At 70.8% G+C, this 57,426-nt stretch carries 54 protein-coding genes (1 of these 54 only partly in view); 29 read left to right on the forward strand and 25 right to left on the reverse strand.

Annotated features, from left to right (window positions below; all coding sequences use genetic code 11):
* Positions 1-221: 221 nt before the first annotated feature.
* From GT755_RS16205 to GT755_RS16220, 4 genes are all read left to right on the forward strand, one after another.
* Positions 222-881 (forward strand): JAB domain-containing protein, encoded by a 660-nt coding sequence (locus GT755_RS16205; RefSeq protein WP_235966702.1) that lies wholly within the window; start codon positions 222-224, stop codon positions 879-881.
* 94 nt (positions 882-975) lie between these two features.
* A complete protein-coding gene (locus GT755_RS16210; protein WP_161480520.1) occupies positions 976-1,485 on the forward strand; it encodes a GntR family transcriptional regulator in 510 nt (169 codons plus the stop codon).
* Between the two features lie 217 nt (positions 1,486-1,702).
* Positions 1,703-2,965: an AbfB domain-containing protein gene (locus GT755_RS16215; RefSeq protein WP_161480521.1), complete on the forward strand. Its 1,263-nt coding sequence runs from the start codon at positions 1,703-1,705 to the stop codon at positions 2,963-2,965.
* A gap of 11 nt (positions 2,966-2,976) precedes the next feature.
* Positions 2,977-4,389 carry a family 43 glycosylhydrolase gene (locus GT755_RS16220; protein WP_161480522.1) on the forward strand — a complete coding sequence of 471 codons (1,413 nt, stop codon included), beginning with the start codon at positions 2,977-2,979 and terminating at the stop codon, positions 4,387-4,389.
* Here the strand turns inward: GT755_RS16220 and GT755_RS16225 are convergent.
* Complete coding sequence (locus tag GT755_RS16225; RefSeq protein ID WP_328794362.1) at positions 4,376-5,296, reverse strand: DMT family transporter; 921 nt, start codon at positions 5,294-5,296, stop codon at positions 4,376-4,378. The genes GT755_RS16220 and GT755_RS16225 overlap by 14 nt on opposite strands.
* A 37-nt stretch (positions 5,297-5,333) precedes the next feature.
* Here GT755_RS16225 and GT755_RS16230 point away from each other — a divergent pair, with 37 nt between their 5' ends.
* From GT755_RS16230 to GT755_RS16245, 4 genes are all read left to right on the forward strand, one after another.
* Complete coding sequence (locus GT755_RS16230; RefSeq protein ID WP_161480524.1) at positions 5,334-6,773, forward strand: aminotransferase-like domain-containing protein; 1,440 nt, start codon at positions 5,334-5,336, stop codon at positions 6,771-6,773.
* Between the two features lie 91 nt (positions 6,774-6,864).
* Positions 6,865-7,401 (forward strand): CGNR zinc finger domain-containing protein, encoded by a 537-nt coding sequence (locus GT755_RS16235; protein WP_285578701.1) that lies wholly within the window; start codon positions 6,865-6,867, stop codon positions 7,399-7,401.
* Between the two features lie 38 nt (positions 7,402-7,439).
* Positions 7,440-8,057 carry a GNAT family N-acetyltransferase gene (locus tag GT755_RS16240; protein ID WP_030450877.1) on the forward strand — a complete coding sequence of 206 codons (618 nt, stop codon included), beginning with the start codon at positions 7,440-7,442 and terminating at the stop codon, positions 8,055-8,057.
* Positions 8,054-8,929: a 1,4-dihydroxy-2-naphthoate polyprenyltransferase gene (locus GT755_RS16245; RefSeq protein WP_161480525.1), complete on the forward strand. Its 876-nt coding sequence runs from the start codon at positions 8,054-8,056 to the stop codon at positions 8,927-8,929. Before GT755_RS16240 ends, GT755_RS16245 begins: the two co-directional genes overlap by 4 nt.
* A gap of 171 nt (positions 8,930-9,100) precedes the next feature.
* Here GT755_RS16245 and dapB read toward each other — a convergent pair whose 3' ends face one another.
* From dapB to rimP, 13 genes are all read right to left on the reverse strand, one after another.
* Complete coding sequence (dapB, locus tag GT755_RS16250) at positions 9,101-9,841, reverse strand: 4-hydroxy-tetrahydrodipicolinate reductase (RefSeq protein WP_161480526.1); 741 nt, start codon at positions 9,839-9,841, stop codon at positions 9,101-9,103.
* 16 nt (positions 9,842-9,857) lie between these two features.
* Complete coding sequence (locus GT755_RS16255) at positions 9,858-11,165, reverse strand: M16 family metallopeptidase (RefSeq protein WP_161480652.1); 1,308 nt, start codon at positions 11,163-11,165, stop codon at positions 9,858-9,860.
* A complete protein-coding gene (locus GT755_RS16260; RefSeq protein WP_161480527.1) occupies positions 11,165-13,495 on the reverse strand; it encodes a polyribonucleotide nucleotidyltransferase in 2,331 nt (776 codons plus the stop codon). Before GT755_RS16260 ends, GT755_RS16255 begins: the two co-directional genes overlap by 1 nt.
* A 234-nt stretch (positions 13,496-13,729) precedes the next feature.
* Positions 13,730-13,999, reverse strand: a complete 270-nt coding sequence (gene rpsO, locus GT755_RS16265) for a 30S ribosomal protein S15 (protein ID WP_030450882.1) — start codon at positions 13,997-13,999, stop codon at positions 13,730-13,732.
* A gap of 125 nt (positions 14,000-14,124) precedes the next feature.
* On the reverse strand, positions 14,125-15,057 hold the full coding sequence (locus GT755_RS16270) for a bifunctional riboflavin kinase/FAD synthetase (protein ID WP_161480528.1): 933 nt from the start codon (positions 15,055-15,057) through the stop codon (positions 14,125-14,127).
* A gap of 299 nt (positions 15,058-15,356) precedes the next feature.
* Positions 15,357-16,241, reverse strand: coding sequence for a tRNA pseudouridine(55) synthase TruB (gene truB, locus GT755_RS16275; RefSeq protein ID WP_161480529.1), 885 nt, complete (start codon positions 16,239-16,241; stop codon positions 15,357-15,359).
* Entirely contained in the window at positions 16,238-17,224 is a 987-nt protein-coding gene (locus GT755_RS16280) for a DHH family phosphoesterase (RefSeq protein WP_161480530.1), read from the reverse strand. Before GT755_RS16280 ends, truB begins: the two co-directional genes overlap by 4 nt.
* Positions 17,221-17,697 (reverse strand): 30S ribosome-binding factor RbfA, encoded by a 477-nt coding sequence (rbfA, locus tag GT755_RS16285; protein WP_161480531.1) that lies wholly within the window; start codon positions 17,695-17,697, stop codon positions 17,221-17,223. Before rbfA ends, GT755_RS16280 begins: the two co-directional genes overlap by 4 nt.
* Before the next feature lie 52 nt (positions 17,698-17,749).
* Complete coding sequence (locus tag GT755_RS16290) at positions 17,750-18,046, reverse strand: DUF503 domain-containing protein (protein WP_030450887.1); 297 nt, start codon at positions 18,044-18,046, stop codon at positions 17,750-17,752.
* Positions 18,047-18,152: 106 nt separating this feature from the next.
* Positions 18,153-21,332 carry a translation initiation factor IF-2 gene (gene infB, locus GT755_RS16295; RefSeq protein WP_161480532.1) on the reverse strand — a complete coding sequence of 1,060 codons (3,180 nt, stop codon included), beginning with the start codon at positions 21,330-21,332 and terminating at the stop codon, positions 18,153-18,155.
* A gap of 142 nt (positions 21,333-21,474) precedes the next feature.
* Positions 21,475-21,801, reverse strand: coding sequence for a YlxR family protein (locus GT755_RS16300; RefSeq protein WP_328794363.1), 327 nt, complete (start codon positions 21,799-21,801; stop codon positions 21,475-21,477).
* Positions 21,761-22,750: a transcription termination factor NusA gene (gene nusA / locus GT755_RS16305; protein ID WP_202610055.1), complete on the reverse strand. Its 990-nt coding sequence runs from the start codon at positions 22,748-22,750 to the stop codon at positions 21,761-21,763. Before nusA ends, GT755_RS16300 begins: the two co-directional genes overlap by 41 nt.
* A 23-nt stretch (positions 22,751-22,773) precedes the next feature.
* The gene (gene rimP / locus GT755_RS16310; protein WP_030450891.1) at positions 22,774-23,274 is read right to left on the reverse strand and encodes a ribosome maturation factor RimP; all 501 of its coding nucleotides are present in this window, start codon (positions 23,272-23,274) and stop codon (positions 22,774-22,776) included.
* Between the two features lie 522 nt (positions 23,275-23,796).
* Between rimP and GT755_RS39605 the strand changes: the two genes are divergently transcribed.
* From GT755_RS39605 to GT755_RS16325, 3 genes are all read left to right on the forward strand, one after another.
* The gene (locus tag GT755_RS39605) at positions 23,797-24,264 is read left to right on the forward strand and encodes a hypothetical protein (protein WP_161480535.1); all 468 of its coding nucleotides are present in this window, start codon (positions 23,797-23,799) and stop codon (positions 24,262-24,264) included.
* The gene (locus tag GT755_RS39610; protein WP_161480536.1) at positions 24,261-24,800 is read left to right on the forward strand and encodes a ferritin-like domain-containing protein; all 540 of its coding nucleotides are present in this window, start codon (positions 24,261-24,263) and stop codon (positions 24,798-24,800) included. The genes GT755_RS39605 and GT755_RS39610 overlap by 4 nt, the downstream gene beginning before the upstream one ends.
* Before the next feature lie 66 nt (positions 24,801-24,866).
* Complete coding sequence (locus GT755_RS16325; protein ID WP_030450894.1) at positions 24,867-25,052, forward strand: DUF4236 domain-containing protein; 186 nt, start codon at positions 24,867-24,869, stop codon at positions 25,050-25,052.
* Positions 25,053-25,326: 274 nt separating this feature from the next.
* On the opposite strand, the gene GT755_RS16330 is transcribed toward GT755_RS16325, so the two are convergent.
* Genes GT755_RS16330 through GT755_RS16340 form a run of 3 tightly spaced genes read right to left on the reverse strand, consistent with a single transcriptional unit; the run spans position 25,327 to position 28,252 of the window.
* Positions 25,327-27,066, reverse strand: coding sequence for a proline--tRNA ligase (locus GT755_RS16330; protein WP_328794364.1), 1,740 nt, complete (start codon positions 27,064-27,066; stop codon positions 25,327-25,329).
* Positions 27,067-27,113: 47 nt separating this feature from the next.
* Complete coding sequence (locus GT755_RS16335; protein ID WP_161480537.1) at positions 27,114-27,770, reverse strand: hypothetical protein; 657 nt, start codon at positions 27,768-27,770, stop codon at positions 27,114-27,116.
* A gap of 59 nt (positions 27,771-27,829) precedes the next feature.
* Positions 27,830-28,252, reverse strand: a complete 423-nt coding sequence (locus GT755_RS16340; protein WP_231515305.1) for a hypothetical protein — start codon at positions 28,250-28,252, stop codon at positions 27,830-27,832.
* 197 nt (positions 28,253-28,449) lie between these two features.
* On the opposite strand from GT755_RS16340, the gene GT755_RS16345 reads away from it, so the two are divergent.
* From GT755_RS16345 to GT755_RS16360, 4 genes are all read left to right on the forward strand, one after another.
* Positions 28,450-29,742: an FAD-dependent oxidoreductase gene (locus GT755_RS16345; RefSeq protein WP_161480538.1), complete on the forward strand. Its 1,293-nt coding sequence runs from the start codon at positions 28,450-28,452 to the stop codon at positions 29,740-29,742.
* Between the two features lie 9 nt (positions 29,743-29,751).
* Complete coding sequence (locus GT755_RS16350; protein WP_161480539.1) at positions 29,752-30,885, forward strand: DUF6986 family protein; 1,134 nt, start codon at positions 29,752-29,754, stop codon at positions 30,883-30,885.
* An 83-nt stretch (positions 30,886-30,968) separates the two neighbouring features.
* Entirely contained in the window at positions 30,969-31,409 is a 441-nt protein-coding gene (locus GT755_RS16355) for an Hsp20/alpha crystallin family protein (RefSeq protein WP_161480540.1), read from the forward strand.
* A gap of 16 nt (positions 31,410-31,425) precedes the next feature.
* Positions 31,426-31,773 (forward strand): MerR family transcriptional regulator, encoded by a 348-nt coding sequence (locus GT755_RS16360; RefSeq protein ID WP_235966704.1) that lies wholly within the window; start codon positions 31,426-31,428, stop codon positions 31,771-31,773.
* Here GT755_RS16360 and GT755_RS16365 read toward each other — a convergent pair.
* The 3 genes from GT755_RS16365 to GT755_RS16375 form a co-directional block, all read right to left on the reverse strand.
* Complete coding sequence (locus GT755_RS16365; RefSeq protein ID WP_161480541.1) at positions 31,759-32,436, reverse strand: copper homeostasis protein CutC; 678 nt, start codon at positions 32,434-32,436, stop codon at positions 31,759-31,761. The two genes, GT755_RS16360 and GT755_RS16365, sit on opposite strands and share 15 nt — an antisense overlap.
* Before the next feature lie 32 nt (positions 32,437-32,468).
* Positions 32,469-33,065, reverse strand: coding sequence for a GNAT family N-acetyltransferase (locus GT755_RS16370; RefSeq protein WP_202610057.1), 597 nt, complete (start codon positions 33,063-33,065; stop codon positions 32,469-32,471).
* A gap of 270 nt (positions 33,066-33,335) precedes the next feature.
* A complete protein-coding gene (locus GT755_RS16375; protein ID WP_161480542.1) occupies positions 33,336-34,091 on the reverse strand; it encodes a GntR family transcriptional regulator in 756 nt (251 codons plus the stop codon).
* Positions 34,092-34,351: 260 nt separating this feature from the next.
* Here GT755_RS16375 and GT755_RS16380 point away from each other — a divergent pair, with 260 nt between their 5' ends.
* The 9 genes from GT755_RS16380 to GT755_RS16420 all read left to right on the forward strand — a co-directional run bounded on the left by GT755_RS16380 (position 34,352) and on the right by GT755_RS16420 (position 47,053).
* A complete protein-coding gene (locus tag GT755_RS16380) occupies positions 34,352-34,540 on the forward strand; it encodes a hypothetical protein (RefSeq protein WP_156045185.1) in 189 nt (62 codons plus the stop codon).
* Between the two features lie 363 nt (positions 34,541-34,903).
* Complete coding sequence (locus GT755_RS16385) at positions 34,904-35,326, forward strand: GtrA family protein (protein ID WP_161480543.1); 423 nt, start codon at positions 34,904-34,906, stop codon at positions 35,324-35,326.
* Positions 35,323-37,623 carry a glycosyltransferase family 2 protein gene (locus GT755_RS16390; RefSeq protein WP_202610058.1) on the forward strand — a complete coding sequence of 767 codons (2,301 nt, stop codon included), beginning with the start codon at positions 35,323-35,325 and terminating at the stop codon, positions 37,621-37,623. The genes GT755_RS16385 and GT755_RS16390 overlap by 4 nt, the downstream gene beginning before the upstream one ends.
* Positions 37,620-39,095: a glycosyltransferase family 2 protein gene (locus tag GT755_RS16395; protein WP_161480544.1), complete on the forward strand. Its 1,476-nt coding sequence runs from the start codon at positions 37,620-37,622 to the stop codon at positions 39,093-39,095. The genes GT755_RS16390 and GT755_RS16395 overlap by 4 nt, the downstream gene beginning before the upstream one ends.
* Positions 39,096-39,103: 8 nt before the next feature.
* Entirely contained in the window at positions 39,104-43,198 is a 4,095-nt protein-coding gene (locus tag GT755_RS16400) for a PQQ-dependent sugar dehydrogenase (protein ID WP_161480545.1), read from the forward strand.
* Between the two features lie 104 nt (positions 43,199-43,302).
* A complete protein-coding gene (locus GT755_RS16405) occupies positions 43,303-44,349 on the forward strand; it encodes an NAD-dependent epimerase/dehydratase family protein (protein ID WP_161480546.1) in 1,047 nt (348 codons plus the stop codon).
* A gap of 60 nt (positions 44,350-44,409) precedes the next feature.
* Positions 44,410-45,066 (forward strand): glycosyltransferase family 2 protein, encoded by a 657-nt coding sequence (locus GT755_RS16410; protein WP_328794366.1) that lies wholly within the window; start codon positions 44,410-44,412, stop codon positions 45,064-45,066.
* Positions 45,063-45,683 carry a TIGR04282 family arsenosugar biosynthesis glycosyltransferase gene (locus GT755_RS16415; protein ID WP_161480547.1) on the forward strand — a complete coding sequence of 207 codons (621 nt, stop codon included), beginning with the start codon at positions 45,063-45,065 and terminating at the stop codon, positions 45,681-45,683. Before GT755_RS16410 ends, GT755_RS16415 begins: the two co-directional genes overlap by 4 nt.
* A gap of 65 nt (positions 45,684-45,748) precedes the next feature.
* Entirely contained in the window at positions 45,749-47,053 is a 1,305-nt protein-coding gene (locus tag GT755_RS16420; RefSeq protein ID WP_202610059.1) for a glycosyltransferase 87 family protein, read from the forward strand.
* Here GT755_RS16420 and GT755_RS16425 read toward each other — a convergent pair.
* Complete coding sequence (locus tag GT755_RS16425) at positions 47,047-47,877, reverse strand: NAD(P)H-binding protein (protein ID WP_161480549.1); 831 nt, start codon at positions 47,875-47,877, stop codon at positions 47,047-47,049. The genes GT755_RS16420 and GT755_RS16425 overlap by 7 nt on opposite strands.
* Positions 47,878-47,989: 112 nt before the next feature.
* Here GT755_RS16425 and GT755_RS16430 point away from each other — a divergent pair, with 112 nt between their 5' ends.
* A complete protein-coding gene (locus GT755_RS16430; RefSeq protein ID WP_328794367.1) occupies positions 47,990-48,358 on the forward strand; it encodes a winged helix-turn-helix transcriptional regulator in 369 nt (122 codons plus the stop codon).
* On the opposite strand, the gene GT755_RS16435 is transcribed toward GT755_RS16430, so the two are convergent.
* On the reverse strand, positions 48,319-48,849 hold the full coding sequence (locus tag GT755_RS16435) for a hypothetical protein (RefSeq protein ID WP_161480551.1): 531 nt from the start codon (positions 48,847-48,849) through the stop codon (positions 48,319-48,321). The genes GT755_RS16430 and GT755_RS16435 overlap by 40 nt on opposite strands.
* Before the next feature lie 159 nt (positions 48,850-49,008).
* Between GT755_RS16435 and GT755_RS16440 the strand changes: the two genes are divergently transcribed.
* Genes GT755_RS16440 through GT755_RS16450 form a run of 3 tightly spaced genes read left to right on the forward strand, consistent with a single transcriptional unit; the run spans position 49,009 to position 52,923 of the window.
* Complete coding sequence (locus GT755_RS16440; RefSeq protein ID WP_161480552.1) at positions 49,009-50,889, forward strand: vWA domain-containing protein; 1,881 nt, start codon at positions 49,009-49,011, stop codon at positions 50,887-50,889.
* Positions 50,886-52,241, forward strand: coding sequence for an extracellular solute-binding protein (locus tag GT755_RS16445; protein WP_161480553.1), 1,356 nt, complete (start codon positions 50,886-50,888; stop codon positions 52,239-52,241). Before GT755_RS16440 ends, GT755_RS16445 begins: the two co-directional genes overlap by 4 nt.
* Positions 52,242-52,260: 19 nt before the next feature.
* The gene (locus tag GT755_RS16450; RefSeq protein ID WP_161480554.1) at positions 52,261-52,923 is read left to right on the forward strand and encodes a 2-phosphosulfolactate phosphatase; all 663 of its coding nucleotides are present in this window, start codon (positions 52,261-52,263) and stop codon (positions 52,921-52,923) included.
* On the opposite strand, the gene GT755_RS16455 is transcribed toward GT755_RS16450, so the two are convergent.
* Genes GT755_RS16455 through thrS form a run of 3 tightly spaced genes read right to left on the reverse strand, consistent with a single transcriptional unit; the run spans position 52,917 to position 56,801 of the window.
* A complete protein-coding gene (locus GT755_RS16455) occupies positions 52,917-54,287 on the reverse strand; it encodes a glutamate decarboxylase (RefSeq protein ID WP_161480555.1) in 1,371 nt (456 codons plus the stop codon). The genes GT755_RS16450 and GT755_RS16455 overlap by 7 nt on opposite strands.
* Positions 54,288-54,334: 47 nt before the next feature.
* Entirely contained in the window at positions 54,335-55,552 is a 1,218-nt protein-coding gene (locus tag GT755_RS16460) for an aminotransferase class I/II-fold pyridoxal phosphate-dependent enzyme (protein WP_161480556.1), read from the reverse strand.
* A gap of 43 nt (positions 55,553-55,595) precedes the next feature.
* The gene (thrS, locus tag GT755_RS16465) at positions 55,596-56,801 is read right to left on the reverse strand and encodes a threonine--tRNA ligase (RefSeq protein ID WP_161480557.1); all 1,206 of its coding nucleotides are present in this window, start codon (positions 56,799-56,801) and stop codon (positions 55,596-55,598) included.
* A 327-nt stretch (positions 56,802-57,128) separates the two neighbouring features.
* Between thrS and GT755_RS16470 the strand changes: the two genes are divergently transcribed.
* Positions 57,129-57,426, forward strand: partial view of an SDR family oxidoreductase gene (locus GT755_RS16470; RefSeq protein ID WP_161480558.1) — the start only. 464 nt of this gene lie beyond the right edge of the window; the window shows 298 of its 762 coding nt (coding positions 1-298); its start codon is at positions 57,129-57,131; its stop codon lies off the right edge, out of view.

The raw sequence follows: 57,426 nt of genomic DNA on the forward strand, positions 1-57,426 counted from the left end.
TACAGGAACAACCAGAGAACAGCGCATAAACGCCCAGACGGTAGCGACGCAGACATACTCTCGCGAACGAGGCAACAGGACATCCCAATGGAACAATTACGTCCCAATCAGGGAAATCGCGTCACAACCACGCCTGGGACATAAACCACTTCCAGCCCCAAATCGGATGGACAAATGCGGGCACCGAAAGAACGTCGGTGGGTGATGGTAAAACGTGCCCCATGGGGTTGCGGGTCAAGGACATGGCGGCTGGCGATCAGCCTCGTGAGCGTTTGCTGGAGAAAGGAGGAAACGCCCTGGCCGATCGGGAATTACTGGCCATACTCCTCGGATCGGGCAGCCGCGGCATGAGCGCCGTCGAGCTCGCCTCGCGGGTGATCTCCCACTGCGGCGATCTCGGCGAACTCGCGCGTTCCGAGCCGCATCGGCTGCTCAGCGTTCCGGGGGTCGGGCCCGCCAAGGCCGCCCGCGTCGCCGCCGCCTTTCATCTTGTACGTCGCTCGCAAAACGGTCCCGGTCCATTGCGCATCACCTCCTCGGCCGACCTGGCCGCCTTGGTGGCCCCGCTCCTGCGGGAGCAGACGAAGGAGCGTCTGGTTCTGGTGGTGTGCGACGCCGGCGGCGGGGTGGTGCGCCAGCTCGTGCTCACCGAGGGCGGCAGTGACCACACCTCACTGCCGGTCCGCGATGTGATCACGGCGGTGCTGACCTCGGGAGGGGCGGCGTTCGGGGTCGCGCACAACCACCCCAGCGGCTCCACCGAGCCCAGCCCCGCCGACCTGGCCTCGACCGACCACTTGCGACACGCTTCCGACATCGTTGGCCTCACCTTCCTCGATCACCTTGTCGTCACCGACACCAAGTGGCGTCGCATTTCTTGATGGTCAATCTACCTATAGGTCTAGTCGCCGTCTATAGAGACTTAGTAAGTGTCTGGTTTCTGGGTATACGTACTGTTTGGTCTAGGATACGAAGATGCTCGACCGAGAGGGACCCGTGCCGGTCTACAAGCAGATAGCCGAGGAGCTCCGGCAGAAGATCGCCGACGGCGAGCTGAGCCCCGGCGACGCCATCCCCAGCGAGGCGGAACTCGAAGCCGAATACAACGTCGCCCGCATGACCGCCCGCCGGGTGGCCCGCGAACTGCGCGACCAGGGCCTCGCCTACACGATCCAGGGAGAGGGCACCTTCGTGGGCACGCCCGACACCCCGCGATCGGAGCTCCCCGTCTACCAGCAGATCGCCAAACTCCTGGCGGAGAAGATCCGCTCAGGCGAGTTCCCCGCCAACCGCGCCCTGCCGAGCGAGAAAGTCCTGATGGCCGAACACGGCGTGGCCAAGGCGACCGTCCGCCAAGCGATCGCGACCTTGCGCAAACAGGGCTACGTGTTCACGGTCCCCTACCGGGGGACGTATGCGACGGCCCGCGAAAAGTGGCCCAAGTCGAAGCGCTCGACCCCGGCATCCCGCCAGAACGGTCTGTGACGAGGAGGCGCGCGGCCACCCGCCATCAGCCTGACACGCCTGGGCAGACGCATCCACGCGTGCCCAGGCTGAGCGGATGGCGACGCCGCGCGGCCGGCCCGGAAAGTTTCAGGGCGACGCCACCCCGCACCTGCGCCGACACCCCGCCCCGTTGACAGCCGCGGACCCCCGGGTTAGCCATGAGATCCCAATGTTAGCGATAACAGATGGACCTCCCATGCTCCGAAGGTCGTTGCTCCCCCTCGTCGTCCTCATCGCCGCCCTCCTCCACCCCACCCCCGCGAACGCCGCCGGCCCCGCCCCGCACTACCTCATGACCGCGTTCACCAACGCCAGCGAGTCGAACATGTACGTCTACGACTCCAGCAACGCCACGAACTACAACCTCATCAGGTCGAACGCCTACACACCCCCGTCAGGCCTGATCCGCGACCCGAGCGTCATCAAGCACACCGACGGCTACTACCACCTCGTCTACACGACCGGCTGGACCGGCAACACGATCGGGTTCGCCCGCAGCGCCGACGCCGTCACCTGGACGTTCCAGCGCAACGTCACCGTCGGGCTGAACGGCTCCACGGGCAGCACCTGGGCCCCCGAGTGGTTCCGCGACTCCGACGGCAGTGTGCACGTCGTCTTCTCGGCGTCCACGACCGGGACCGCCGGGCAGTTCCGGCCCTACCGGATCACGGCCTCCAACTCCGCGTTGTCGGCGTGGTCGGCCCCGACCGCGCTCGGGATCCCGGCCAACTACATCGACAGTTTCCTGGTCAAGGTCGACGGGACGTACCACAACTTCCTGAAGAACGAGACGACCAAGTACATCGAGCATGCGACCGCCACGAGCCTGAACGGGCCCTGGACGTTCGTCGGCACGGGCAACTGGGCCGGGTGGGGGTCGGGGCTCGAAGGGCCCGCGCTCGTGCGGCTTCCCGACAACCGGTGGCGCATCTACTTCGACAACTACTCGGGCGGGCGGTACTACTACGCCGACAGCTCCAACCTGTCGAGTTTCTCGGGGCGGACCGAGCTCTCGGGGCTGTCCGGCACGGCGCGGCACTTCACCGTGATCCGGGAGGACTCCGGTGACACCACCGCGCTGCCGACGGGCAACCGGTCGCTGCGGGCCGGGTCCCTCTACGTGCGGCACCGCGACTACCAGGCCTATCTGGAGAACGTGAGCTCCACCAGCCCGCTGCTGCAGCGGCAGGACTCGACCTTCACGATCGGCGCGGGGCTGGCCCACTCCGGGTGCTACTCGTTCCAGGCGATCAACTTCCCCGGCTACTACCTGCGCCACTACAACATGCAGCTCGTCCTGCAACGGAACGACGGGTCGGCGATCTTCCGGGGCGACGCCACCTTCTGCGCGCGGGGGGCGCTGCTGGAGTCGTACAACCTGCCTGGGAAGTTCCTCAACGGCAGCCTGCGTCTCGATCCGACCGGCACGGCCTTCACCGTGACCGCACCGCTCGCCTGAGAGGACCTCCGATGCGCCTGTTACGCCTGGTCGTCGTCGTGGCGACGCTGCTCCTGCTGACGCCGCTGCCGGCGCAGGCCAGTCCGGCCGTGCAGTACACCAACCCGATCGCGGCGCAGCGCGCCGACCCGCACATCTTCCGGCACACCGACGGCTACTACTACTTCACCGCCACGGTGCCCGAGTACGACCGCATCGTGCTGCGCCGCGCGACCACGATCTCGGGCCTGGCCACCGCGCCCGAGACCGTCATCTGGCGCAGGCACACCTCGGGCGAGATGGGCGCGCACATCTGGGCGCCCGAGATCCACTTCATCAACGGCCGCTGGTACGTCTACTTCGCCGCCGGCCGCGCCGACGACGTGTGGCGCATCCGCATGTACGTCCTGGAGAGCAGCGCGGCCAACCCCCTGACCGGCACGTGGACCGAACGCGGGCGTATCGTCACCCCCTGGGACACCTTCTCGCTGGACGCCTCGACCTTCACGCACAACGGCGTCCGCTACCTGATCTGGGCGCAGCAGGAACCGGGCATCTCGACCAACTCCAACCTGTACATCGCCCGCATGGGCGCGAACCCGTGGCAGATCACCGGGGCCACCACCCGCCTGACGATCCCCACCCTGGCCTGGGAGACCAGGGGCTACCGGGTCGCCGAGGGGCCGTCGGTGATCCAGCGCAACGGGCGGTTGTTCATGACCTACTCGGCCAGCGCCACCGATGCGAACTACTGCCTCGGGCTGCTGACCGCCTCGGCGTCGGCCGATCCGCTCAACGCCGCGTCGTGGACCAAGAGCCCCAACCCGGTCTTCGCCTCCAGCGCCGCGACCAGCCAGTTCGGGCCCGGCCACAACTCCTTCACGGTCTCGGAGGACGGCCAGAGCGACCTGCTCGTCTACCACGACCGGTCGTACCAGAACATCTCGGGCGACCCGCTCAACGACCCGAACCGGCGGACGCGGGTCCAGAAGATCTACTGGCGGGCCGACGGCACGCCCGACTTCGGGCTTCCCGTACCGGACGGCGCCACCCCGGTGCGGCTCATGTCCGGGAGTCTGGCCGTCCGTCACTGGGAGTACCGGGTCCGGCTCGAAGCCAACGCCACGCCGCTGGCCGACAGCCAGTTCCGGCAGGTCGCCGGGCTGACGGGGGCGGGCACGGTGTCGCTGGAGTCGACCAACTTCCCCGGCTACTTCCTGCGGCACCGCAACCACGAGGCCTGGGTCGAGCGCAACGACAACTCGGCCCTGTTCCGCTCGGACGCCTCGTTCTACCGCCGCACCGGGCTGACGGGCAGCGGCGTCTCGTACGAGTCGGTCAACTTCCCCGGCTACTACCTGCGCCACCGGTCGGGCCTGGTCTGGGTCGAGCAGAACGACGGCACCGCCGCCTTCCACGGCAGCGCCACGTTCACGCTCGAATAGCGCCGGCCCTGGTGCGCTGCGTGGCGGCCACGCAGACCAGGACCGCCATGGCCGCCACGATCGTCCAGGGGTCGAACGGCTCGCCGAGGAGCAGGACGGCCCAGGCCAGCGTGAGCAGCGGCTGCGCGAGCTGGGTCTGCCCGGCTCGCGCGATGCCGCCCTGGGCTAGGCCGGCGTACCAGGGGATGAAGCCCAGGTACATGGACACCAGGCTGGTGTAGAGGAAGCCCGAGACCGACTCGGCGGTGAACGTCGGCTCGGTCGTCAGGGCGAGCCAGACGGTCAGCGGCACGGTCAGCGGGGCGGCCACGACGAGCGCGTAGGAGATGACACGCCAGCCGGGGGTGGTCCGGGTCAGCCGGGCCCCCTCGGTGTAGCCGACGGCGGCGGAGCCGAGGGCCAGGACGAGCAGCAGGTCGGCCGTGGTCACGTGCCCGCCGCCACGCGACAGGGTGAAGACGGTGATCGACAGCGCCCCCAGGGCGGACGCGGTCCAGAAGGCCGCCCGGGGGCGCTCGCCCGCGCGCAGCACGGCGAAGACCGCGGTGGCGGCCGGGAGCAGGCCGATGACCACCGCGGAGTGGGAGGTGGACGCGCCGCCGTACAGGGCCAGGCCGCTGAAGACGGGGAAGCCGAAGACCACGCCGAGGGCGATGACGGCGTACGACCCGAGGTCACGGCGGGGCGGCAGCAGCGGGGCGCGGGCGACCAGCAGGAAGGCCACGGCCACGACCATGGCGAGCACGGCACGGCCGATGGCGACCAGGAAGGGGTCGAGGCCGCGCATGGCGTACACGGTGGCCGGCATCGAGCCGGAGAAGGCGAGGACGCCGACGGCGGCGAGCGCCGTGCCGAGACGGGCCTGGGTGGCGGCGCTACCAGGGCGATGAACTGACGCGCTACTCACTACCCGATCGGCGATAGTAGCGCTACTCTGGTCTCTCATGAACGACGATAGCAGTATCGCTCGTCTCACCGACAGCCTGAAGGCCCAGGCGGCCTCCCTGCGGCCGGGCGACCGGCTTCCCTCCAGCCGGGAGATCGTCCGGGCCCACGGCGTCTCGCCCGTCACCGTCTCCAGGGCCGTGGCGCGGCTGGTCGCCGAAGGGGTGGTCACCACCCGGCCGGGCGCGGGCGCGTTCGTCGCCGCGCCGCCGCGTCCCCGGGAGACCGACCCCTCCTGGCAGACGGTCGCCCTGGGCGAGCGGGTCGTCGACGAGGCGCCCTTGACGTCGATCCTCCAGCAGCCCGCCGAGGGGGTGATCCCGCTGACGGGCGGTTACCTCAACCCGGTGCTGCGGCCGACCAAGGAGCTCGGCGCCGCCGCGATCAGGGCGGTGAAGCGGCCCGACGCGTGGTCGATGCCGCCGCGCGCGGGCGTGCCCGAGCTGCGCAGCTGGTTCGCCGGCGAGACGGAGACGACCCAGAACGACGTGCTGATCGTCAGCGGCGGGCAGGCCGCGCTGACCCACGCCTTCCGGGGGCTGGCCGCGCCGGGCGATCCGGTGCTGGTCGAGACGCCGACCTATCCGGGGGCGCTGGCGACCGCGCGGGCGGCGGGGCTGCGGGTGGTGCCGGTGCCGGCCGACGGCGGCGGGGTGCGGCCCGACCAGCTCGCGGAGGCGTTCGCGCGGACCAGGGCCAGGGTCTTCTACTGCCAGCCGACGCTGCAGAACCCGACCGGGGCGACGTTGTCACTGGAGCGGCGGCGGCAGGTGCTCGCCGTCGCGCGGGCGGCGGGCGCCTTCGTCGTCGAGGACGACTTCGCCCGTTATCTCACCACCACTCCCCCGCCGCCCCCGCTGGTGGCGCTCGACACGCACGGCACGGTCGTGCACGTCTTGTCGCTCAGCAAGATCACCGCGCCCAGCCTCCGGGTGGCCGGGCTCGTCGCCCGGGGACCGGCCGCCGCCCGGCTGCGGGCCGCGCAGATCGTCGAGTCGTTCTTCGTCGCCCGGCCGCTCCAGGAGACGGCGCTGGAGTTCGTGTCGGCCCCGGCCTGGCGGCGGCACCGGGCCGCCGTCGCCGGGGAGCTGGAGGAAAGGCGGGCGATCCTGCTGGAGAGCCTGCGGCGGCACCTGCCCGGCGTGCGCGTGGAGCTGGTGCCGAAGGGAGGGCTGCACGTGTGGGTCCGGCTCCCGCCCGCCCTCGACGAGGCGGCGCTCGTCGAACGCGCCCAGCGGGCCGGTGTGCTGGTCAGCCCGGGGCGGATCTATCACGCCGCCGAGCCGCCGGGGCCCTGGTTGCGGCTCACCCACACGGCCGCGTCGCATCGGACCGAGCTCGCCGAGGGGGTCATTCGGCTCGCGACGGCTTACGGGGAACTCGCGGCTGACGCTCACGGCGCTTCTTCTGCTGGAAGGCCAGGTAGGCGAGGTAGCTGACGTGCATGGTGATGCCTCCAAGGAATGTCTGACACCGGCTAAAGCGTTTCGGGGGTGTCTGGTTATTCCCGGCTAGAGTGCCTCGGAAGGGGTGATCAACCTGTCCGGCCCGGCTGAACTGCTGCGCGACTTCGTCAACACCTACGACGTCGAGACCGATACCGACGACCTGACCTCTCCGCAGGTGTTGCGCGACTGGCTGGAGGCCCGCGGCCTCGAACCGGCCGCCGATCTCGTGCTCGCCAGAGAGCTGCGGGAAGGTCTCAGGGCCGGCCTGCGGCACAACCACGACGGGGTGGCGTACGCAGCCCCCGAACCCCTGGAGACGGCGCTGGCGGCGCTCTCGCTGCGCGTCACCGTCGACGGCGGGACGCCCCGGCTCGTGCCGGCCGACGGCGCGCCGCATCGCGGTCTCGCACAACTCGCCGCCATGATCGCTGCGGCGCACGCCGACGGGACGTGGCCACGCCTTAAGGTGTGCGTCGAGAGCACCTGCCAGGCCGCCTTCATCGACGCGTCGAAGAACCGGTCGCGGGCGTGGTGCTCGATGCGCGTGTGTGGAAATCGCACGAAAACTCGGACATATAGGGCACGACGTCAGGCTGAAGGTCCGGGGATGCCCGCCTGACCAGTACGGTGTCATAGGCACAGAAAGGAGCCGGCCAAATGGGTGTCAGACCTGCCCGTCTCGAAGATGTCGACGCGGTGACGAGCACCCAGATCAGGGCGTGGAAGCACGGCTACCGCGATTTCCTGCCCCCCGGCCCGCTACAGCAGATGACCGGCCCCGCCGCCGAGAAGATGTGGCGGCGCCAGTGGGACGAGGCGATCCTCTCGCCGCCCTCCCCGCGCCACCGGGTGCTCGTCGCCGTGGAACGTGTCGTCCCCGACACCGAAGAGTGGCACGCGCTGGGCCCCGGCGGGGTGCTCGCGGCGCTGCCGACGGCGGCCGAGCGGGCCAGCGACCGGGTCGTGGGGCTCGCCTCTCACGGGCCCGCCGAAGACCCTGATCTGCATCCCGGGTTCACGGCCGAGCTGCTCACGCTGCTGGTCGACCCCAACCACATCCGGCGCGGCCACGGCAGCCGGCTGCTCAACGCGACCGTCGACCACCTGCGCGACGACGGCTACAGCTCCGTCGTGACCTGGGTGTTCGCCGAGAACTACGCGATGCTCGGGTTTCTCGAGTCGGCCGGGTGGGGCGAGGACATGGCCGAACGGGTGCTCGACATGGGCCGTCCGATCCGGATGGTCCGCATGACGACGGACATCTCACGCGCGTGACCACCATGGCTCAATGGGTCGCCGGCGCGCGGCCCCGTACTCTCCCCGCGGCCGTCGTCCCGGTCGCCGCCGGCACCGGCGTCGCGATCGGCGAGGGCGGCTTCGTCTGGTGGGCGGCGCTCGCCGCCCTGTTCGTCGCGCTGGTCCTGCAGATCGGCGTCAACTACGCCAACGACTACAGCGACGGCGTCAAGGGCACCGACGACGGCCGCGTCGGCCCGATGCGGCTCGTCGGCTCGAAGGCGGCCACGCCCAAGGCGGTGCTCACCGCCGCGCTCGGCTGCTTCACCGCCGCCGCCGTGGTCGGCCTGGCCCTGGTCGTGGCGACGTCGGCCTGGTGGATGCTGGCCTTCGGGGCGCTGTCGATCCTGGCCGCCTGGTTCTACACGGGCGGCTCCCGCCCTTACGGCTACCGGGCGCTCGGCGAGTTGTCGGTGTTCTTCTTCTTCGGCCTGGTGGCGGTCATCGGCACCGCCTACGTCCAGGTCGGCTGGTCGTGGACGTCGGTGTGGGTGGCGGTGCCGGTCGGCCTGCTGGCCATGGCCCTGCTCGTGGTCAACAACCTGCGCGACCGCCAGACCGACGAACCGGCCGGCAAGCGCACCCTCGCGGTGGTCCTCGGCGACCGCCGCACCCGCTTCCTCTACGCCGCCTGCCTGCTGGTGCCGTTCGCCTGCCTGGTGCCGCTGGTGTTCTCCCACCCGTTCGCGGCGCTGGGGCTGCTGGCGCTCCCGCTGGCGGTCCGGCCGGTGCGCGAGGTCATGAACGGCCTCCAGGGCCGGGCCCTGATCGCCACGCTCCAGCAGACCGGCCGCCTGCAGATCGTCTTCGGGCTCCTCTTCGCCATCGGCCTCTCCGTCAACCTGGCCTGAAGAGCGTTTCCTTCCGTTACGGCTCCGCCCACCCCGGCACCGACCACCGCACCGAGCGGGCCACCGCAACCGGCGCCAACCGGCCGCGCCGGCCCGGCCCTCGACGCGCGAAGGCCCACCCGCCCGGGGTGCCGTCATGCCCCGGGCGACCGACGTTTTCGCGGTGGGCGTCTAGAGATCGAGCAGCGCGTCCAGCCCGACGGTCAGACCGGCGGGCAGGTCGCGGACCTTGCGGACGCCCAGCAGCACCCCCGGCGTGAACGACGCCCGGTTCATGGTGTCGTGGCGGATGGTGAGGATCTCGCCGTCGCCGCCCAGGATGACCTCCTGGTGGGCGATCAGCCCGGCCAGCCGGACCGCGTGGACCCGCACCCCGTCGACGTCGGCCCCACGGGCGCCGGGAAGCTCCTGGGAGGTCGCGTCGGGCATCGGGCCGAGCCCGGCCTCGGCGCGGGCGGCGGCGATCAGCTCGGCGGTCCGCCGGGCGGTGCCCGAGGGCGCGTCAGCCTTGTTCGGGTGGTGCAGCTCGACGATCTCGGCGGAGTCGAAGAAGCGGGCCGCCTGCCGGGCGAAGTGCATCATCAGCACGGCCGCGATGCCGAAGTTGGGGGCGATCAGGGCGTTGGTGCCGGGGTTGGCCGCCAGCAGTGCCCTGACCTCGTCGAGGCGGGCGGGGTCGAAGCCGGTCGTGCCGACGACCGGGTGCACCCCCCGCTCGATGCACCAGCGGAGGTTGCCCATCACCACGTCGGGGTGGGTGAAGTCGACCACCACCTCGGCCTCGGCGATCGGGTCGAGGGCGTCGTCCTTGTCGACGGCCGCCACCAGTTCCAGATCGTCGGCCGCGTGGACGGCCTTGCACACTTCCACCCCGACGCGGCCACGCGCGCCCAGCACACCTACTTTGATCACGTGCTAAGGCTAGCGGTCAGCCCACCGCGGCCGAAAAGTCCTTCCCGGCGAACGGGCCGATGACGGCCAGCGTGAGCGGCCGGGTCAGCACGTCGGAGGCGACCTCGGCGATGTCGGCCGCGGTCACGGCGTCGATGCGCTCCAGGACCTCGTCGACCGACATGAGCCGGTCGTAGACCAGCTCGCTCTTGCCGATCCGCGACATGCGCGAGCCGGTGTCCTCCAGGCCGAGCACGAGACCCCCGCGCATCTGGCCCTTGCCGCGCAGGATCTCCTCCTCGGTGAAGCCCTCGGTGACCACCCGCGCGATCTCGTCGCGGCAGATCTTGAGGACGTCGTCGATCTTGGAGGGGAGGCAGCCGACGTACACCCCGAACTGGCCGGTGTCGGCGTACTGCGAGGTGTAGCTGTAGGCGCTGTAGGCCAGGCCGCGCTTCTCCCGAATCTCCTGGAACAGGCGGGAGGACATGCCGCCGCCGAGCGCCGCGTTGAGCACCCCGAGGGCGAACCTCCGGTCGTCGGTGCGGCTGACGCCGGTCGTGCCCAGCACGAGGTTGGCCTGCTCGGTCGGCCGGTCGACCACCTTCACGCCACGGTGGGCCGGCAGGCCCTCGCCGCCCACGCGGGGCGCGATCGGCGCGGCGTCGCCGCCCAGGGCCCCCGCGCGCTCGTAGGCGCGGGCGACGAGCTCCACCACGTGCTCGTGGGAGACGTTGCCGGCCACCGAGACCACGGTGTGGGTGGGCAGGTAGAAGCGCTGGTAGTACTCGTCGATGCGGTCGCGCGTCAGGGCGTTGATCGTCTCCTCGTTGCCGAGGATCGGGCGCCCGATCGGGGTGTCGCCGTAGAGCTGCTCGGAGAACGCCTCGTGGACCACGTCGGAGGGGTCGTCGTCGTGCATGGCGATCTCCTCCAGGATCACGCCCCGCTCCGACTCGACGTCGTCGGGGGTGATCAGGGATGAGGTGACCACGTCGGCCAGCACGTCGATCGCCAGCGGCAGGTCCTCGTCGAGGACCCGCGCGTAGTAGCAGGTGTACTCCTTGGCGGTGAACGCGTTGATCTCACCGCCGATGCCCTCGATCGACGCGGAGATCTCCATCGCGTCGCGTGTGGGCGTGCCCTTGAACAGCAGGTGCTCAAGGAAGTGGGTGGCTCCGGTGTGCTCCGGGTCCTCGTCGCGCGAGCCGATGCCGACCCACGCGCCGACCGCGACCGAACGCACGGTCGGCATGGTCTCGGTCACCACGCGGAGCCCACCGGGCAGGACGGTGCGGCGGATGACCCCCGCACCGTCCTTTCCGTCGTACAGGGTCGTCGTGATCACGAGTTGCGGTCGTCCCGTCCGGAACGGCTGCGGGTGCGGCGGCGGCGGGGCTCCCCACCGTCGTCACCACGGGCTTCGCCACGGGCCTCGGACTGCTCGGCGGCCGGGGCCTCCTCGGGCTCGCCGGCCTCGGCGCGGGCCGCCTTCTCGGCGGCCTCCTTCTCCACGACCTCGACCGGGACCAGGGAGAGCTTGCCGCGCGAGTCGATCTCGGCGATCTCCACCTGGATCTTCTCGCCGACACCCATCACGTCTTCCACGTTCTCGATGCGCTTGCCGCCGTGCAGCTTGCGGATCTGGGAGACGTGGAGGAGGCCGTCCTTGCCGGGCATCAGGCTGATGAACGCGCCGAAGGCGGCGATCTTGACGACCGTGCCCAGGTAGCGCTCGCCGACCTCCGGCATGTGCGGGTTGGCGATGGCGTTGATCGCGCTCCGGGCCGCCTCGGCCGAGGGGCCGTCGGTGGCGCCGATGTAGATCGTGCCGTCGTCCTCGATGGTGATCTCGGCGCCCGTGTCGTCCTGGATCTGGTTGATCATCTTGCCCTTCGGGCCGATGACCTCGCCGATCTTGTCTACGGGGACCTTGATCGTGATGATGCGCGGCGCGGTCGGGTTCATCTCCGCCGGGGAGTCGATCGCCTCCTGCATCACGTCGAGGATGGCCAGGCGGGCGCCGCGCGCCTGCTTGAGCGCGGCGGCCAGGACCGAGGCGGGGATGCCGTCGAGCTTGGTGTCGAGCTGCAGGGCGGTGATGACGTCCTTGGTGCCGGCGACCTTGAAGTCCATGTCGCCCATGGCGTCTTCGGCGCCCAGGATGTCGGTCAGGGTGACGTAGGTGTCGCCCTCGCCGATAAGGCCCATCGCGATGCCGGCCACCATCTCCTTGAGCGGCACACCGGCGTCGAGCAGCGCCATCGTGGACGCGCAGACCGAGCCCATCGAGGTCGAGCCGTTGGAGCCCAGGGCCTCGGAGACCTGGCGGATGGCGTAGGGGAACTCCTCGCGGCTCGGGAGAACCGGGATGAGCGCCCGCTCGGCCAGCGCGCCGTGGCCGATCTCGCGGCGCTTGGGCGAGCCCACGCGGCCGGTCTCACCGGTCGAGTAGGGCGGGAAGTTGTAGTTGTGCATGTAGCGCTTGGTGCGCTCGGGGTTGAGCGTGTCGATCATCTGCTCCATGCGGAGCATGTTCAGCGTGGTGATGCCCAGGATCTGGGTCTCGCCGCGCTCGAACAGGGCCGAGCCGTGCACCCGCGGGATCACGTGGACCTCGGCGTTGAGCTGCCGGATGTCCTTGGTGCCGCGGCCGTCGATGCGGATGCCCTCGTTGATGACGCGCTCGCGCATCAGCTTCTTGGTCAGGCTGCGGTAGGCGGCCGACAGTTCCTTCTCGCGGCCCTCGAAGTCGGCCAGCAGCTTCTCGCCGACCAGGCCCTTGACCCGGTCGATCTCGGCCTCGCGCTCCTGCTTGCCGGCGATGGTCAGCGCGGCGGCCAGCTCGGCGCGCACGGCGCCCTCGACGGCCTGCAGGGCGTCTTCCTGGTAGTCGAGGAAGATCGGGAACTCGGCGGTCTCCTTGGCGGCGACCTGGGCGAGCTTCGACTGGGCCTCGCACAGGACCTTGATGAACGGCTTGGCCGCCTCGAGGCCCTGGGCCACGGTCTCCTCGGTGGGCGCGACCGCGCCCTCGGCGACCAGCTTCAGCGTGTCCTTGGTCGACTCGGCCTCGACCATCATGATCGCGACGTCGCCGTCGGCGAGCACGCGGCCGGCCACGACCATGTCGAAGGTCGCGCCCTCGAGCTCGGTGTGGGTCGGGAACGCCACCCACTGGCCGCTGATCAGCGCGACCCGGACGCCGCCGATGGGGCCCGAGAAGGGCAGCCCGGCGAGCTGGGTCGAGAGGCTGGCGGCGTTGATCGCGACGACGTCGTAGAGGTGCTCCGGCTGGAGCGCCATGACGGTGGCGACGATCTGGATCTCGTTGCGCAGGCCCTTGACGAACGAGGGGCGCAGCGGCCGGTCGATCAGACGGCAGGTCAGGACCGCGTCTTCGGACGGGCGGCCCTCACGGCGGAAGAACGAGCCGGGGATGCGGCCCGCGGCGTACATGCGCTCTTCGACGTCGACCGTGAGGGGGAAGAAGTCGAGGTTCTCTTTGGGGTTCTTCGAGGCGGTGGTCGCGGACAGGACCATCGTCTCGTCGTCGAGGTAGACGACGGCGGACCCCGCCGCCTGGCGGGCGAGACGGCCGGTCTCGAACCGGATCGTCCGCGTGCCGAAGGAGCCGTTGTCGATGACGGCTTCCGTGCTGTGGACACCCTCCACGGGGGACCTCCTTTTTCGGGTCGGTCACCCCACGTCGCCGGCTCCCGGAGGTGCGGCGCCGGTCTTCGATCGAAGCGCCCGGTCGCGTCGACCGGGGGCCACTACCGAGGACCGGCCCTCTTTTTCCGCGGAATGACGCGGGGCACTGGTTTCACGGGTGGTGTGTGGTTTGTTCAGTTGTGGGGTTATACGGAAGGGAGCGGCATGAGTGATCGCCGCTCCCTTCCTGACGCGTTATCGGCGCAGACCCAGCCGCTCGATCAGCGAGCGGTAGCGCGTGATGTCCTTCGCCTGCAGGTACTTGAGCAGACGGCGGCGGCGGCCGACCAGCAGGAGCAGGCCGCGGCGGCTGTGGTGGTCGTGCTTGTGGGTCTTGAGGTGCTCGGTCAGGTCGCTGATGCGCTTGCTCAGCAGCGCGATCTGCACCTCGGGGGACCCGGTGTCGCCCTCGCTGGCGCCGTATTCGGCGACGATGGCCTTGGTCGTGGCGGTGTCGAGCGACACTGCTTCTCCTTTGTTCCATGGGCACGCGTAGCCATTGCGATCCCGCGAACGACCGTGCGTGCCTACAGTCGCCGTGACGAGAAGCCGGTGATTACTCAGCCGACATACAAGGCTACCACCGCCCGTTAACCAGCCGAGACGGTCAGTCTCCGGGCCTCGTCGACGTCGGCGCGCATCTGTTCGACCAGAGCGTCGACCGAGTCGAACTTCAGGGTGTCGCGGAGCCGGGCCAGGAAGTCGACCGAGACGTGGAGGCCGTAGAGGTCGAGATCGTCGCGGTCGAGGGCGTAGGCCTCGACGGTCCGGACGACGCCCTCGAAGGTCGGGTTGGTGCCGATGGAGATCGCCGCGGGCCAGCGCTCGTCGGGCGACTCGAGCCAGCCGGCGTAGACGCCGTCGGCCGGGATGGCGGTGTGGGGCGCCGACTCGACGTTGGCGGTCGGGAACCCGAGCGCCTTGCCGCGCTGGTGGCCCCGGACCACCACGCCCTCGACCCGGTGGAGGCGGCCCAGCTCGTCGGCGGCGGCGGCCACGTCGCCGTCGGCCAGGTGCTGGCGGATCAGCGAGGAGGTGATGTCTTCGAGACTGCTCACCAGGGGGACGCCGACGGCGACGAAGTCGTACTTCTCGCCGAGTTCGCGCAGGGTGTCCAGGTTGCCGGCGGCCTTGTGGCCGAACCGGAAGTTCTCCCCCACCACGACCCCGGCGGCGTGGAGCCGGTCGACCAGCGCGATCTGCACGAACTCCTCGGGCGAGGTGCGCGAGAACTCCAGCGTGAACGGCAGGATCAGCACCGCGTCGACCCCGAGGGCGCCGAGCAGCTCGATGCGCCGGTGGGGGGTGGACAACTGGGAGGGGTGGCTGCCGGGCCGCACGACCTCGTCGGGGTGGGGGTCGAAGGTCACCGCGACCGAGGCGACCCCGAGCTCATGGGCGAGGTCGACGGCCTCGCGCACCAGCGTCTGGTGACCCCGGTGGACGCCGTCGAACACCCCGATCGTGACGACGGACCGGCCCCAGTCCGCGGGCACGTCGTCAAGTCCGAGCCAGCCACGCACGTCGACCCCCAACAGGCAAGAAGCTAAGTCGTCCTAAGCGTCCCACACCCCCCGGCACCCGAGGACGCCGAGGGGCGGCCCTGTGGCCCACCCGCCCGGGGCCCGGCCGTTCTCCTCGCCACGACCGGCGTTTCCGTGCCACGCGTCACCACGGCGGGCGGGAGCGACCGGGAGGCGCCGGATGCGGCGCGCCCCGGAAGCGGCGGGCGGCGCCGGGGTGGGCGGAGCCGTAACGGAAAGAAGGGACATCAGCCGTTGAAGAACGGCCAGAGGACATCGGCCGACGATGAAGTAAGAGATCAGCCGACGAAGACGGCCAGGGGTCTGGCCGCGCCGCCCTTCTCCTCGACCAGGGCAAGCAGTTCGCCGCCGGGCGCGAAGACCCCGATCGGCCCCTCCCCCAGCCCGACCGCCTTCAGCCGGCCGCCGTGGGAGACCAGGCGGGCCTCCTCCTCGGTGACGTCGCGGCGCGGGAAGGCCTGGGAGACGGCGTCGGCGATGGGCAGGATGACGCACTCCTTCTGGAGCGCCTCGATGCTCAGCGCGTTCTCGACCGCATAGGGCCCCACGCGGGTGCGGCGGAGCGCCGTCAGGTGGCCGCCGACGCCCAGTCCGTCGCCCAGGTCACGGGCCAGGGAGCGGATGTAGGTGCCGGAGGAGCAGGTGATGGTGGCCGTGACGTCGACGGACTCCCCCAGGACCAAGGAGGTCACCTCGAAGGCGTGGACCGTGATCGGCCGGGCCTGGAGCGCCACCTCCTCGCCCTGGCGGGCCAGCTTGTAGGCCCGCTCACCGTTCACCTTGATCGCGCTGACCTGCGGCGGGACCTGCATGATCCGCCCGGTCAGCGCCGCGACGCCCTTGTGGACGTCGTCGGCGGTCACCGCGGCGGCGGAGGTCCGGCCGGTCTCCTCGCCCTCGGCGTCGTCGGTGTTGGTCGAGACGCCGAGGCGCATCGTGGCCTCGTACACCTTCTCGGTCAGCGCCAGGTGGCCCAGCAGGCGGGTCGCCTTCTCGACCCCGACGACCAGCACGCCGGTCGCCATCGGGTCGAGGGTGCCGGCGTGGCCGACCTTGCGGGTGCCGGCGATGCCGCGCATCTTGCCGACGACATCGTGGGAGGTCCAGCCCGAGGGCTTGTCGACGATGATGATCCCGCTCGGCGGCGGGGGGCGTCTGGTCACGCGAGCAGCTCCGTGAGGCGGGCGACGGTCTCCTGCGGGGTCTCGCGGGAGGAGAACCCGGCCGCGCCGGGATGCCCGCCACCCCCCAGGACGGTGCAGACACGGCCCACGTCGGCCGTGCCCTTCGCGCGGGTCGACACGTTCCAGGCGCCTTCGTCGTCTTCCTTGAAGACCACGGCCACCTCGGCGTCGTCGACCTTGCGCAGGACGTCGATGATCCCTTCGACCTCGTCGTAGGGCAACGCGTTCAGGGCGCGGTCCTCCCTGGTCACGGTCGTCCAGACCAGCCCGGCGCCGCCGACGGCCGACCGGTCGAGCTGGGCCCGCGACAGGGCGGCGCCGAGAACCCGCAGGTATCCGAAGGGTGAGCGGTCCCACAACTCCCGCGCGATGGCGTCGGGGTTGAGGCCCGCGTCGAGCAGCCGCCCGGCCAGGGCGTGGACGGCGGGGGTGGTCGAGCTGTAGCGGAACGAGCCGGTGTCGGTCACCAGGGCCGTGTAGAGGCAGGTCGCGATGTCCCGGTCGATCTGGAGCCCCAGCCGCCGGATCAGCTCCTCGGTCAGCACGGCCGTGGCCGCCGCCTTGGGATCGACGAGCTGGACGGTCCCGAAACCGGTGTTGGACGCATGGTGGTCGAGCACCACCAGCTCCCGCGCGGCCTTGGCCGCCGGGACGAGCAGGCCCAGCCGCTCGATCGTCGCGGCGTCGAAGGTGATCATCAGGTCCGGCTCGGCCGGGAAGCGCGCGGATTCGACCAGGAGGTCCTGGCCGGGCAGGAAGCGCAGCAGCCGCGGCACGGTCAGCCCGTGGTCGCCGAAGGCGGCGACCACGTGCCTGCCGGCCTGCCGCAACGCCTGGCCGAAGGCCAGCATCGAGCCCAGGGCGTCGCCGTCGGGGGTGACGTGACAGGCCAGGGCGATCGAGTCGTGCGAACCGATGAGCGCGACCGCGCGCGCCCATTCGGCCTCGGGAGGGAGCGTCACTTCGTGCTTCGCTCGGACACCTCGTCGGTGTCGTCCTCGAACTCGTCGTCGAGCTCGTCGTCGTCTTTCTTGTACGGATCGGCGTCGCCCGCGTAGGCCGCGCCCTCGGCCTTGCGCGCGATCTCGGCGTCGCGCGCCCTGGCCTCGGCGAGCAGGCCGTCGAGGTGCCGGGCCGAGTCGGGCAGGGGGTCGTGGGTGAACGTGAGCGTGGGCGTGTGCCGCAGCCCGGTCTGCCGGCCGACCTCCGAGCGGATGATGCCCTTGGCGCTCTCCAGCGCCGCGGCGGTGTCCTTGCGCTCGGCGTCCGACCCGAAGACGGTGTAGAAGACCGTCGCCTCACTCAGATCGTTGGTGACCCGGGTGTCGGTGACGGTGACGAACCCGAGCCGCGGATCCTTGATCCGCCGTTCCAGCATCTCGGCGACGATCTGCTGGATTCGGTCCGCCAGTTTCCTGGCTCGCGCGGCGTCCATGGGCGCGCTCCCCCTTCTTCCGGATGTACGGCTGACGCTGCGACCTGGCGGTCTATTCCTCGTCGTTGAACAAACGATGCCGAGCCGACAGCAGCTCGATCTCGGGGCGGAAGGCGACGGCCCGCTCGCACGCGTTCAGGACCTCATCGACGTTCCCGGCCGAGCCGGAGACGACGGCGACGCCGATCTCGGCTCTTCGGTGCAGCTCGTGATGGCCGGTCTCGGCCACCGCGACCGCGGGGAACCTCCGGCGCAGCTCGGCGATGAGGGGACGGACAACGGACCGCTTCTCCTTCAGCGAGTGAACGTCGCCGAGGAGGATGTCCAACGTCAGAGCACCGACATACATGTGTTGTTGTGGCGCCAATAGACCCTGGCGCGTGGGTCGTGTGCAGGTCTTTGAGGAAAACCGGTTCCCGGCCTGCGAACAGGCCGGGAACCGGGTCGATCAGCCCCTAGTCGCGGGGCTTCTCCCGCATCTCGAACGTCTCGATGACGTCGTCGATCTTGATGTCGTTGTAACCGACACCGATACCGCACTCGAAGCCCTCGCGGACCTCGGTCGCGTCGTCCTTGAACCGGCGCAGCGACGAGACGGTGAGGTTGTCGGCGATGACGACACCCTCGCGGATGATCCGCGCCTTGCTGTTCCGGGTGATGACACCCGAGCGGACGAGGGTACCCGCGACGTTGCCGATCTTCGGCACCTTGAAGACCTCGCGGACCTCGGCGGTACCGGTCTGGATCTCCTCGAACTCGGGCTTGAGCATGCCCTTGAGGGCCGCCTCGATCTCCTCGATCGCCTGGTAGATGACCGAGTAGTAGCGGATGTCGACGCCCTCGCGCTCGGCCAGGTCGCGCGCCCGGACTTCCGGCCGCACGTTGAAGCCGATGATCACCGCGTTGTCGTCGGCGATCGCCAGGTTGACGTCGTACTCCGTGATCGCACCGACGGCGCGGTGCAGCACGCGGAGGTTGACCTCCTCGCCCACATCGATCTTGAGCAGCGCGTCTTCCAGTGCTTCCACCGAACCGGACACGTCACCCTTGATGATGAGCTTGAGCTCGTCGATCTTGCCCTTCTCGTAGTCGCTGAACAGCTCTTCGAGCGTACGGCGGCGACCGGCCTTGGCCATCTCCGCGATGCGCTGACGAGCCGCCCGCTCCTGGGCGATCTGGCGGGCCATCCGGTCGTCGCTGACGACCAGGAAGTTGTCACCCGCGCGGGGCACGGCCGTCAGACCGAGCACCCGGACCGGACGCGACGGGTCGGCCTCTTCGACCGGCTGCATGTTGTCGTCGAGCATCGCCCGGACGCGGCCGAAGGCCTCGCCACAGACGATCGACTCGCCGACCCGGAGGGTGCCGCGCTGGACCAGCACGGTCGCCACCGGGCCGCGGCCCTTGTCGAGGTGGGCTTCGATCGCCAGGCCCTGGGCGTCCATGTCGGGGTTGGCGCGAAGGTCGAGCTCCGCGTCGGCCGTCAGGATGATCGCCTCGAGCAGGTTGTCGATGCCCAGGCCCTGCTTCGCCGAGATGTCGACGAACAGGGTCGAGCCACCGAACTCCTCGGCCACCAGGCCGTATTCGGTCAGCTGGGCCCGGACCTTGGTGGGGTCGGCGCCCTCCTTGTCGATCTTGTTGACCGCGACCACGATCGGCACCTCGGCCGCCTGGGCGTGGTTCAGCGCCTCGATCGTCTGCGGCTTCACACCGTCGTCGGCCGCGACCACCAGGACGGCGATGTCGGTGGCCTGCGCACCACGGGCACGCATGGCGGTGAACGCCTCGTGACCCGGGGTGTCGATGAAGGTGATCTTCCGGTCTTCGCCCTCGTGGGTCGCGTGGACCTGGTAGGCGCCGATGTGCTGGGTGATGCCACCGGCCTCCCGCGCCACCACGTTGGTGTTCCGGATGGCGTCGAGGAGCTTGGTCTTACCGTGGTCGACGTGACCCATGACGGTCACGACCGGCGGACGCGGCGCGAGGTCGGCCTCGTCGCCCTCGTCCTCACCGAACTCGATCTTGAAGGACTCGAGCAGCTCGCGGTCCTCCTCCTCGGGCGAGACGACCTGCACGACGTAGTCGAGCTCGGCGCCGAGGAGCTGCAACGTCTCCTCGTTCACCGACTGGGTCGCGGTCACCATCTCACCGAGGTGGAGCATGATCTGGACCAGCGCCGCCGGGTTCGCGCCGATGCGGTCGGCGAAGTCGGACAGCGAGGCGCCGCGCGGGAGACGGATCGTCTGACCGCCGCCACGGGGAGCCTGCACGCCGCCGATCGCCGGCGCCGACATGTTGTCGAACTCCTGGCGCCTCTGGCGCTTGGACTTGCGGCCACGCGTCGGACGGCCACCCGGACGCCCGAAGGCACCCGCCGTGCCGCCGCCACGGCCACGACCACCCGGACCGGGACGACCGCCGCCGAAGCCGCCGCCGCCACCACCGGGACCGCCGCCACCGGGACGACCGCCGCCACCGCCACCGGCGGCACCGGCACGCGGCGCGAAACCGCCGCCACCCGGACGACCGCCACCGCCACCGGGACGGCCACCGCCGCCACCGGGACGACCGCCGCCACCACCGGGACGGCCACCGCCGCCGGGCCCGCCACCGGGACCGGCAGGACGACCCTGCGGCATCATCGACGGGTTCGGCCGGGGGCCACCCGGACGAGGACCACCGGCACCGGCCGGCGGACGCGGGCCACCCGCACCGGGCGGACCCGGGCGAGGACCGGCGCCGGCGGGACGGGGACCGCCCGCACCGGCGGGACCCGGACGCGGACCGCCGGGACCCGGACGCGGACCGCCCTCACGGCGCGGCTCGCGGGGCCCGCGGTCGCCACGGTCCTCACGAGGACCGCGGTCGGGCCGGTCACCGCGGTGACCGGCGTGGTCGCCCCGAGGCCCGGCGTGGTCGCCCCGGTCGGGACGGTCACCGCGGTCGGGACGGTCGCCGGGACGCGCGGGCCGCTGGCCCATGCCGCTGGCGTTGGAAGAGAACGGGTTGTTGCCCGGACGCGGGCCGCGCGGACCCGGCTTGGGACCGCGCTCGCCACCCGGACGCGGCGCACCGCCGCCGGCCGCGGGGCCGGACGCCGGGCGAGGACCGGGGGTCGGGCGCGGACCCGGCTTGGGACCGGGCGTCGGCCGGGGACCGGACGGCGCCGACGGCCCACCGGCCGCGGGCGCGTTGGAAGAAGAAGCCGCCGGACGGGGCGCCTCGGGGCGCGGAGCCGGGGCGGGCGGAGCCGCGGGACGCGGGGCGGCCTCGCTCTGGGGAGCGGGCTGCGGCGCCGGATGCGGCATGGGAACGGGACGCGGCGCCGGCCGCGGGCCCGGCTTCGGAATCGGCCGGTTGCCGAAGTCCGAAGGAGATGCGGGCGCCGGAGCGCCGTTGCCGGCCTGGTCGTTGCCGACCGGCCGGGGTGCCGGCCGTGGGGCCGGACGGGGGGACTTGCCCCCCTTGGAGTCGCCCTTACCGAACGCCTCCGTCAGTTTGCGGACAACCGGCGCCTCAATCGTTGAGGACGCCGATCGAACGAACTCGCCCATCTCGGTGAGCTTGGCCATGACGACCTTGCTCTCAACACCGAACTCCTTGGCGAGCTCGTATACCCGGACCTTCGCCACTGCACTCCCTAACTCGGCCCGGGAGGCTGTGCCGCCGGACCGTCGCTACCTGGACGTACTCATTGCCGCGTGCTCATCAGGCGCTCATAGCAATCTGACTCCGCCCATCAACTCGGCGTCCTACGAAACAGTTGGTAACCATTCACCCGGCGGCTTTCCTCGTCAAGTCCTCCAAGTAGGCCCGCAAGCGCGTCTGATCGAGCGTTCCCTCCGCGCGGAAAGCGCGGGTGAACGCCCGGCGACGATCTGCGAGCTGCAGGCAGGCCAGGGAGGGGTGCAGTGAAGCACCGCGTCCCGGGAGCCGTTTCTGCAGGTCAGGGATGATCACATCCCCGGCCACCACCAGTCGGAGTAGCTCGGACTTGGCCGTGCGAACCCGGCAGCCCACGCACGTTCTCAGCGGGGCGGCCTGGTCACCGTATTCCAGCTTACCTTGCCGACGCATCTGCGGGATCGGCCGGTGCCTCATGAGTATCCGGCTTGATGTCGATGCGCCACCCGGTCAGCCGCGCGGCCAGCCGGGCGTTCTGCCCTTCCTTCCCGATCGCCAGCGAGAGCTGGTAGTCGGGGACGGTCACCCGGGCGACCCGGCCGTCGGCGTCGACGACCTCGACCCGTGAAACCCGCGCCGGCGACAGCGCATTCCCGACGAAGTCGGCAGGCTCCTCCGACCAGTCGATGATGTCGATCTTCTCGCCGTGCAGCTCGGTCATCACGTTGCGCACCCGGGAGCCCATCGGGCCGATGCAGGCGCCCTTGGCGTTGACACCGGGCTTGCGGGAGCGGACCGCGATCTTGGTGCGGTGGCCGGCCTCGCGGGCGATGGCGGCGATCTCGACGGTGCCGTCGGCGATCTCCGGGACCTCCAGCGCGAACAGCTTCTTCACCAGGTTCGGGTGGGTGCGGCTCAGGGTCACCGAGGGGCCCTTGTTGCCCTTCTTGACCTGGACCACGTAGCAGCGGATGCGCTCCCCGTGGACGTACTCCTCCCCGGGGACCTGCTCGTTGTGGGGCAGGATGGCCTCGATCTTGCCGAGGTCGACCAGCACGACGCGGGGATCCTTGCCCTGCTGGATCACGCCCGCCACCAGCTCGCCCTCGCGGCTCGCGAACTCGCCGAAGTTGATCTCGTCTTCGGCGTCGCGGAGCTGCTGCAGGATGACCTGCTTGGCGGTGGTCGCCGCGATGCGGCTGAAGTTGCCCGGGGTGTCGTCGTACTCCCGGAGGATCTCGCCGTCTTCGCCGATCTCCGCGGCCAGGATCGACACGTGCCCGGAGACGCGGTCGAGCTGGGCGCGGGCCTTCTGCGCGGCGCCCTCGGTGCGGAAGTAGGCGATCAGCAGCGCGTCCTCGATGGCCTTGACGACCAGGTCGAACGAGATGTCCTTCTCCCGCTCCAGGCTGCGCAGGACGCTCATGTCAATGTCCACAAGGCTCCCCCTCAGCCCTCATCGCCGTCTGCGATGTCTTCTTCATCTTCGTCCTCGTCGTCCAGATGGCGGAACTCCACCTGGACCTTGCCCTTTGCCAGATCCGCGTACGCGAAACGGCCGGCGGTCTCGATCTCGACACCGTCGTCGTCGGCTTCCAGGATCCGGCCCTCGACGCCGGTGCCGTCGGTCAGCGCCGCCTTGACCAGCCTGCCTCTCGCACGGCGCCAGTGGCGCGGCTCGGTCAGCGGGCGGTCGACGCCGGGGGAGGTGACCTCCAGCACGTAGGGACCGCCGCCGAGCGCGTCGGTCGCGTCGAGCCGGTCGGAGACCGAGCGGCTGACCTCGGAGACGTCGTCGAGGCTGATGCCGCCGTCACGGTCGACGACCACCCGCACCAGCCGGCGTTTGCCGGCGGGGGTGACCGTCACGTCTTCGAGGTCGAGACCTTCGGCCTCGACGACCGGGGCGAGCAGCGCCACGAGGCGGTCGCGTCGGGCGGATTCACCCATGGTGACCTCCTTACCAATGGCCATCGGGGGCGTACCTCGCCCAACGTGCCCACAGCCTATCGACAGACCGGCACCGCTCGCCGCGCCGCGCGAACGCGAACCCACCGGCGCGGCCGACTCTGAAGCGCTTTCCACACCCCGGGGGCGCGAACCCGCGACGTGTCGAGCCGATGTCCGGGCTCTACGCGACGCGAGAGCATGAACCCGTCCGTGTGGCTCGGGCCGGGCGGAGTCTGAGCGCTCTACCCATGCCAGAGCGCGCACCTGTCCGTAGGGCGGCCGGCCGGGTGGAGTCCGGAGCGCTTAACGCCACGCGAGGGCGCGAACCCGTCCGTGTGAGCGGGCCGGGCGGAGTCCGGAGCGCTCTACCCGCCGCGAGAGCACGAACCCGTTCGTGTGGCTCGGGCCGGGCGGAGTCCGAGGGGTCTATGCGACGCGAGAGCGCGAACCCGTCCGTGTGGCGCGGGTTGGGTGGAGTCTGGAGCGCTCTACCATGGGCGGGTGCCTGTGGGAGAGTCCGGTATGAACCTGTCCCGGCGTGCCCTGCTGGGTGCCGGGGCGGGCCTGGTGCTGGTGGGTTGCGCGAAGGGCCAGGAGGCCGCGTCACCGGTGGCTTCGCCCTCCCCCGATCCACACGCGGCGCTGCTGGCCGGGCTCATCGGCGGCAAGGAGAAGCTGGTCGCGCTCTACCAGCAGGCCGCCCTGTCCGACGCGAAGCTGGCGCCCGCGCTTCAGCCGTTCCAGCAGCGCCACCTGGCCCACCTGGCGGCCCTGCGCAAGCATCTGCCCGAACCCGGTTCCCCCGCCGCGACCCCGACCCCTGTGGTCAACCCGGAGGTGACCGTGGAAGCGCTGAAGGAGGCCGAGCGGGCCGCGGCCGCCGCGCGCCCCGAGCAGGCCGCCGCCGCCAAGCCCGTCGTGGCGCAGCTGGTGGCGAGCATGGGGGCCTGCGAGGCCGTCCACGCCCAGGCCCTCGGGCGGCTGAAGTGAGCGCCTCGGTCGGGCTCTCGAAGGCCCTGGCCGCCGAGCACGCCGCCGTGTACGCCTACGGCGTCATCGGCGCCAAGACGACCGGCGCGCTCAGGACCCGCGCGACGACCGGGTTCGACGCCCACCGGGCCCGCCGCGACCAGCTCCGCGCCCTGATGCGCCGCCGCGGCGAGACCCCGGCCGAGCCGGGCACCTACCAGCTCCCCTTCGAGGTGACCACGGCCGCCCAGGCCGCCCGCCTGGCGGCCTACATCGAGGAGCGGGTCTGCGCGGCCTACGTTGAGCTGTCGGCCGACACCGACCCGGGCTTGCGGCGGCTGGCGGTGCTGGCGACGCAGGAGGCGGCCGTGCGGGGCTTCGGCTGGCAGCCGCAGATTCCGGCCTTCCCGGGCATGCCGGGCCAGGAACACGCCGTCTCCAGCCCCGCCGTGACCGAGCCGACGCCCCTGCCGCCCAACTCGGGCCAGCCCGTCGCGCCGCCGCCGTCCCAGGAACCGTCCACGCTGCCGGCGCCCGAAGCGGGCGCGACGCCGTAGTCCGGGCGGACCGTGATTCAGGACGGCTGCCGTTTATTCCCGATTTCTCGGGTAGTTCAGGACGTCATGAGTTGGGGCTTCCGAAAAACGATCAAGATCGGTCCGTTCCGGATCAACTTCTCGCGCGGCGGAGTCGGCCACAGCGTCGGCAAGGGCGGCGTGCGGTACACGAAGCGCGCCGACGGTGGAAAGCAGGTCAGCGTCGACCTGCCCGGTGGGTTCTCCTGGCGGCGTTCGCTGAGACGCCGCTAGATCGGATAGCTCCCCTCCGCAGAGGCGGAGGGGGCGTGAGCGGGCGGTTCGTCACACTCCCCCCATGGTGCCGAACCGCCCCTCGCTGTGTTGAATGGCCGCGCCTGTTTGATGGCCGCGCCTCCGGCGCGGCGGGCGTGGCCGCCTTCAGTCCGCGCCTTCCCTCGTCGCTCCGGTTCGCTTCGCTCTCCTGCGCTCCTCAGTCCAGGCACGGACGCGGCCCCGCCGCTCCGGGCGCGCCCCATTCAGGCGGACCCTCTAGAGCTAGAGGCTCCTAGGCGCAGGCATCGAGGACCTTCTGGACGGCCTCGTCGAGCGGGATCTCGGCGCGCTCGCCCGTGGCGCGGTCGCGGAGTTCGGCCACGCCGTTCGTCACGCCTCGGCCGACGATCAGGACGGTCGGGAGGCCGAGGAGTTCGCTGTCCTTGAACTTCACGCCCGGTGAGACCTGGGGGCGGTCGTCGAGGAGGACGCGGAGGCCCTTGGCCTCGAGCTCTTCGGCGATCTTCGTGGCGATCTCGATCTGGTTCTCCTTGCCGGTGCCGACGATGTGCACGTCGGCGGGGGCGACCTCGCGGGGCCAGGCCAGGCCGAGGGCGTCGTGGCGCTGCTCGGCCATGACGGCCACGGCGCGGGAGACGCCGATGCCGTAGGAGCCCATGGTGATGCGGATGGGCTTGCCGTCGGGGCCGAGGGCGTCGAGCTGGGCGGCGTCGGCGTACTTGCGGCCGAGCTGGAAGATGTGGCCGATCTCGATGCCGCGGTCGATCGACAGGTCGCTGCCGCAGACCGGGCAGGCGTCGCCGGCGCGGATCTCGGCGGCCTCGATGGTGCCGTCGGCGATGAAGTCGCGGCCCGCGACCACGTGGGCGGCGTGCTTGCCGGGCTCGTTGGCGCCGGTCACCCACTCGCTGCCGTCGACCACGCGGGGGTCGACGAGGTAGCGGATGCCGAGCTCCTTGAGGATCTGCGGGCCGATGTAGCCGCGGACCAGCCCCGGATGCCTGGCGAAGTCGCCCGCCTCGAAGATGGCCGGCTCGCCGGGGGCCAGCGCGGCCTCCAGGCGCTTGAAGTCGACCTCGCGGTCGCCGGGCACGCCGATGACCAGGGTCTCGGCCTCTTTCACGCCGGGCGTGACGACCTTGACGACCACGTTCTTGAGCGTGTCGGCCGCGGTGATCTTCAGGCCGTGGTGCTCGTTCATGTAGGAGACGAGCGTCTCGATGGTCGGGGTGTCGGGGGTGTCGAGCACCGTCAGGGCCGCGCGCTCGCCCGTGACCGGGTCGGGGGCGGGGGTGGTGACGGCCTCGGCGTTGGCGGCGTAGCCGCAGGTGCGGCAGGCCACGAAGGTGTCCTCACCGGTGGGGGCGGGGGCGAGGAACTCCTCGGAGGCCGAGCCGCCCATGGCGCCGGAGGTCGCGAAGCAGATCTTCACGTCGATGCCGAGCCGCTCGAAGATCCGGATGTACGCCGCCCGGTGGTTCTCGTAGCTGCGCTTGAGACCCTCGTCGTCGAGGTCGAAGGAGTAGGAGTCCTTCATCACGAACTCGCGGCCACGCAGGATGCCGGCACGGGGACGGGCCTCGTCGCGGTATTTGGTCTGGATCTGGTAGAGCGTGACGGGATAGTCCTTGTAGGAGGAGTATTCGCCCTTCACCATGTCGGTGAACATCTCCTCGTGGGTGGGCCCGAGGAGGTAGTCGTTGCCCTTGCGGTCCTTCAGCCGGAACAGCGTGTCGCCGTATTCGGTCCAGCGGCCGGTGGCCTCGTAGAAGTCGCGGGGCAGCAGGGCGGGGAAGAGCACCTCCTGGCCGCCCATCGCGTTCATCTCCTCGCGGACGACCCTGGCGACGTTCTCCAGGACGATCTTGCCGAGCGGCAGCCACGAGTAGATGCCAGGGGCGACGCGGCGAACGTAACCGGCCCTGACCAGGAGCTTGTGGCTCGGGACTTCGGCGTCCGCCGGATCCTCACGCAGGGTGCGCAGGAACAGGGTCGACATCCGCAGAAGCACGGCTACTCCTCTATAGGGCTGCTGTAGTCGTCAAAGGCTACCGAGTATCACAGCGATTGAAGCACCATCCCGTACCCGACGCTGTAGGCGAGTCCGATGGCGACGCCGAAGAGGCGGTCGGCGAGGCGGCGGCGGAACAGCAGCAGGAAACCGATGCCCAGGACGGCCGACGTGGCCAGGGCGTAGGGCCACTCCTCCGTCAGGAACAACATCTCCTCGGCGGCCATCGACAGCAGCAGGCCCGTGGCGAAGCCGTAGCAGACGCCGCCGATCCGGTCGCACCGGGTGGCGCCGTAGCTCAGCGGGCCCAGTACGGCGATGATGGTCAGGCCCGCGACCAGGCCCCCGGGGGCGGAACCGAGGCCGGAGAAGGGCGCGTCGTGGTGGATCGCCGCGCCGGCCGTGATCTGGCCGACCAGCGCCCCGAACGCGGCCATGCAGCCGTTGAGCAGCGCCCAGCCGAACCCGGCCGCGCCGGCTCCGACGACCACGGCCAGCACCATGATCAGGTAAGGGTCGTAGACGGCCATGAGCCAGGAGGGCGCGGCGCCCGAGAGGCCCGCGCCCACGAAGCCCACCACGGCGCCGCCGAGCAGCGCCGCCAGCAGGTACCACTGGCTGCGCCGATCTCGCCGGTCGAGTGCGATGAAGTCCTGTTCAGGGCCTAGCGGGCCGTGTCTGCTCCAACTGAAAGCCCAGACCATCGATTCCCCCGAGCGATGTCCGCGTACAGCGCTTTCAGTCTATAAGCGGACAAAAAGGATCACCCACCCAGGAGTTCCTCCCACGGCTGGCGCGACCCCGTGCGCCGGGCCGGGTCGAGCGCCTCCGACAGGCGCCACACGCCGGGACGGGCCCGCATCCGGTCGAGCCCGAGCGGGTCGATGGCCCGCAGGTCGAAGCTGACGCCCATCACGTCGAGGCGGGCGCACAGCGGGGTCACGGGGGCGAGCGGGCCGACCAGCGGGCCGGGGAAACCGGGCTCGCGCACCCGCTCGATGAGCAGGTCGGCGACCTCGGTGGCATAGGGGCCCTCGCGCCACTCGATCTCCCAGCCGTCGGTGCCGGGCCACCAGCCCAGGTCGCGGCAGGTCTCCATCATCTCGGGCTCGGTGGCGAAGGCCGCCATCACGCGGCCGAACGCCTCGTAGCGCCGCGCGCCGATCTCGTCGCGGTGGAATCTCATGTCGGGGAGCGTTTCATCTCCCGTGCCATCCGCACCCGGATTTACGCCGGTGCGCCGTCGCCGTTTCCCCGCTCCGCCCACGAGGTCCAACTGTGATCGCGGAACAGATGTGGCGCAACCCCCAATATCGCACTGGCTACCGGGCCCCCGATGGGTAAAGAATCCGGAGAGCGGCTTCTTTGCAAGGAGGCATCCCCGTGGCGCTGCGTGTCGCTGTGGTGGGCTCCGGCCCGGCCGGGATCTACACCGCCGAAGCTCTGACCAAGCAGTCCCCCGGCCCCGTCGAGGTCGACGTCCTGGAGCGGCTGCCCACGCCCTACGGGCTGGTCCGATACGGGGTGGCGCCCGACCACACCTCGATCAAGTCGATCGCGACCTACCTGCGCCGGGTTCTGGAGGCTCCGGGGGTGCGGTTCCTCGGCGGCGTCGAGCTGGGCCTCGACCTGTCCGTCGACGACCTGCTGACCTGCTACGACGCGGTGGTCTACTGCACCGGGGCGATGGTCGACCGCAGGCTGGGCGTACCGGGGGAGGATCTGCCCGGGAGCGTGGCGGCCACCGACTTCGTGAACTGGTACTGCGGCCACCCCGACGCCCCCGACTTCACCCTCGACGCCGAGGACGTCGTGGTGATCGGGGTGGGGAACGTCGCGGTCGACGTGGTGCGCATCCTGGCCAAGACCGCCGACGAGCTGCGCTCCACCGACGTGCCCCACAACGTGCTGACCGCGCTGGCCGAGTCGAAGGTCAGGCGGGTCCACATGGTGGGCCGGCGGGGCGCCCAGCACGCCAAGTTCACCCTCAAGGAGCTGCGCGAGCTCGGCGACCTGCTGAACGCCGACATCCTGACCTTCCCCGACGAGGTGGCCTGCGACGACCTGACGGAACTCACCCGCCAGATCAGGGGCAACCTCGACGTGCTCCAGTCGTGGTCGGCGCGGGTGCCGGAGAACCGGCCGCGCCGCCTGGAGGTCCGCTTCTGGCTCCGGCCCGTCGAGATCCTCGGCGTCAGCCACGTCGAAGGGGTACGCCTGGAGCGCACCCGCCTCGACGGCAGGCGCGTCGTGGGGACGGGCGAGTTCGAGACGATCCCCGCCGACATGGTGCTGCGCTCGGTCGGCTACCAGAGCGTGGCCCTGCCCAGCGTGCCGTTCTCCGAGGAGACCATGACCGTGCCCAACGTGGCCGGGAGGGTCCGCGACCGCGAGTTCGTGGCGGGCTGGCTGAAGCGCGGCCCGACCGGGGTGATCGGCACCAACAAGTCCGACGCGGCCGAGACCGTCCGCACCCTGCTGGCCTCGGTGACCGAGGGCCCCAGGGAGCGCCGGGTCGACGACCTGCTGCGGGAGCGCGGCGTACGGCCGGTCACCTATCCCGACTGGCTGGCGATCGAGCAGGCCGAGGAGAAGCTGGCCCGCACCCTCGACCGGGGCGAACGGGTCAAGCTGGTGGGGCGGGCGGCCATGCTGGAGGCGATCGGCCGGGGTTAGGGTCGGTGCGTGGAGATCAACGTCGCGGGCTTCGACAACGTCTACCGGACCCAGCAGGCGCGTTTCCCGGCACGGGAGATCGCCTGGCAACCCGTCCACACCGTCTACGTGCCGGCGAACCTGCTGACCGCCTCGACGGTCGCCGACTGGGGCGCCGAGGCGGCCGGGCTGCTGAGCCTGACCACCCCCGGCGAGTTCGCCGCCCTGTTCGGCGGCGACGTCCACGACCGCGTGGCCCGGACGCTGGCCCGCGAGCCGATCCAGGACCTCCGGATCGACTTCGAAGACGGCTACACCGGCGGCGACGAGGACGCCGACATGGTGCGGGCCGCCGAGGCGGTGGCCGCGATGCCGGCGCTCCCCCGGCGCTGGGGCCTGCGGGTGAAGTCGTTCGCCGACGGCGACCCCGGGCGGTCGCTGCGCACCCTGCGCGGGTTCCTCGAACGCCTCGTCGAGCTCGAGGGCGGCCTCCCGGACGGCTTCGTGATCACCTTCCCCAAGGTGCTGATGGAGTCCTACCTGGGGATGTTCGCCCGCTCGCTGGCCGAGCTCGAACACGACCTGGGCCTGCCGACGCTGGGCTTCGAGATGCAGGTCGAGGCCCCCCAGACGATCCTGTTCCTCCAGCGCTCCCCCGACCTGGTCGCCAATCTGCGCGGGCGGCTGAAGGCGGCCCACTTCGGCGTCTTCGACTACACCGCCGCCTGCGGCCTGCCGCCGCACGAGCAGCGACTCGACCATCCGGCCTGCGACCACGCCCGCCACGTCATGCAGACCGTGCTCCACCCCGAGGGCGTCGAACTCTCCGACGGCTCGCTGGCCGCCGCGCCCGCGTCCGCGTCCAGAGACGACGTGCTGGCGCTGTGGCGGCGGCACGCCGAGACGGTCCGCCACTCGCTGGCCCACGGCTTCTACCAGGGCTGGGACATGCACCCGTCCCACCTGGTCAGCCGCTTCGCCGTGGTCTACGCCCACCACCTGGCGACCTACGCCGAATACCGGGCCAGGGTGGACGCCTGGCAGGCCCGCCGCCAGGAGGGCGGGGTGCTCGACGAGCCCGCCACGATCAAAACCCTGGTCGCCGCGCTGCGCCGGGCCGATTTCGCCCTCGGACTTGACATGCCTCCGACAGGAAACCTATAACTGGAGTTGTAGGTTATCTCTCAGACAGGAGACAGGTTGACGGGAGCCGCAGAGGTCTCCCGGATCTTCGGAGGTGATGCACGATGCTGCTGACGTCGATCGACCCGTTCGTGCAGGAGTTCGAGCGGCAGTTCAACCAGCTGACCCGGCAGTTCGCGAAGGACGAGACCAGCGCCGTCATGCCGATGGACGGCATCCGCCGCGCCGACGACGTCGTCCTCCGCTTCGACCTTCCCGGCATCGACCCCGGCTCGGTCGAGGTCACCGTCGACCGGGGCGTGCTGACCGTCTCGGCCCGCCGCTCCGAGGAGTACGCCGAGGGTGAGCGCGCGTTCGTGCGGGAGCGCGTCATGGGAACCTTCACCCGGAGGGTCTACCTCTCCGAGCACCTCGACGCCGACGCCATCGAGGCCGCGTACGACAACGGCGTCCTGGCCGTCCGCATCCCGGTCCTGGAGAAGGCCAAGCCGCGGAAGATCGCCATCCACACCGGCGGCGAGGGCCACCGGGCCATCGACGGCTGAAGCGGAAAGGGGGCGGATGAGCGCCGAACCACCGGGGGGCTACCCCGTCGGCCTGTCGGCCATGGACGACGAGTTCGCCCCCATGTTCAGTGTGGGGCAGGTCGCCTCGATGCTGGAGGTGCAGCAGGCGTTCCTGCGCCGCATCGACCAGCAGCAGGTGGTCTCCCCCCAGCGCTCGGCCGGCGGCCAGCGCCGCTACAGCCGGCACGACATCGGTCAGATCCGGCAGGTGGTCGTCCTGATGGGCGAGGGCATGACCCTGGCGGCCATCCGCCGGATCATCGAGCTCGAATTCGAGGTCATCCGGCTCCGTCGCGAACGCGACGAGCTGCTGGCCCGCCTGCGGGAGCTAGGCGTCGAGTAGCGCCCGCCAGCGGGCCACCCGCCGGGGGTCGACCGCCGAGAGCCACGACTCACGGGCCGCGCTGCCGATGTGGAAGGCCTTGACGCCGTAGTCGAGCAGCACCGGGACGTGGTCGAACGACAACCCTCCCCCGGCCATGATCAGCGCGGCGTCGCCCGCCTCGGCCCGCGTGCGCAGCACCGGCAGCCCTTCGCCGACGCCGCGGGGGGAACCCGAGGTCAGGATCGTGGCCAGGTTGGGCAGCAGCCGCACGGCCCGCCAGGCCGCCTGGACGTCGGCCGCGTGGTCGACCGCGCGGTGGAAGGTCCACGGCAGCGGGGCCGCCGCGTGGATCAGCGCCTCGGCGGCCGCCAGGTCGACGGTCCCCTCGGCGGTGAGGAAACCGAAGACGAAACCGGCCGCGCCCGCCTCGGCCATCTCGCGCACCTGGGCGCGCAGCCGGGCCAGCTCCTCGTCGCCCGCGGTGAACCCGGCGTCGAGCCGGACCATCACCATCTGCGGCAACGTGCACTTCTCGGCGATGGCGGCGACCGTCTCCGCCGGCGGGGTGAGCCCGCCGGCGGACATGTCGGCCACGACCTCAAGGCGATCCGCGCCGCCCTCTTCTGCGGCCACGGCGTCGCGCACGTCGAGAGCGATGACTTCAAGCAACGGTCCGGTCATGGGGGAACAGTAGCGGGTCCTGTTGCGCCTCTTCAGTGGGTCAGCAGGACCTTTCCGGCCGCGGTGAGGTCGCGCACCTTCACCTCGGTCCGGCCGCCGCGCAGTCCCGCCGGCCGTTCGAACAACGCCCCCGAGGCACGGTGCGGGAGGTCGACCGTGCGGACGTGCCGGAACCGCTGTCCCAGGTAGTAGCCCTGGAGGCGGAGGTTCTCCTTGGAGCAGTCGAGCCGCACGTGCCGCCGCCCGGCCGCCAGGGCGCGCAGGCCCGCCCAGTCGAGCAGCACCTCGCCGAGCCCTCGGCCCGAGTGGGCCCGGTTCACCGCGAGCTTGTGGACGTAGAACGCCGATTCCGGACGGTCGGCCGGCGTCCAGAACTCGGCGTCGGCGTGGTCGTCCAGGGCCATCACGGCGGCCGTTTCGTCACCCACGGTCAGGACGTAGAGCACGCCCTCGTCGATGAGCGGGGTGATGCGCGCGGCCGGGAAACCGCCGCTCGGCCACTGGCGGACGCCGAGGCCGTCGAGCCACCGCGCCGTGTCCGCGAGAAGAGTGAGCACGTCGGGGAGGTCGGTGCCGTCCGCCCGGCGAAGCACAAGTTCTGCGGAGAGGTTAAGGGTGTCGATGCGCATGGGGGATCCCTTCGTTGCTGCGGGTTTACCTGTGATTACTGAGAGTGACCAATTAGGTGCGCACGGCATCCGTCGCCCCTAAAGCGCGACCTGATTGGACGAAATGGGGGACTAACCGTCCGTAATTAACGGCCCAGCGCAAGAAGGCAGGCCTGATACCTGCGGTGGCGGCGTTTGACGCACAGGCTGGCGCCACCCCGAGCGCGGCCCGGGGGGCGCTCGCGGCGCGACCACAGGTGAGGCGGTCCTAGACGGACGGCCTGAGTTCGGTCAATGACGTTCCAGCTCGTACCTGATCAGATGCTTGTCGGCGGGGAGCACCGACACGGCGACCCGGACGGGTGCTTCGTCAGGGTCGTACCCAACACGGACATAGACGACAACTGGTGTACCGGGTTCTAGCTGTAGACGTGTCGATTCATCCGGAGTTGGCATACGTGCCGAAATATCGTCGACAAAGCGGACCTGAGGGTGTCCCAGTTCCTCCAGGACCCGGTTGGCCCCGCGGGTGATGTTGCCGGGACGCACGATCTCGGAGCCGGCGACCAGCTTGAGCGGGTAGTACGAGTCGTTCGTGTTGTACGGCTGGCCGTCCACGTAGCGCAGCCGACGGCGCACCACCGTGTGGGCGTCGTCCTCGACGAGTTCGAGGCGGGTGGCGACGTCGGGGGGCGGCTGCACGATCTGCACTTCTATGTTCTGCTCGGCCACCCGCCCCTCGGAGGTGACGGCGTGCACGAAGGCGTCGAAGCGCGGCAGGTCGCCGCCGAGGGGTAACAGCTCGTCCTGCGGGCGCATGAGAAGAGGCCGGCGTTCCCGGACGAAGGTGCCGCGCCGGCGCATGCGGAGGATGAGGCCCTCGTTCTCCAGCTCACCCAGGGCCAGGCGGACCGTGTTGCGGCTGACCTGATGGCCGTCCATGAGCTCGGTCTCGGTGGGGATCTGATCACCCGGGCGGAACTCACCCGAGTAGATGGCCTTCCGGAGTTCGGCGGCCACCTGCTGGTAGAGCGACGATCGTGCCATCTTTCCTCAATCCACCCTTTTGTGCCAACAAATCTAGACGATCTCGGTCTAACTTGGAACAACCACTTGACCCCACGGCGTGAGCGCCGCATTATCCAAACGTTGGTACAAATCCATCCAATGGGGGTGGGCCGGTGTTGGCGGTCCGTACGGGTAGGCCATACCTGCCCTGGCGCGATCCCTGTGAGGCGACGCGACTCCTGAGGTACGCGCTGCATCGCCAGGGCTTCACCCACACCTACCAGAGCAACGGAAATGGGATGTCCGTTCTGTCGGTATCGGCCGATCTGACTGTTTGGTGCAAGCACGGGTCGTTCGTCTGGAATGAGGATGGTCACGAGATGACGCATCCGTCCGACGACCCGGTGGGCGCGGCCCGGTTGATCGAACGCCACTACCGCGCACCGCTCGAAGAGGACGACGGTGCCCCAGTGACTCCGCGCGATTAGCGGCGCCTACGACCCCATCCCTCGCCGGGGTCGTCGGCATCCTCGCCGCGCCGCGCGGAGCGGTGCGTGTCCTGGCGGGTCCCCCACGCCCGCCAGGACACGCCACCGTTAATCCGCACATTGACTCCACGGGCCGCCGAAGGCCCGTCCTGACCTGCCGGGACCGTTCCAAGACGGGAATTCGGCCTACACGCCTTTGTCATTTGGCGTGGTCAGAAGTTCATATACTTAACTTCTCTACAGAAGTTCTCGCTAGCTATAGTTCACGCTGCGATAACGCCACCCTTCCGCGCATGTCATGAAACTTCATGACGCTTGGCACGTACCAATCCGCGATCACCAGGCACAAGCCGTGGGGGACGAGTGGCGATTGTTCCGGATTATCACTTACGTGTGGTGCGATTTCTCCTGGTGGGCGGTTTCTGCTTCGGAGTCCAGTACCTCGCGATGACCGCAATGGCATCGGCCGGCGTCCCGTGGACGCCCGCCGATGCCATCGGCTTTCTCCTGTCAGCCCAGCTCAACTTCGTGTTGAGCTCGAAGTTCACCTGGGGGGACCGCCGCTTCCCGCTGACCGTCAGGCGATGGTCGGGCTACAACGGCACGGCGCTCCTGTCGCTCGCCGTCAATACCGGCGTTTTCGCCCTGGTTCACCCATATCTGCCCACTGTCATTTCCGCTGCGACCGGTGTCCTGATCGGCACGATTGTCACCTATCTCATATGTGACAAGTTCGTATTCGCCACCCGTGAGAAGGCCCGAGAGAAGGCCGAGGCCCTCGCGTGACCCTCGAGATTCCCAGCGCGCCGCCCCGGGCCGCGCGCTTGTACACCGAGGGCGTGACCGTCGTCATGCCCGCATACAACGAAGAAGAGAACCTCCGGACAACGGTCGAGGACTTCCTCGGCACGCTGGCCGGCATGGAGCACCGGATCGTCGTCGTCAACGACGGCTCCCCCGACGGGACCGGACGGGTGCTCGACGAGCTCGCCGAGCTCTATCCCGGACGGGTGCTCGCCGTCCACCACCAGTTCAACCAGGGATACGGCGCGGCGGTCCGCACCGGCATCGCGACCGCCCTCGACCAGACCGACATGCGGCGCATCCTGCTCACCGACTCCGACGGCCAGTTCCGGGCCGACGACCTGCTGACCTTCCTCCAGGTGCAGCGCGACGAGCGCGCCGACGGAGTGATCGGCTACCGCAAGCACCGCGCCGACCCCGCCATGCGGAAGGTCAACGCCTGGATCTGGACCCAGCTGAGCCGGGTGCTGCTGCGCACCCGCAGCCGTGACGTCGACTGCGCCTACAAGCTGCTCGACCGCAAGCTCCTCGACGACCTGACGCTGACCGGCGAGGCCGCCGCGATCTCGCCGGAGCTGCTCGCCAAGATCGGCGCGGGCCACACGCGCATCGTCGAACACCCGGTCAACCACTACCCGCGCCAGCACGGCCACCAGACCGGCGCGTCGATCAGGGTCATCCTGCGCTCGCTCACCAGCCTCGCCGGCGTCTACCGCGATCTGGTCAGGGACGGCCTGAAGTGGCGCCGCACCCGCCGGGCGCTCACCCCCGCCGACCCGCTGCTGGCCGTGGTGACCGGCCTCGCGGCCGTCCTGTCGGTCGTGGCGGCGGTCTACTACTTCAACCAGGGCGTCGTCCTCAGCTACAAGGACGCGGTCTCGCACGTCCTGATCGCGGCGCGCGTGGTCGACAGCCCGACCGCCGGCGTCGCCCAGCTCGGTGGCGTGTGGCTTCCGTTGCCGCACGTCCTCGCGGTGCCGCTGGTGTGGATCGAGTTCTTCTACACGACCGGCCTCGCCTCCAGCATCGGCTCGATGATCTCGTTCGTCATCACGGTGCGGTACCTGTACAAGATCACCGACGGCATGGCGGGCACCCGCTGGGCCGGCGTGGCGGCTGCCGCGGTGTTCGCGCTGAACACCAACGCCCTGTACCTGCAGGCCACCCCGATGACCGAGTCGCTGCTGTTCGCCTGCATCGCGGGCGCGGTCTACCACCTCCAGGAGTGGTGCCGGACCGGCCGCTACGGCCAGATCGCCCTCTCGTCGATGTGGACCGTTCTCGCGACGCTCACCCGGTACGAGGGCTGGGTGCTGTGCCTGGCGGTCACCTGCGTCGTGGGCTACACGGCGCTGCGCCGGTGGCGCGGCTACACCCACATCGAGGCGAACCTGATCTTCTTCTCGGTGATCGCCTACAGCGGCATCGCCGCCTGGTGCGGGTGGAACTGGATCATCTTCGGCCACCCGCTCTACTGGCAGGTCGGCGAGTACGCCAAGCCGTCTCTGTGGGTCACCGACGGCGACCAGACGGTCGGCGACCTCGTCGTCTCGGCCCAGACCTATCTGATCGCGATGGCCGACGACATCGGCTACGTGACGCTGGGCCTGGCCGCGCTGGGCGTGGTCCTCTACTTCGCCCGCCACCGGATCCACGCGGCCACGCTGGCGCCGTACGCCCTGCTCGGGTTCCTGCCGTTCTACATCTTCACCCTGTACGCCGGGCAGCGCCCGCTGCACGTCGCCGAGATCCACGGCGACCTCTACAACGTGCGGTTCGGCATGGTCATGGCGCTGGGCGCGGCGGTGTTCGCGGGGTTCCTGGTGGCGTACGTCAAGCAGGCGCGGCCGTTCCTGGCGGTCGCCGTGGCGGCCACGGTGCTGGCGGTGCCGGGCACCAAGACCCTGGAGGAGCCGGTGGCCTACCTGAACTCCCCCGGCGGCCGGATCGACGTCGGCTCGGCCACCTGGCTGAAGGAGAACTACGACGGCGGCCGGGTGCTGATGCAGAACTTCGGCAACGAGCTCGTCACCTTCCAGTCGCAGCTGCCCCTCGGGGAGATCATCTACGAGGGCTCGTTCCGGATGTGGGAACCGGCGCTCGAAGACCCCGTCACGAGCAAGGTGCGCTGGATCTACATGCGCTCGTCCAAGGGCTCCGAGGACGGCGTCTACAAGTCCCTGCACGGCACCCCGGTCCTCAACGAGAACTACCAGCTCCTCTACCAGGACGCCGACCGCCTGATCTACCGCGCCATCCGAACGGAGCCCGTGCGATGACCCCCACCGCCGTCATTCCCGACGAACTGAGCGCGCGCCGCCTGCTCAGCCGGGGCCAGGCGGTCACCGGCACGCTGGTGATCGCCCTGCTGGCCGGTGCGCTGGCGCTGCACGTGTTCACCGGCTGGGGCCCCGGCCCGGTCTGGTACGGCCAGGCCGCCGTCGCGCTGGTCACCGCGGTCTACGTCGCCGTCATCGCCTTCAAGCTCGCCATGGTGCTGGGCGCGTGGGGCTCGCCGGTGCTCCGCTTCGAGCCCTCCGACATCGACACCATCCCCCGGGAGATGCTGCCGGTCTACACCGTCCTGGTGCCGCTGCACCGGGAGGCGGAGGTGCTGCCGTTCCTGCTGGAGCGGCTGTCCCAGATGGACTACCCGCCGGAGAAGCTGCAGATCCTGCTGCTGATCGAGGAGGACGACGACGCCACCCGCGGCGCCCTGGCCACCATCGACCTGCTGCCGCAGTTCGAGGTCGTGATCATTCCTCACTCCAACCCGAAGACGAAGCCGAAGGCGTGCAACGTCGGGCTGGAGAAGGCGCGCGGGGAGTTCTGCGTCATCTACGACGCCGAGGACCGTCCCGACCCCGACCAGCTCCGCAAGTCGGTGCTGGCGTTCCGGCTGCTGGCCGACCGTGTGGTCTGCGTGCAGGCCGAGCTGCAGTACTGGAACCCGTGGACGAACTGGCTCACCCGGTGCTTCGCGGCCGAGTACGCCACCAACTTCTCCCTGTCGCTGCGCGGCCTCGACCGGCACCGCCTGGCCATCCCGCTCGGCGGCACGTCCAACCACTTCCGCACCGACGCGCTGCGCGCGCTGGGCGGCTGGGACGCCTACAACGTCACCGAGGACGCCGACCTCGGCATCCGCATCGCCCGGCGCGGCTGGGACGTGCGCATGATGGTGTCGGTCACCGAGGAGGAGGCCAACAGCCACCTGGGCAACTGGGTGCGGCAGCGGTCGCGGTGGATCAAGGGCTACATCCAGACGTGGCTGGTGCACACCCGCCACCCGGTCAAGCTGTGGCGGGAGCTCGGCACCCGCCGCTGGATCGCCTTCCACCTGACGCTCGGGTTCTCCACGTTCACGACGCTGGTCAACCCGTTCTTCTGGCTGATGACGCTGGTCTACGTCTTCACCGGCACGCAGTACATCGAGGCGCTGTTCCCCGCCGTGGTGCTCTACCTCGGCGTGCTGACGATGATCCTCGGCAACTTCCTGATGATGTACTGCCTGATGACCGGCTGCATGGAGCGGGGGCTCCACCGCGCGGTCCGGGCGATGCTCACCGTCCCCCTCTACTGGGGCCTGATGAGCGTCGCGGCGTACAAGGCCTTCTTCCAGCTCCTGCGCCCGTCGCGGCGGCACTACTGGGAGCTCACCGAGCACGGGCTCGTCGACCACGCGTCGGCGCACGAGGAAGAGACCGCCAGCCGCCCCGCCAAGGCCCCGTTGCCTGCCCTCACCGACTAGGTACCACCATGCGCACCCTCACCGCCTTACTGCTCCTCGTCGTGCTCGTCGTCGTTCCCGCGCCGACGGCCCAGGCCGCGCCGCCGGTGGAGTTCGACAAGACCCTGCTCGCCGACGGCCTGGACATGCCGACGGCCTTCCGGTTCGCGCCGGACGGCCGCATCCTCATCGGCGAGAAGAACGGCGCCATCCGCCTCATCAAGAACGGCGTGCTCCAGACGGCGCCGATGATCACCCTGCCCACCGCGAACGCCGACGAGCGCGGCCTGCTCGGGCTGGAGCTCGACCCCGACTTCGCCACCAACCACCACGTCTACGTCGCCTACACCCGCAGCGACAACTTCAACCGGCTGAGCCGCTTCACCGTCACCGGCGACACCATCGCGGCGGCCTCGGAGCTGGTGCTCATCCAGTCGAACCAGCAGTCGAACGTGTTCCACCACGGCGGCGAGCTGCGCTTCCTCCCGGACGGCAAGTTGTACTGGTCGCTCGGGATGAACACCTACAACCCCAACTCGCAGAACCTCGGCACGCCCCACGGCAAGATCCTGCGCGTCAACAAGGACGGCACGATCCCGCCCGACAACCCGTTCGCGGCCACCCCGGGAGCCGAGCGCTCCATCTGGGCCTACGGCCTGCGCAACCCGTTCCGCTGGGACGTGGTGCCGGACGGCCCCAACGCCGGGAAGATCCTCACCGGCGACGTCGGCGGCTCGGAGTGGGAGGAGATCAACCTCATCGAGAAGGGCGCCAACTACGGCTGGCCCCTCGCGGAGGGCTTCTGCGCCGGATGCGGCTACGCCAACCCCGTCCACACCTACCCGCACACCGCTCCCCCGGCCGCGGCCGGGTCGGTGACCTCGCTGGAGATCTACACCGGCGGGACGTTCCCTGCGGAGTACGACAACGCGGTCTTCTTCGCCGACTACACGCTCGGGTTCATCAAGTACCTGAAGATGGACGAGGAGTTCAAGAGCGTCATCTCGGTCAACGACTTCGACCTGAACGCCGGCACGCCGGTGCAGCTCTCGACCGGCCCCGACGGGAACCTCTACCAGCTCAACATCTACCCGGGCGCCTTTTACAAGATCGCCCCCTCGGGCGGCAACCGCGCGCCGGTGGCCAAGGCGACCGCGACTCCCTCCGACGGCCTCGGGCCGCTGGAGGTGCACTTCTCGTCGCTCGGGTCGGGCGACCCCGACGAGGGCGACGACGTGACGTACCTGTGGGACTTCAGGGACGGCACCACCTCGACCGAGCCGGGCCCGACGCACACGTACACGACCAACGGCGTCTACGACGTCACGCTGACCGTCAGCGACGGCGCGAAGTCGACGCAGGCGACGGTCAAGGTCACCGTCGGCAACCGGCGGCCGACCGGCACGATCACCGCCCCGGTCTCGCTGTCCACGTATGACGCCGGCGACGTCATCACCTACGCGGCCACCGGCACCGACCCCGAAGACGGCACGCTCCCCGCCTCGGCGTTCTCGTGGTCGGTGGTCTTCCACCACGCCGACCACGTGCACCCGTTCCTCGGGCCGGTCAACGGCGTGCGCGGCGGCACGTTCACGATCCCGCGCGTCGCCGACAACGTGGCCACGACGTGGTACCGCGTGCAGCTCACGGTGACCGACGCGGGCGGGCTCCAGCACACGTCGTTCGTCGACGTGAAACCCAACCTGGTCGAGCTGACCTTCACCTCCGATCCGCTCGGGCCGACGTACACGGTGGACGGCGTGCCGTTCACCGGGACCAAGGTCGAGCAGGCGGTCGTGGGGGTCGAGCGGGTGCTGAGCGCCCCGGCGACCCAGTTCCACAACGGGAAGCAGTACGCCTGGCAGGGCTGGTCCGACGAGGGCGAGATCACCCACACGATCGTCACGCCCGGCGAGGACACCGTCTACGCGGCCGACTTCCTCGAACTCACCCAGCCGCCCGCGCCGTGGGCCAGCGCCGACATCGGCCCGCGCACCGTCGCCGGGACGACCTACTACGACGCCGGCTCGTTCACGATCAAGGGCGGCGGCAACGACGTCTGGGACCAGACCGACGAGTTCCGGTACGTCTTCCAGCCGCTCCAGGGCGACGGCACGATCATCGCCAGACTCACCGAGCAGACCGACACCCACCCGTGGGCCAAGGCCGGCGTCATGATCAAGGAGTCGGCCACCCCGATGGCGAAGTACGCCGCCGTGGCGCTGACCCCCGAGAACGGCATGCACTTCCAGTACGACTTCCAGGGCGACGGCGGCGGCTACCCGTCGCTGGGCGGCTGGATGAAGCTCACCAGGACCGGCGACGTCTTCACCGCCTTCCGCTCCGCGGACGGCGTCGTGTGGACGGCGATCGGCACCACCACCCTGCCCATGGCCGCCCAGGCGACCATCGGCCTGTGGGTCAGCTCCCACGACATGACCGCCCTGAGCGCGGCGACGTTCGAGAACGTCCAGGTCACGCAGGGCTCGACGGTCGGCCCGGTGCCCGCGCCGTGGACCCGCGCGGACGTCGACGGCGCCACCCCCGCCGGTTCGGCGACCTACGACTCGGCGAACGGGACCTTCACCGTCAACGGCGGCGGCACCGACGTGTGGGCCGACACCGAGGAGCACTCGTTCCTCAACCGCCCGCTGACCGGCGACGGCTCGATCACCGCCCGCATAACCTCGCAGTCGGAGACCGCGCCGTGGGCCAAGGCGGGCCTGATGATCAAGGGCCCGGAGTCGTACGCCGACCTGTTCGTCACCCCCGAGAACGGCATGCACTTCCAGACCTCCGACCCGTCGTCGGTGGTCGGCGGCCCGTTCACGTTCCCCGACGCGTGGGCCCGCCTGACCCGCGAAGGCGACGTGATCAAGGCGTACCGCTCGCCCGACGGGGAGAACTGGATCCTGGTCGGCCAGCACACCCTGCCCGGCCTGCCGGAGACGGTGGCGGCGGGCATGTTCGTCACCGCCCACCGCGACGGCACCGTCCTCGGCACGGCCACCTTCGACCACGTGACGTTCGAGTCGGCCGACGACCCCGGCCTGCCGGCGTTGTGGACCGGCGGTGACGTGGGCGCCCCGGTGCTGCCCGGCTCCTCCGGGGAACTCGGCGGCGTGTTCAGCATCACGGCGGGCGGCGACGACGTCTGGGGCACCACCGACCAGATGCACTTCGTGCGCCGCCCGCTCACCGGCGACGGCACCATCGTCGCCCGCGTGAACTCGCTGACCCGGGCCGAGGCGTGGACGAAGGCCGGAGTCATGTTCAAGGAGACCTCGGTCTCCGGTTCCCCGTACGCCGCCCTGCTGCTGAGCGCCGACCACGGCGTCCACCTGCAGACAACTGGGGAACAGGACGTCACCGGGACCGACCTCGACCCCCCGGGCGTGTGGCTGAAGCTGGTCCGCGCCGGGAACACGTTCACCGCCTTCGACTCCGGCGACGGCGTGACGTGGACCCGCGTCGGCGCCCGCACGGTGACGATGGCCGCCGCCGCCCAGGTCGGCCTGTTCGCCGTCTCCCACGACGGCAGCCAGACGACCACGGCGACGTTCTCGGACGTGACGGTGACCCCCGCCAACACGACCGGCCTGCCCGCCGGATGGAACTCCGTCGACGTCGGCGGTCCCGCCCTGGCGGGCACGGCCAGCGTCAACGGCCGGACCTTCACGATCTCCGGCGCGGGCGGCGACGTGTGGGGCACTGCCGACCAGATGCACTACGTCTACCGCGACCTCCCGGCGAACGGCACGATCGTGGCCCGCGTGATCAGCCAGGAGAACACCGACGACTGGGCGAAGTCGGGCCTGATGATCAAGTCCGCCGCGACGGCGCTCTCCCCCTACAGCGGGGTGTTCCTGACCCCGGCGCACGGCATCCACCAGCAGGCGAACTTCAATTCCGATGCGGACGGCGGAGCCGCCACGGCACCCGTGTGGTTGCGGGTGTCCCGGGTGGGGTCGACGGTGACCACCTACCGGTCGGCGAACGGCGAGGACTGGACGGCGATCGGCACGGCGACCCTCGCCGGGCCGGCGACGATCGGGCTCTTCGTCTGCTCCCATGAGGCGGGACAGCTCAACACGACGGTCTTCGACCAGGTGCTGGTGAGCTGAACCGCTCGTCATATGGCCGGGCGTCTCCCCACGGGAGGCGCCCGGCCCCTTTCGTGACGGCGCGGGAACGCGGCGCTGACCTGCGGATTCCGTAGTTTTCTGGCATGCGAGTTCTCGTCACTGGAGGAGCCGGGTTCATCGGCTCGCACATCGTCGCCGCCCTCACCGCCGCCGGGCACGAGCCGGTCGTGTACGACGCCCTGCTGCCCGCCGCCCATCCCCGTGAGCCGGAGATCCCGGACGCCGAGTTCGTCCGTGGCGACGTGCGCGACGCCGCGGCGCTGGAGACGGCCCTGCGCGGGGTCGGCGCGGTCTGCCACCAGGCCGCGATGGTCGGGCTCGGCGCCGACTTCGGGGACGCGCCCGACTACGTGTCGTGCAACGACCACGGCACCGCCGTGCTCCTGGCGGCCATGGCGCGCCAGGGGGTGTCGCGGCTGGTCCAGGCCGGGTCGATGGTCGTCTACGGCGAGGGCCGCTACGTCTGCCCCGGCCACGGCGTCGTGCGGCCCGGGCCCCGGGACGTCGCCGACCTCGACGCGGGGCGGTTCGAGCCGCGCTGCCCCCTCTGCGGCGCGGAGATGGCGCCCGGCCTGGTCACCGAGGACGCCCCGGTCGACCCGCGCAACGTCTACGCCACCACCAAGCTCGCCCAGGAGCATCTCGCCGCCGCGTGGGCGCGGGCGACCGGCGGGCGGGCGGTGTCGCTGCGCTACCACAACGTCTACGGGCCCGGCATGCCGCGCGACACCCCCTACGCGGGGGTGGCGTCGTTCTTCCGGTCGGCGCTGGAGCGCGGCGAGGCGCCCCGGGTGTTCGAGGACGGCGGGCAGCGCCGTGACTTCGTGCACGTCAGAGACGTCGCCATGGCGAACCTGGCCGCACTGGACGTGGTCGGGGACCTGCCCGAGGGGCGGCACACCGCCTACAACGCCGGGAGCGGCCACCCCCACACCGTCGGCGAGATGGCGACCGCGCTGGCGACCGCGTTCGGCGGCCCGATGCCGGTCGTGACCGGCGAATACCGGCTGGGCGACGTGCGGCACATCACGGCCGACTCCGCGCGGCTCCGCCGTGACCTGGGCTGGAAGCCCTCGGTGGAGTTCGGCGACGGGGTGATGGAGTTCGCGCACGCCCCCCTCAGGTCATGAGCGCGCATAACCCGCGTTGCGCGGAGATCCACCGGGGCCGGTCCTTCCTACGGTGGCAGGGTGATCGAAACAACCGTGGACGTCGTGCTGCCCTGCCTGAACGAGGCCGAAGCCCTGCCGTGGGTGCTGGAGCGCGTCCCGCCGGGCTGGCGGGCGCTGGTCGTGGACAACGGCTCGACCGACGGGTCGGCGGAGCTCGCCCGCTCGCTCGGCGCGACCGTGGTGCACGAGTCCCGGCGCGGGTTCGGTGCGGCCTGCCACGCCGGGCTGCTGGCGGCCGAGGCCGACGTCGTCTGCTTCTGCGACTGTGACGCCTCGCTCGATCCGGGGCTGCTGACGGAGTTCGTCCAGCTGCTGCGCGGCGGGGACGACCTGGTGCTGGGGCGGCGGCGGCCGCAGTCGCGCGGGGCGTGGCCGGTGCACGCGCGGGCCGGGAACTGGGCGCTGTCGAAGATGGTGCGGCGGCGGACCGGCCTGCGCCTGCACGACCTGGGGCCGCTGCGCGCCGCCCGGCGGGAGGCGCTGCTCAAGCTCGACCTCACCGACCGGCGCAGCGGCTATCCGCTCCAGATGGTGGTCCGGGCGGCCGACGCGGGGTGGCGGGTGCGCGAGATCGACGTGCCCTATCTGCCGCGAAGCGGGAGATCCAAGGTCACCGGCACCTGGATCGGAACGTTCCAGGCGGTTCGCGACATGCGGCGGGTGCTGGGCGAATGACGACGCTTCTCGTGATCGCCAAGGAGCCCGTGCCGGGACGGGTGAAGACCCGGCTCACCCCGCCCTTCACCCCGGTCGAGGCCGCCGCGCTGGCCGAGGCGGCGCTGGCCGACACCCTCGCCGCGGCGCTGCGCACCCCCGCCGACCGGCACGTCCTGGTCTTGGCCGGGTCTCCCGGAGACTGGCTGCCCGCCGGTTTCGAGATCCGGCCCCAGTGCGGCGGCGGCCTGGACGAGCGCCTGGCCGCCGCGTTCGCCGCCTGCGCCGGCCCGGCCCTGCTCATCGGCATGGACACCCCACACGTCACCCCTGACCTGCTCGAACCGGCCCTGGACTTCGGCCGGCACGACGCCTGGTTCGGCCCCGCCGACGACGGCGGCTTCTGGGCGCTCGGCCTCGGAGATCCCGATCCGGCGCTGCTGCTCGGCGTGCCCATGTCGGTCGCCGAGACCGGCGCCGTCCAGCTCGCCCGGCTGCGCGACAAGGGCCTGCGGGTCGGCGGGCTGCCGGCCCTGCGCGACGTCGACACGGCGGCCGACGCCCGCGTGGTGGCCGAGCAGGCGCCGTGCACCCTCTTCGCCGAGCTGCACGCCCGGCTCCGGACGCCCGCCCGATGACGGCGGCTCGCCGCACGCCCATCGGAGCGGCAACGACACCTGACGAGACGTCGAGGCCCGGCACGGTGAGACGCACCGTCGCCCTGCTGGCCGCCCTGGTCGCCGCGCTGGCCCTCACCGTCACCCGGACCGGGCAACTGGCCGACCCCGCCGGGCTGATCGGCTGGTACGCGGTCTGCTGGGCGCTGTTCGCGGCGGCGGCATGGTCGCTGCGGCGGGTGCCGCCGAAGAAGGCGGCCGTGCTGGTGGTGGCGGGCGGGCTCGCGGTGGGCACGGTGGGGCTGCTGGAGCCGCCGCGCACCAGCACCGACTCCTACCGCTACGCCTGGGACGGGCGGGTGCAGGCCGCCGGGATCTCCCCCTACGACCACCCGCCGATCGCCGAGGAACTGGCCGGACTGCGCGACGACTGGTTGTTCACCGACGGGCCGATCTGCCGGACGGCCTACATGTCGTGGTTGTGGGGCGGCGGCTGCACCCGCATCAACCGGCCGCGTGTGCCGACCATCTATCCCCCGGTGTCGGAGGCCTACTTCCTGGCCGTGCACACCCTGTCTCCGCCGGGGTCCCGTCACAAGCCGTTGCAGGTGGGCGGCCTGCTGCTGGCCACGGCGACGACGCTGCTGCTGGTGCGGCAGGCCGGCGCCAAAGCCTGCCTGTGGGCGTGGTGCCCGGCGGTGCCGATCGAGGCGGTCAACAACGCCCACGCCGACGTGCTGGCGGTCTTCCTGGCGGTGGCGGCGCTCGCCCTGGTGGCGCGGCGGCGTGCCGCCGGAGGGGCGCTGCTCGGCGGGGCCGTCGCCGCGAAGTTCTTTCCCGCCGTCCTGCTGCCCGGCGCGCTGTCGGGGGTACGCCGCCCGCGCGACGCCATGGCCGTCCTGGTGCCGGCCGCCCTCGTGGTGGTCCTCGCCTATCTGCCGTACGTGCTGGCCTCGGAGGCGTCGGTGTTCGGCTACCTGGGCGGGTACGCGTCCGAGGAGGGCTACTCGACCGGGTCCGACGGGCGGTACGGGCTGGTCCGGCTGCTGGTGCCCGACGCCTGGGCGCTGCCGGTGGTCGTGCTGGCGATGGGGGCCGTGGCGGCGTACACGATCAGGAAGGGGGATCCGGCGCGGCCCTGGCAGGGCGGGCTGGTCGTGACCGGGACCGCGTTCCTGCTGCTCACGCCCGGCTACTCCTGGTATGCCCTGCTGCTCGTCGCCCTGGTCGCCCTCGACGGGCGCTGGGAATGGCTCGGCGTGGCCGCCGCGGGGGCGGTCGCCTACGTGACCGGGCTGGGCACGATCGCCTACGCGCTGGCGGCGCTGGGAGTGCTGGCGGGCTGGGCGGTGCGGACGTCGGCCCGCACCGCCCCGGCCCTCGCCTACTGAGCCAGCGCCTCGCGCAGCGTGACGGGCGGGCGGCCGATCAGCTTCGCCAGGTCGTCGCCCGACGTCGCCAGGTTGCCCCCAGCGATCCCGAGGTCGATGCCGACCACGAAGTCGGCGACGTGGCCGGGCAGCCCGGCGCCCGTGAGGACCTCGCGGTACTGCTCGCCGGTCAGCGGCGTGTACCCGACCGGTTTCCCGGAGACCTCGGTGACCAGCTCGGTCAGGCCGGCCAGTGTGAACACCTCGGCGGCCAGTTCGTAGACGCCCTTGTCCGGCTCGCCGGTGAGCACCGCCGCGGCGGCGTCGGCGAGGTCGGCGCGGGCCGCCGCGCCGATCGGACCGTCACCGGCCGCCCCCGCGACCCCGTGTTCCAGGTAGGCGGGCAGCTGGGCGGTGTAGACCTCGTAGTAGAACCCGTTGCGCAGGAAGACCGGCCGCAGCCCCGAGTCGGTCAGCAGCTTCTCGGTGGCCCGGTGGTCTTCGGCCAGGTCCATCGTGGAGGTGGCGGCGTTCAGGATGCTCGTGTACGCCACCAGCTCCACCCCCGCGTCGACGGCGGCGGCCACGACGTTGGCGTGCTGCGCCTGCCGCCGTCCCGGCTCCGACCCCGACACGAACAGCAGCCGCGATGCCCCGGCGAAGGCCTCGCGCAATGCGCCGGCGTCCTCGTAGTCGGCCCTGCGGATCTCCACGCCCAGGTCGGCGGCCTTCTCGATCTGGCGTCCGGTGCCCCGGATCTCCCCGGCGGGCACCCCGCGGCGCAGCAGGCTCTCGATGGCGAGCCGTCCGAAGGGTCCGGTGGCGCCGGTGACGACGTAGGTCATCTCGCTCCCTCTCATTACGATGTAACGGGGGCAACAGGGCAGGTCAGGTCATGCTTCCCGATCGATAGGGGGCACCTTGAAGTGCAGTACTCACCTGGAGGATAGTGAGCAGGTGGACAGCCTGAGAGACTGCGCGAGCCGCCAGGTGCTCGACCGGATCGGCGACGCGTGGAGCGTGCTGATCGTGACCCAGCTGCGGGCCGGCCCGCTGCGCTTCACCGAACTGGCCCGGAAAATGGACGGCGTCACCCCGAAGATGCTCACCCAGACGCTGCGCGGCCTCGAACGCGACGGCCTGGTGACCCGGACCGTCCACGCGGTGGTGCCGCCCCGGGTCGACTACGAATTGACCCCGCTCGGGCGCAGCCTCGAAGGCGTGGTCGACGCCATCACGGCGTGGGCCGACTCGCACATCGGCGACGTCCTGGCCGCCCGCGGCTCCTACGACTCGAAGGCGTCGACGGCGAAGAACCGGTCGTGACCACCGCATCCCGAGGGGATGTCGGCGCCCGCGAGCCACGAACCGCCCTGCTTGAAGGTGTCGCCGTCGAGGATCTCGCCCTTGCCCGGGACCCGCACGCCGCGCCGCCCGTCCGCCGCGCGGACGGGCGTGGTGTCCTTCGGCCAGACCGGGACGACGGTCGTGTCACGGGTGACGGCGACGAGGCACGACTCCTTCTCCAGCCACGTCAGCCGGGCCTTCAGCGAGCCGAGATTCGACGATTCCAGGTCGTGGACGACAATCGCCGGATCAGCGCCGATATGACAGAAGAACGACGTACACGAAAGCGCTGAATTCGGGCGCTGCACCGGCACTTCAACGGCGGAATCAGCGGCACTACAGGCCGAAACGCCCATTACACCGGCGAATACCGCGATTAGTGTCGGCCTCATTGGTAGCGCCTCCCGCTGCTCGATTAGCGCCACCTTAACGGGCGGTCCGCCGAACGCGGCCGAATTCGAAACTGTCATTGGCGAAGAATCCGTCATGCCGGCCTCGACGTCCGGCCGAGCCCTCGTCGCCGCCCGCGCCAAAGGTCTCAATTCCATCATTCAGCGTCAAACCGACGCGGGCCCTGCTTACGCTCTGTCCGCAGCTGATGGAGCTCACGGCGAGGGGCGACGGAGTCCATGAGTCCTTCGGGGGACGCAGAGCTCGGCACCAGAGAGGGCGCACGCGACGGCTCCGACGCCCGGGTCGCCGCCGTGATCGCCCTGCTCGGCATCCTCCCCGAGATCGCGCTGGCGGTGACCGGCGCCGAACTCGCGGCCCGCTGGTTCGTCCGGATCGCCATCGGCGTCATCCTGGTCGCGGCGGTCTACCGTCCGGTGCGCGACCGGTGGCGGCGCAGGGCCGCCCGGCTTCCGCGCTGGTGGCCGCGCGGAGAGGGGTCCAGCAGGTCGCGGCGGCTGATCGCCCGGGTGTGGCCGTCGGTGCGGATGGGCGCGGCGGGCGTCGTGGCCGGGGGCATGGTGCTGGCGCTGGCGCAGACGGCGCCCGCCGGCGGGCGGCTCTTCCAGGCCTACTTCGGGTCGTGCCCGATGCCGCGCGAGCTCGTGCTGAGCGTGCCGTCGTACGACGTCCCGGCGTTCGGCCTGCTCGCGCGGGAGTTCACCGACGACCGGGCCGTGAACCGGTGCGCCGAGACCCGGCTGAAGGTCGTCGCCTCACCACCGGTCACCGGTCTCCTGACCGCGCTGCGCAACGGCTGGCGCACCCCCGACGGCGTCCGGCTGATCGGCCCCCGCCCCGACCTGGTCGTCGTCGAGAGCCGGGACATCGCCGATCTGCTCGTCGAGGGCGGCGTGGTCGCCGAGGACGTCGGCCAGGTCGGACACGCGGAGATCGCGGTGGGCATTCCGGAGACGCTGCGCAATCAGGTCGAGCGCGAGACCGGCGGCGTCTCGCTCGATTCGGTGCTCCGGTTCTACGCCGGCCCGGGCCGGAACTTCGCCCGGCCCGATCCGCTCATCACCGGTATCGGGCTGACGGCCACGGCCGGGCTGAACGCGCGCCGCGTCTTCCCGAATGCCGAGGCGGCCGAGGACAGGATGCGGGAACTGCCGGAGGAGATGGGCGACGCCTTCTGGAAGGACCAGTCGGATCCCGTTTCCCTGTTGTGCAATCTGCAGCGCGACTACGAATCGCGGCGCAACAGCCTGCTGCGCCGATCCGCGTTCATGCTGCCGCGCCACATCATGGAGGACTACAACAACCGGACCGGCCAGATCTGCCCGGGCGGCGACCAGAATCGCGGCCGGTTGTGGATTCCCGACATTCCGTCCCTGGCCGTGCTCGACTACCGGGCGATCCGGCCGGCCTGGCCCGACCGCGAGAGCGCCGGGAGGAACGCGGCCGTCCGCGAACTGGCCGGGTGGTTGCGGTCGCGGGTGGCCACGCCCAGTCCCGGGGCGGGCCCCGCGCCGGGCGGCGGCGCGCTGGCCGCGACGATGGCGGCGATCGGGCGACGGGAGCAGCGGCTCGACCTGGCCCTGGTGCTCGACGGGTCGGGCTCGATGCAGCGGCACCTGCCGGTGACGGTGCGGTCGGTCGGCGAGATCGTCGACGCCCTCCGGCCCACCGACCGGATCTCGGTGGACATCGCACGCCGACCGTCCAGAGACGGCCGCCCGCAGATCTACAACGCCTATCCCTCCGACCTCGCCGGCTCACAGGGCGACCAGATCGTCGGCTACCTGGGACAGTGGACGCCGCGCGACTGGGACCTCGACGCGGCCTCGACCATCGCGGCCATGGGGAACCGGCCCATGGACGTCATGGTGATCGTGACCGACACCAGCCCGGGGAAGCAGGCCGACCTCCGCCGCATCACCGCCGAGGTCGTCGAGCAGGCGACCGGCAAACCGAGCGACGCCCCGGTCTACATCGTCAACGTCGGCGACACCGCCTGCCCGCCCGCCCTGCGGTCCGGCGAGGGCGCCGTCTTCTGCGTGGACGCCGCCGCCTTCGACGTCACCACGGCCCTCGACCGCCTCAGGGAGCTCCGATGACCCGCCGCAGGCATCCCGTGTGGCCGTTCGTCATCGGCTTCACGCTGACCGTCGCCTTCAGCGCGGCGACGTCGCTCGTGAACCAGGCCCCGGCCACCGGCTGCCCGGGGAACGCCGACGAGATCACCGTGGCCGCGGGCTACGACGACAGCATGGACCGCACCCAGCGCGGCGTGGTCAGCGCGTGGAACGACCGCGGCCACACGGCCCGGTACGTCGAGATCTCCCGCATCCCCGACGAGGCCCGCGCCGAGATGGCCGCCACCGACCAGGACGGCGCGTGCCCCTACGACGTCCTGATCCTCGACGTCGCCCACCTCGCCGAGTTCGTCGCCAACGGCTACGCCTCCCCCGTCGAACTCCCCCACCAGGCCTTCATGGCCAAGTCCGTCGCCGCCGGCCGGATCGACGGGACGCAGTACGGCGTCCCGTTCGCCGCCGACGTGCCGCTCGCCTACTCGATCGGCGCGACCGACACGCTGGTGTCGCGGATCTGGGGCGAGGGAACGTCCGGCGGGAAGCCGCCGGGCAGGGCGCTGACCCAGCTCGACGACTACGAGGGCGCGATGGTCAACCTCGTGGAGGCGATCGGCCCGGAGATCGTGCCGCTGCTGTCCGACCCCGGCGACATGCCCGGCGGCGCCGACCTGCGTGAGGTCGTGGCGCCCCGCCTGGAGGCGTGGCGGGAGGCGCTGAAGACCGGCCTGATCGACGGCGGCTCGCTGGACCACTCCGAGAGCGACACCCTGCGCGCCTTCCGCAGCGCCCGCCCGTCGGCCCCGATGGTCATGCGCCACTGGCCGTCGGTGTTCCGCTCGCTCTGGCTCGACAGCCGGTTCCGCGACGCCGACGGCGAGCTCACCTTCTCCTACCGGCCGCTCCCCCGGGGCGGCGTCCTCGGCGGTTCGGTGCTGGTCATCTCCCCCAAGACCCGCAACCGGGCCGCCGCGGAGCGCCTGGTCGAACACCTGACGACGCCGGCGGTCCAGGCGAGGCTGTTCGCCTGCGGCAGCTACGCGCCGGTGCTCGCCGCCGCCTACGAGGTGCGCGAGTACGAGACCCGCCAGTTCACCGAGGCCCTCACGTGCCTGCGCGGCGACGCCGAGGAGCCGGAGAGTCTCGTCGCGGAGTTCGGCGACTTCGCCCTGACCGTCCGCCGCGCGATGGACGGGGCCCTGCTGCGCCCCCAGGTCCCCTACTACAGCCGCCTGAGCGAGGTGTTCCGCGCCTGCGCGCTGACCGTATTGCGCTCGGCCGCCCCACGTGAGGCCGCCTTCTACGACGAGTTCGCCGACCGCCTCCGGGCCGCGGCGGCGGGCCGGCTGCCCGGCGACGGCTCGGCCTGCGGCTGAATGGGCGATCATGACCGGAATGAACACGCGTTTCCTCGCCATCCCCGACCTGTCCGGGACCCCGTCCGTGGCCGTCGTGGTCGACGTCATGCGGGCCTTCACCGTCGCCGCCTGGGCCTTCGCCCGGGGAGCGGAGAAGATCGTGCTGGCCGGGTCGCTGGAGGAGGCCCTGGCGCTCAAGGCCGCCCACCCCGGCTGGCTGGCGCTCAAGGACGGCCCTGCCGCGCCCGGCTTCGACCTGGTCAACTCACCGGGCCTGCTGCGGCAGGCCGACCTGGGCGGACGGACCGTCGTCCAGAAGACCACGGCGGGCACCGTCGGCGTCCTCGCGGTCGGGGAGGCCCCGCTGGTGTTGTGCGCGAGCTTCGTCGTGGCCGAGGCGACGGCGCGGCTCCTGCGGGGCCACGAGAGCGTCACGTTCGTGGTCACCGGCGAGGACGGTCAGGCCGACGAGGACCTGGCGTGCGCGCAGTACATCGCCCGCCGAGCCGCCGGGGACGAGACGGATCCCGCGGAGTTCCTCCACCGCGCGGGCACGTCGCGGGCCGCCGCCGAACTAGCCGAGGGGGTACGGCAGGGGGTGCACCCCGACGACGTCGCGCTGTGCCTGGAACTCGACCGGTTCCCCTTCGCCATGGTCGCGCGCAGGGAGGACTCGCTCATGGTGCTGCGCCCTCAGTGATGGAAGCCCATCGCCTTCATGTCCCGGTGCATCGGATGCGGCTGCGTCTCCAGCTCCGGCAGCACCCGCTCCAGGTCGGCCAGCAGCAGATCGGCCAGGTCGTGGGTGAACCCGTTGCGCACCACGATCCGCAGCACCGCCAGGTCCTCCCGGTCCTTCGGGAACGTGTACGCGGGCACCAGCCACCCCCGCTCCCGCAACCGCCGAGACACGTCGAACACGTCGAAGGCGGTCACCGACTCGGCGGTCGTGAACGCGAACACCGGCAACTGGTCGCCCCGCGAGATCAGCCGGAACACCCCCATCTCGCCGATCTTCCGCGACAGGTGGGTGGCCACCGCCCGTGAGATGCCCTGGACCTCCTGGTAGCCCCTCCGCCCGAGCCGCAGGAAGTTGTAGTACTGCGCCACGACCTCGGCTCCTGGCCGGGAGAAGTTCAGCGCGAAGGTCGGCATGTTCCCGCCGAGGTAGTTGACCCGGAAGATCAGCTCCTCCGGCAGGCAGGAGGTGTGCCGCCACAACACCCAGCCGACCCCGGGGTAGACCAGCCCGTACTTGTGCCCCGAGGTGTTGATGGACGCCACCCGCGGCAGCCGGAAGTCCCACACCAGACCGCTGTCGAGGAAGGGCGCGACCATCGCGCCGGAGGCGCCGTCGACGTGCACGGGGATGTCCCACCCCCGGGCCTCCTGCAGGGCGTCGAGGGCGCCGCAGATGTCCGCGACCGGTTCGTAGGACCCGTCGAAGGTCGAGCCGAGGACGGCCACCACGCCGATGGTGTTCTCGTCGCAGTACTTGACGGCCTCCTCGGCCGTGAGGTGGAAACGCTCCCCCGACAGGGGCACCAGCCGGGGCTCGACCTCCCAGTAGCGGCAGAACTTCTCCCAGCACACCTGGACGTTGGCCCCCATGACCAGGTTGGGCCGCCCCGGGCCGGACCAGCGGCGCTTCAACGCCATCCCGGCCAGCATGCAGGCCTCGCTCGACCCGGTCGTGGAGGTGCCGATCACGTCGGACGGCGACGGCGCGTTCCACAGGTCGGCCAGGATGCAGACGCAGCGCCGCTCGAACTCCGCCGTCTGCGGGTACTCGTCCTTGTCGATCATGTTCTTGTCGGCGCACTCGGCCATCAGCCGGGCGGCCTGCGGCTCCATCCACGTCGTCACGAACGTGGCCAGGTTGAGCCGGGCGTTCCCGTCGAGCATCAGCTCGTCGTGGACGAACTGCCATGCCGCCTCGGCGGGCACCGGCGTGTCGAAGAGCCGGTGGGTGGGGGCGGTCAGGTCGAGACCCAGCGCCGTGACCGGGTTGACCGATCGCGACGCCGGGTGTTTGTGGTGCGCGTGTCCGGAGTGCAACGCCATGCTCGATGTCTATCAGTCATCGAGCGCTCACTTCGGGTAAGGCGCGCTCAGGCGCGCTCGGCCGCCACCAGCCGCACGCAGACGGCCAGGCCGCTGATCGCCGCTTCGAGCTCCGCCAGGTCGGGGAACGTCGGGGCGATGCGGATGACCGAGTCGGACGGGTCCTGCCCGTAGGGGTGGGTGGCCCCGGCCGGGGTCAGCGCGATGCCGGCCTCGGCGGCCCGGCGCACGACCTCCTTCGCCGTGCCCTCGGGCACCGAGAGCGAGATGAAGTAGCCACCGAGCGGCGACGACCAGGTCGCCAGGCCCGACAGTTCCTTCGACAGGATCCGGTCGACGGTCTCGAACTTGGGCCGGATCAGGTCGGCGTGGGCGCGCATGTGGGCCCGCACGCCGTCTTCGTCGCGCAGGAACTCGACGTGGCGGAGCTGGTTGACCTTGTCGGCGCCGATCGTGCCCTTGCCCATGTAGCCGAGGAACCAGGCGATCGTCTCGGGTGAGCCGCCGAAGAACGAGACGCCCGAACCGGCCAGGGTCACCTTGGACGTCGACCCGAACACGAACACCCGGTTCGCGTTTCCGGCCTCGGTGGCCAGCGCCAGCAGGTCGGCGAGCTCGGCCTCCTCGTCGAAGAGGTGGTGGATGGCGTAGGCGTTGTCCCAGAAGATCCGGAAGTCGGGCGCGGCCGTGGTCATGGTGGCCAGCCGCGCGACGGTCTCGGCCGAATAGGTCGTGCCGTCGGGGTTGGAGTACTTCGGCACGCACCAGATGCCCTTGATCGCCGGGTCGGCGGCGACGAGGCGCTCGACCTCGTCCATGTCGGGGCCGGCGGGGGTCATCGCGACCGGGATGAGCTCGATGCCGAAGCGCTCGCAGAGCGCGAAGTGCCGGTCGTATCCCGGGACGGGGGCCAGGAAGGCCACCCGCTCCTCGTCGGCCCACCGGCGGGCGGCGCCGAGCGGCACCCCCAGCAGGCAGTGGACGATCGCGTCGTGCATCAGGGCGAGGCTGGAGTTGCCGCCCACGATGAGCTGCGAGGCCGGGACCTGGAGGAACCCGCTGAACAGCGCCCGGAGCTCGGCCAGGCCGTTGAGGCCGCCGTAGTTGCGGGTGTCGGTGCCGTCGGCGGAGCGGTAGGACGTCCCAGGCAGCGAGAGCATCGGGGTGGACAGATCGAGCTGGGCCGAGGCGGGCTTGCCCCGGGTCAGGTCGAGCTTCAGTCCCCTGGCCTTCAGCTCCTCGTACTCGGCACGCACGTCGCTCATCGCGGGTTCCCTCGGTAGTAATGGGCGGTCATCGAAAGCTTAGTCACCACAACCCGGTCTCCCGCCGCGAGGTGATCTCCGCGATCCTCCCGAGCGCCTCGGCCACCGGCAGGGCGGCGAGCTTGCGCCCGTCGCGAAGCCGGACCGACACCTCGCCGGCCGCGACCTCCCGGGACCCGACGATCAGCTGGTACGGCACCAGTCGCGCCTCCCGGATGCGCGCTCCCAGGCTGCCCTTCTCCGGCCCCGAGAGCTCGGCGCGCAGCCCGAGGGCGGCACAGCGCGAGACGACCGAGTCGGCGAACGCCGCCTCGTCCTCCCCGAGCGGCAGCACCGCCACCTGCACCGGCGCGAGCCAGGCCGGGAACGCGCCGCCGTGCACCTCGATCAGGTGGGCGACGGCCCGCTCCACGCTGCCGACGATGCTCCGGTGCACCATGACCGGCCGGTGCCTGGCCCCGTCGGGGCCGGTGTACTCCAGGTCGAACCGGGCGGGCTGGTAGAGGTCGATCTGGACGGTCGACAGGGTCGACTCCCGCCCGAGGTTGTCGGCGATCTGGATGTCGATCTTCGGCCCGTAGAAGGCGGCCTCGCCCTCGACGGCCTCGTACTCGACGTCGTGGAGCACCTCGCGCAACATCTCGCCCGCGCGCTCCCAGAGGCCGGGGACGGCGACGTACTTCCCCGAGGACCCCGGCAGCGACAGGCGGTGGCGCACCGGCCTGATCCCCATGGCCGCGTGGGCGGCGGCGATCAGTTCGAGGGCCGCGCGGGCCTCCTCGACGGCCTGGTCGGCGGTGCAGAAGATGTGCGCGTCGTTGAGCTGGATGGCCCGGACGCGGGTCAGCCCGCCGAGCACGCCCGACAGCTCCGACCGGTACATGCCGCCGAGTTCGGCCAGCCGGAGCGGCAGGTCGCGGTAGCTGCGCCCGCGTGAGCGGTAGATCAGCGCGTGGTGCGGGCACAGGCTGGGCCGCAGGACCACCTGCTCCTCGCCGATCGACATGGGCGGGTACATGTCGTCGCGGTAGTGGTCCCAGTGGCCGGAGATCTCGTAGAGCTCGCGCTTGCCCATGATCGGCGAATAGACGTGCCGGTAGCCGTTGCGTCTCTCGACGTCGCGGACGTAGTCCTCCAGCGCCATCCGGACCGCCGCGCCGTCGGGCAGCCAGAAGGGCAACCCCGCGCCTATCAGCGGATCGCCGTCGAACAGGTCGAGTTCGCGGCCGAGCTTTCGGTGGTCGTACACGATGCGTCTCCCTTGGTGAAAAAGAGGCGCACACACACCGAAGCCCGGGGCGATGCGCCCCGGGCTTCGAAGTAAGGCAGTGATCAGCGCGCCGGGACGGAGTCCGGCGTCGTCGTCAGATGGGCGCGCTGCATACCCAGACGCTAACACGAAGGGCACGCGGAGAGCTCCCGGAAATCCACCCCCTCCCACCCGGGGACCGGCGGCCATCATGCCCGGCCCGACCGACGGTTCCGCCCGGCCCACAGCGCTCTGTGGAAACGGCATGCGTTCCACGAAGAGAAGCCTGTGTTCCATACAGACCGACCGGTCGGTACCCTCGGCCCCATGACTCTCTTCTCGGTCGAAGGAAAGATCGTCGTGGTGACCGGCGGGTCCCGTGGGATCGGGCGGATGATCGCCCAGGGGTTCGTGGACGGCGGCGCGACCGTCTACGTCACCGCCCGCAAGAAGGACCAGCTGGAGGAGACCGCCGCGGCGCTGGGGTGCGGGTCGGTCCAGGCCGACCTGTCCACGCGTGAGGGGGTCGAGGCCGTGCACGACCTGGTCGCCGGCCGGCACGACCGGCTCGACGTCCTGGTCAACAACGCCGGCGCGGCCTGGGGGGCGCCCCTCGACGACTATC

The organism is Herbidospora solisilvae, from assembly GCF_009901565.1.
Taxonomy (GTDB): Bacteria; Actinomycetota; Actinomycetes; order Streptosporangiales; family Streptosporangiaceae; genus Herbidospora; species Herbidospora solisilvae.

Bases quoted from the DNA above. Each gene is read 5' to 3' on its own strand.
- GT755_RS16205 (WP_235966702.1), top strand. From the start codon at position 222: ATGGGGTTGCGGGTCAAGGACATGGCGGCTGGCGATCAGCCTCGTGAG.
- GT755_RS16210 (WP_161480520.1), top strand. From the start codon at position 976: ATGCTCGACCGAGAGGGACCCGTGCCGGTCTACAAGCAGATAGCCGAG.
- GT755_RS16215 (WP_161480521.1), top strand. From the start codon at position 1,703: ATGCTCCGAAGGTCGTTGCTCCCCCTCGTCGTCCTCATCGCCGCCCTC.
- GT755_RS16220 (WP_161480522.1), top strand. From the start codon at position 2,977: ATGCGCCTGTTACGCCTGGTCGTCGTCGTGGCGACGCTGCTCCTGCTG.
- GT755_RS16230 (WP_161480524.1), top strand. From the start codon at position 5,334: ATGAACGACGATAGCAGTATCGCTCGTCTCACCGACAGCCTGAAGGCC.
- GT755_RS16240 (WP_030450877.1), top strand. From the start codon at position 7,440: ATGGGTGTCAGACCTGCCCGTCTCGAAGATGTCGACGCGGTGACGAGC.
- rbfA (WP_161480531.1), bottom strand. From the start codon at position 17,697: ATGGACGCCGCGCGAGCCAGGAAACTGGCGGACCGAATCCAGCAGATC.
- GT755_RS16290 (WP_030450887.1), bottom strand. From the start codon at position 18,046: ATGTATGTCGGTGCTCTGACGTTGGACATCCTCCTCGGCGACGTTCAC.
- GT755_RS16300 (WP_328794363.1), bottom strand. From the start codon at position 21,801: ATGAGGCACCGGCCGATCCCGCAGATGCGTCGGCAAGGTAAGCTGGAA.
- nusA (WP_202610055.1), bottom strand. From the start codon at position 22,750: ATGAGCGTCCTGCGCAGCCTGGAGCGGGAGAAGGACATCTCGTTCGAC.
- rimP (WP_030450891.1), bottom strand. From the start codon at position 23,274: ATGGGTGAATCCGCCCGACGCGACCGCCTCGTGGCGCTGCTCGCCCCG.
- GT755_RS39605 (WP_161480535.1), top strand. From the start codon at position 23,797: ATGAACCTGTCCCGGCGTGCCCTGCTGGGTGCCGGGGCGGGCCTGGTG.
- GT755_RS16325 (WP_030450894.1), top strand. From the start codon at position 24,867: ATGAGTTGGGGCTTCCGAAAAACGATCAAGATCGGTCCGTTCCGGATC.
- GT755_RS16335 (WP_161480537.1), bottom strand. From the start codon at position 27,770: ATGGTCTGGGCTTTCAGTTGGAGCAGACACGGCCCGCTAGGCCCTGAA.
- GT755_RS16340 (WP_231515305.1), bottom strand. From the start codon at position 28,252: ATGAGATTCCACCGCGACGAGATCGGCGCGCGGCGCTACGAGGCGTTC.
- GT755_RS16355 (WP_161480540.1), top strand. From the start codon at position 30,969: ATGCTGCTGACGTCGATCGACCCGTTCGTGCAGGAGTTCGAGCGGCAG.
- GT755_RS16360 (WP_235966704.1), top strand. From the start codon at position 31,426: ATGAGCGCCGAACCACCGGGGGGCTACCCCGTCGGCCTGTCGGCCATG.
- GT755_RS16365 (WP_161480541.1), bottom strand. From the start codon at position 32,436: ATGACCGGACCGTTGCTTGAAGTCATCGCTCTCGACGTGCGCGACGCC.
- GT755_RS16370 (WP_202610057.1), bottom strand. From the start codon at position 33,065: ATGCGCATCGACACCCTTAACCTCTCCGCAGAACTTGTGCTTCGCCGG.
- GT755_RS16375 (WP_161480542.1), bottom strand. From the start codon at position 34,091: ATGGCACGATCGTCGCTCTACCAGCAGGTGGCCGCCGAACTCCGGAAG.
- GT755_RS16380 (WP_156045185.1), top strand. From the start codon at position 34,352: ATGTCCGTTCTGTCGGTATCGGCCGATCTGACTGTTTGGTGCAAGCAC.
- GT755_RS16395 (WP_161480544.1), top strand. From the start codon at position 37,620: ATGACCCCCACCGCCGTCATTCCCGACGAACTGAGCGCGCGCCGCCTG.
- GT755_RS16400 (WP_161480545.1), top strand. From the start codon at position 39,104: ATGCGCACCCTCACCGCCTTACTGCTCCTCGTCGTGCTCGTCGTCGTT.
- GT755_RS16405 (WP_161480546.1), top strand. From the start codon at position 43,303: ATGCGAGTTCTCGTCACTGGAGGAGCCGGGTTCATCGGCTCGCACATC.
- GT755_RS16415 (WP_161480547.1), top strand. From the start codon at position 45,063: ATGACGACGCTTCTCGTGATCGCCAAGGAGCCCGTGCCGGGACGGGTG.
- GT755_RS16425 (WP_161480549.1), bottom strand. From the start codon at position 47,877: ATGACCTACGTCGTCACCGGCGCCACCGGACCCTTCGGACGGCTCGCC.
- GT755_RS16435 (WP_161480551.1), bottom strand. From the start codon at position 48,849: ATGACAGTTTCGAATTCGGCCGCGTTCGGCGGACCGCCCGTTAAGGTG.
- GT755_RS16440 (WP_161480552.1), top strand. From the start codon at position 49,009: ATGAGTCCTTCGGGGGACGCAGAGCTCGGCACCAGAGAGGGCGCACGC.
- GT755_RS16445 (WP_161480553.1), top strand. From the start codon at position 50,886: ATGACCCGCCGCAGGCATCCCGTGTGGCCGTTCGTCATCGGCTTCACG.
- GT755_RS16450 (WP_161480554.1), top strand. From the start codon at position 52,261: ATGAACACGCGTTTCCTCGCCATCCCCGACCTGTCCGGGACCCCGTCC.
- GT755_RS16455 (WP_161480555.1), bottom strand. From the start codon at position 54,287: ATGGCGTTGCACTCCGGACACGCGCACCACAAACACCCGGCGTCGCGA.
- GT755_RS16460 (WP_161480556.1), bottom strand. From the start codon at position 55,552: ATGAGCGACGTGCGTGCCGAGTACGAGGAGCTGAAGGCCAGGGGACTG.